Source organism: Ectothiorhodospira lacustris (genome assembly GCF_022227845.1).
In the GTDB taxonomy this organism is placed as follows: domain Bacteria; phylum Pseudomonadota; class Gammaproteobacteria; order Ectothiorhodospirales; family Ectothiorhodospiraceae; genus Ectothiorhodospira; species Ectothiorhodospira lacustris.
The window spans coordinates 1-56,429 of record NZ_JAJNQN010000014.1; the positions used below are offsets into that span (position 1 = coordinate 1).

The window sequence follows — 56,429 nt, forward strand, 5'->3', positions numbered from 1 at the left end:
TCGCAATTCAGGCCACCCCGCCTCACCGGCCCCTAAGCCACACAGCCCTCGCACCCCCACCAACCCCGGGCAGGACTCCATACCGTCATTCCCGCCACCGCCGCGTCATTCCCGCGAAAGGGGGAATCCATCAGTCTCCCGAGCAGTGAGTCCAGTGCTGCCCTGCAGATCGTCATTCCCGCGAAGGCGGGAATCCATCGGCAGACTCAACACCCTGGACTCCCGCTTGCGCGGGAGTGATGACAGGGGGGCGGGCGTGACGGCGAAAGGGCAGAGCGACGGCAAGAGAGCAGAGCGACGGCAAGAGAGCAGAGCGACGGCAGGAGGGCACAAAGCGACGGCAAGAAGGCGGAATGACGGCAAGGGCCTCAAGATTTGGTCCTAGGTTATCTTCCTAGTGCCCGGCGGGCGATGGATTCATAGGCTTCCGCTCCAAGGCCACCATCCGAGATCATCTGCAGCGCTTCCACCAACGTGATGATCCGCTCACCGTACGGAATGCCATCGATCAGGACGGCCCGGGGATGGCGCCTCCAGGCCGGTCTGAAGGTGATGTCGGAACCCGCATGACCGGTGAGTGGGCCGGGCATCTGCGCTCTGGACGGTTGGGCGGGTTCGGGCTTTGCCCCGGCAGACCTTGGATAGCCCTCAATGAGCAGTCGCGCCATGATCTCGCGCCGTTCCTGATCACGGAGCGCCTGCCAGGCACCGATCTCTTCCAGTGTTCGTCCGCAACCGATGCAGCGGCCGTTTTCTGCCCGGCAGATATTGATGCAGGGGGTCAGCATGATGGTGGGTTCCAAAGCGGGTGGATGTCTCCGCTTTCAGACCGTGGCGCTACCGGCAGGTTTCCCCGGATGACCCATGATGGACTCGATCCAGCTGGCCAGGATCTCCCGATCCGGCGCCTGTCCCGGGCGAGTTGCTCGTTGCCGGGTGCCCCAGATCGCTTCGGGAAAGTGCGCATCCTCCCGAAAGCGGGGGATCACATGCCAGTGAAGATGGGGAACCTGATTGCCAAGGCTGGCCAGGTTGATTTTCTCCGGCTTCATCAGGGCGCGCAGCGCCCGTTCCGTGGCCAGGACGACGCCCATCAGGTGCTGTTGCTCCAGCGGGACCAGATCGCTCATTTCAGCCACGTGGTCATGCCAGATCACCCGGCAGAAGCCGGGGTAGTCGGGGTCCTCCACCAGGATGACCCGGCAGCAGCTATCCTGCCAGACCAGTGTTTCATCGCGGGGGGTACAAAGTGGGCATGGAAGTAAAGTCATTGGGTCTCCCTCGTCGTCATGGAGAAGGACCGACATGGCTGTGCCAAGCCCTCCCGACTTGGGTAAGTTAGCACCTTTCCCCGGCCCGCAGTCTTTGATCATGACCGACAGGCAGCTAGAACAGCCGCAGGATCTCCTGCAGGTTCATGACTTGTCGACCGTCCACTGAGAGCATGCCGGCGTCCAACTCCAGGGCCATGCGGATCAGGTCGTCATCCCAGTGGGTCACGAAGGGCATCATGCGTATTAAAAAGGACCATTCCAGCCATTGCTGTTCCACCAGTCGATCCAGATGGGGGCCTTCCGCGCCCGGGAACTGCTCCAGCAGGTAGGATCGCATGAGCGCCTTGATCAGGGCGGGCTGGACCTGGACACCGGCGGAGCCGTGCAGGGCTTCCAGGCCCGCAAGGCCTCGGCTTAGATCCAGCGCAGGATTTTTCTTCAGCCCCAGGGTCAGCCGGCCTTCGAATGAGCCTGCTTCGGCGTGCTGCAGGGACAGCGTATCAACGGCGATCATGGCGCCCCGGCTGAGCAAGGCGTGCAGGCCAGCCTCCCGAGCGGCCGCGTCTTCGCTGGTTCCGCTATCCGTCATTGCTCTGAGTTCAACCAGGCCTGAAAAGCTCACGTCGGATCCCATGCTCACCTGACCGCTTTCCAGCAGCTTGGATCCGTCAAGGATGAGGGGTCCCCAGGCCAGGATCACGTCACTTTTGAGCCGGTCCGCTTCCCGCTGATTGTGCCAGTGGAGTTTCAAGTCCCGCATCTCCAGGGAGTCATGGCGGTCTTCCAGCCGCCAGCGTGTAATCCGGGTTTCGGACTGAGCTTGCGTCAGGATGCCTTCTTCAACCAGGGCATCTTCCAGCACAAACTCCAGCGATTCCAGCAGGAGCTCGAGATTTTCATCCTGCACCTTGATCCATGCCCGTGGCAGATCCAGGGACAGTCGGTCGAGGCGGCCATCCTGTCGCCAGTGGCCGACCAAGCGCCACGCCGACCAGTCGGCCTCTCCCTGTCTTTGGCCCAGGGCATTCATGATTCTGCCCTGATAGCCTTCACCATGGATGCTGACGCGGTGCTGGTGTCGGGTATGGAATTCAATGTCGTAGTGGGCCCAGTCTTCGCCCTGATAATCCGGCAACACCTGTCTCCAGGTATCGGATAGCAGTAGCTGTCCTTCCACATCGGCGATCTTACCCAGTAGTCCCGGCAACCCATGGGTGGTGACTTCGGCGTTACCTGATAGCTCCAGGTAAGGGAGTTCGGTTTCCTGTCGTTCGGTGAGCAGCGGGTAGAGCGGGCTATCGGGTGCGGGTATGAAGCGTAGCCGATATCGGATGAATCCTTGCTTGCGATCATAATCGGCCCACAGTAGGTGCAGGCCGGGCTGTGTGCTGTCGATTTGCCCGAGGTGTTCCAGGCTGGCTTCGATTCGGTCCGCTGCCGCCTTATGCACCCACTGGTTCAGGCCGAGGAGGGAGGCGCCCAACAGCAGGGCGACCATGGCTGTCAAGACGATGACTCTGGAAGATCCGAGACCGAGTGCTTTGGTGGGCATGAGGGTGAAATCCAGACGGAATGAGGTGGAGACCATTCTAGAGCATGAGCATGTCCGCAGTTGCAGGATGCGACCGGTATCTTCGGCCATGGGGGATGAAGCGGACGGGCGGGATCAGGCCTCGGGGCGTGGTAAAGAAAGACGGTCATGAAAAAGGGCAGCCCATAGGGGCCGCCCTTTTCACTGCGACTGGTGCCGGCAATAGGAGTCGAACCTACGACCTTCGCATTACGAATGCGCTGCTCTACCAACTGAGCTATGCCGGCGGCACTAAAAACCGGTTTGATCCTTTACATGCTGCCGAGAGAGGGCACGGCAGGCTCACGGAAAGGCTGCTAAGTTTAGTGCATGAGGAGCCAGGACTCAACCAGACCGTTGCAACCGCAGATCCATCATCATGGGGCAGTTCAATAACGGGGTCATCGGCATCACCGGTGCCCATTATCTGGTGGTCGGGGGCATGACCGCCCACTGACGCAGGTCCTCCTGCCTTCCCGGCGCGCCATGGACGGGAGGACAGGGGGCATGCCCGCTATGGATCAGTCTTCCAGGTAGGTGTATCCGGACAGACCGTTGTCCAGTTCCTTGAGGATCTGCCGCTGCATGGCCTCGTCCAGACCCGCGGCCGCCACCTTGGTGCGATAGGCGCCCGCCAGCAGCTCGGTGTCGAAGTGCACGTAGCGCAGCAGTTCCTCCACCGTGTCACCCTGTTCCGGTTCCACCACCTCGTAACCGCCGTCCCGGGTCAGTACCACATTGATGGCGTCGGTGTCGCCGAACAGGTTGTGCAGGTCTCCCAGGATCTCCTGGTAGGCCCCGACCATGAAGATCCCCAGCAGATACTGCTCTCCGGGGCGGAACTCGTGCAGGGGTAGGCTGGGGACGATGGTCTCGCCGTCCACATAGCGGTCTACGTGGCCGTCGGAGTCGCAGGTGAGGTCCTGCAGCACCCCCAGCCGGGTGGGCCGCTCATCCAGCCGGTGCAGGGGCATGATGGGAAAGATCTGGTCGATGGCCCAGACGTCCGGGATGGATTGGAACACGGAGAAGTTGCAGAAATACTTGTCCGAGAGCTTTTCCGTGAGTTCGTCGGCGATATCCCGGGGCAGGCGCTGGGCATGCCCGGTCAGCAGCCTTCGGCAGGTGGCGAAATAGATCTGCTCCGCCAGGGCCCGATGCTCCAGGTCCAGCAGGCCGTGGGTGAACATGGACTGCACTTCCCGCAACCAGTCCACCATGGTGTGAAAGACCTCGGTGGGGGCACTCTCGGCGGTGCGTTCGAACAGGCTCCACATGTCCAGCAGTACCGCCGGGGCCTCTTCATCGGGGGGCTGGATATCGGCGGCTACCGGGGCGCGTTCGGTGTCGATCACGTTGGTGATCAGTACCGCATGATGGGCGGTCATGGCGCGGCCGGATTCGGTGAAGATCTCAGGCGGCGGCAGGTCGTATTCCCGGCAGGTATTGGCCAGGATGCGCACCAGGCTGTCGGCATAGTCCTGCAGGCTGTAGTTGATGGAACACAGGTTGCGGGAGCGGGTGCCCTCGTAGTCCACACCCAGGCCGCCGCCGGCGTCCACCACCTGGATGGGGGCGCCCAGGCGATGCAACTCGGCGAAGAAGCGGGAGGCCTCGTACATGCCCGACTGGATGTCGCGGATATTGGCGATCTGGGAGCCCATGTGGAAATGCAGCAGCTGCATGCAGTCCAGCATGTCATGGTCCCGCAGCTGATCCAGCAGCTTCAGGGCCTGGGCGGCGGAGAGCCCGAACTTGGCCTTTTCGCCGCCGGTGTTCTGCCACTTGCCCTTGCCCATGGAGGCCAGCCGTACCCGCATGCCTAGGGTGGGGCGGACCCCAAGGTCGCGGGCGGCCTCGATCACGCCGTTCAATTCCGAGGGCTTCTCAATAACGATGTAGACCCGGTGGCCCAGCAGCTGGCCGATCATGGCCAAGCGCAGGTATTCCCGGTCCTTGTAGCCGTTGCAGACGATCACACCACCGGGGCGGGCGAGGGCCAGCACCGCCATGAGTTCCGGCTTGCTGCCTGCCTCCAGGCCCACCCGTTCGCCGCCGCAGGTGAGGATGCGTTCCACCACGCTGCGCTGCTGATTCACCTTGATGGGATAGACGGCGGTGTAGCGGCCGGGGAACTCGTTGTCCTCGATGGCCTGATCGAAGGCCTCGGTGAGTCGCTTCACGCGATCGCAGAGGATGTCCGGAAAACGCACCAGCACCGGCACGTCGATGTTCAGGCCGGACACATGGCTCACCAGTTCGAACAGGTCCACGCCTGGATGATGGGCATGGGCGGGCGGGCGGACGATCACGCGGCCTTGATCGTTGATGTGAAAATAGTCGCCGTTCCAGTGGGGGATGTTGTAGGTCTGGCGGGCGTTATCCGTCGTCCAATCTGTCATGATGGGCCTTGTCGATCAGCGCGAATGGAGGGCCGGTGATCCTGTAACACCGGCCCCGGTAAAGCGGGCCTATGATACTCCCTATGCCGGTGCCCCGGGGAGCCTGCAGGGGCCTTCCCGACGGTTGGAGTGTCCTTCGTCATCCGAGCTTCAGGCGATCCAGGCGCAGGCGCTCCCGTTCATCAAATAGCCGCCGAGATCCCAGCCAGATGGCACCCAGGGTACCGAAGCCGGTGCCTGCAGTAATGAGAAACATCACCAGAATCTGGTATTTCACCGCCTCCATGGGCGGTGTCCCCGCCATGATCTGGCCGGTCATCATGCCGGGCAGACTCACGATGCCCGCCGCCGCCATGGCATTGATGATGGGCATCAGGCCGCTGCGGGCCGCCTCCCGGCGAATGTCCTGGATCGCTTCCGTCCAGGTTTGCCCCAGGATCAGGCGACCTTCGATCACCCGCCGCTGCTGCCAGGCGGATTGAGTGAGCCGATCCAGGCCCAGGGCGATCCCGGTCATGGTGTTGCCCAGCAGCATCCCCAGCAGGGGGATGGCGTACTGGGGCTCCCACCAGGGGGCCGGGCCGATGATGACGGTCAGGGCGAACACCGTGGCGGTGAAGGCGGAGACGAACATGGCCAGGGTGCCGATGCCGTAGGCCCACCAGCCGGTGAAACGTCGCCCCTGCCGGGCCACCACTTCACGCCCTGCCACCAGCAGCATGACCGCTGCCATGCCGGCCACCCAGTGCAGGGCGGCATGCTCGAACAGGGTCTTGAGCACCAGACCGATCAGCAGCAGCTGCACCACCGTACGCGTGGCCGAGACCAGTAGGCTCCTCGACAGTCCCATGCCCACTCGGCTGGTCAGGGCCGCCAAGGCAATCACCAGCAGGGCTGCCAGACTAAGGTCCATGGGTGACAGAGCGATGACGTTCATCCGTTTGACTCCGTCAGTCGACCGTTTTCCATCGTGAAGAGGCGGCCGCCCAGGCGGCTGCGCTGGTCCGCGTCATGACTGACCCACAGGGCGGCGGCATCGCTTTCGCGCAGATAATCCCGGATCAGGCGTTCCATGGTCCGGGTATTGTCCGGGTCCAGGTTGGCGGTGGGCTCGTCCAGCAGCAGGACTCGAGGACGGTTCTGCAGCACACGCACCAGCGCCAGCCGTTGCCGCTCACCGCTGGATAGCCGGTCCACGGTCCAGGTGCGCACATCCGGCGTGAAGCCCAGGGCCTCAAGCCAGTGCTCATCCCCTGACTGCAGATGTTCACCTACGGTGTCCGCCCACCAGGCCGGATCCGCGGGCAGATAGCCCACTCGCCGCCGCCAGCCGGCCCCGGAAAATGTGTGCCTGGGATGCCCTTCCAGTCGGATCTGACCTTCATTGCGGTCAAGATCGGTGATGGCCCGCAGCAGCAGGGACTTGCCGGCGCCGGAAGGCCCGGCCACCTGGACCACTTCTCCGGCGTGCAGGCTCAGGTCCAAAGGCCCGATCTGGGGGGTGCGCAGTTGTTGGATCTCGAGCAACAAGGGCGTGTCCGGTGAATCGTCCATGAGGACAGGGGCGGGATGGCGTTCCGGAGTGCGAAATTCGTTCATTATAACGGCCTTGACGGCGGTCGCCAGGAGGCTTGCACCCGTGGCCGGGGTTCGCTAGGGTGAATCCGGTGCCCCCAGCTTATGTAGGTTGTAAGCCTGCGCTGCCAAGGCGGGACAACAGAATATCAGGGACCGGTGCAGGGTTCGAATGCCAGGGGCATTTTGCGAGACTCACACGATGAACACACAGGAGAAGTGACGATGACTGATCGCGACAATACCCTGAGTCGGCGCCGTTTTCTGAAGTTCGGCAGCTATGGCCTGCTGGCCGTGCCCATGGCCGGGCTGGGCTGGACCACGACGGCCATGGCCATGGAGCGCCTGAGCGAGGATGATCCCGCTGCTCAGGCCCTGGAGTACCGGCATGATGCCGCGGGCGTGGAGCATCCGGCCTACGAAGAAGGGCAAACCTGCATGAATTGTCTGCTGTACAGCGATGCCAGTGCCCAGGACTGGGGTCCTTGCACCGTATTCCCCGGCAAGCTGGTATCCGCCAACGGCTGGTGCACCGCCTGGGTGGCCCGCTAATCGCCAACCAAGGAAGCCGCCCGACGCCCATGCTCGGGCGGTTCCCGCATCGCCGCCCTGCTCAGCAGGCGGCGGCTTCCACCCTCGCCCGTCCGGTCCGGCTGATGACGATTCGTCGTCCCACCTCCCCATGGCATAGCCATACCGAACCCATTTGCAGCGCGCCGTTCAGGCGACGGGTTTGCCCGTCGTTGCGATAGGCGATGTATTCCCCCATGGTGCCGTTGGCGTGGATGGTGACTGATGCGGGCACGGAATCGAAGTGACGAATGACCGTGTCGGGTTGAATCACCGGCCCCGTGACCGGGTGTTCCACCACGCCGACGATCCAGCCTTCGGCATAGGATGCGGATGCACACCGCAGGCCGTCCGTGGAGGGGCAGAGCAGGGCATGGTGGCCGCGCTTCACCGCCTCCCAGCGGGCCGTGTGGAGGGCGCTGATGAAAGTGTTGGTGGTGGTGATCAACCGCTGTTCCCGCGCCATCCCCGCAAAACCGGGGATGGCAACGGTGGCAAGCACCGCGGCAACGGCAAGTGTGATGAGCAGTTCGGTGAGTGTCAGTCCGTATTCCCGGGACATATGCCTCTCTCCTTGAGGTTCTGACCGCCGACCGGCAGCTTAACCCGGGCGGGTGGTGTGGACAAGCGGCGTTGACCGGTATAGGCGCTGTTATAATCTTGCCACTGAATTGTGGCTTGAGGGCCTGCGCATGACCGTATTGGACGGCGCCCTGCTGGCAGGTGCGGCACTGGTGCTCCTGGGTTACCTGCTGGTGGTCCTGGCGGGTTTTCGCCGGGAATTCATCTGGGGGGTGATCAACCTCGTCCCCGTCGTCTCGCTGGCCTTTGTATTGCTGCACTGGCACCGGGCCCGAACCGGCTTTCTGGTGTCGGTGATGGGGCTGCTGGTGCTCGGCGGAGCCCTGCACGGGGGTGCCGACCGGACCGTGGAGCAGACCCTGGAACGGTTCGGTGTGGGGGTGGACATTCAGATGCCCGTCACACGCCCCTGGGATGTGGAACTGCCCAACCAGGCCTTGGTCCGTCGGATCGAGGAGGAGACCGGGCAGCCGCTTGAGATTGTCGAGTACGATCCCTTTGCGCCGGTTCAGCCCCTGCCCCCTGCCTCCAGTTTCAGGTTGGAAGCGGATCCCGCCCCCGCGCCCCGAGCCTACCGAATGGTCCTGCCGGCTGAACTCCCCCAGCTGGAGGGTGCGCGTATGCGGCTGGTGCTGGGTGACGGGGTGGTTCGGGAGGGCAATCTGATTGCAGTCACGCCCACCAGCCTCTATCTGCAGCAGGTCATCCTGGGGGGGCATGTGGCCTTCGAGTACCGGCGCCGGGACATCCGGCGCATGGAGGTCTGGGATCGGATGGGTGCCGCGCCTCGGGTCCCGCCGTCGGCTGAAGTGCAGTCCCTGCCCGATGAGCCCGACGTGATCTTCGAGGCGGATTGAGTCCTTGTCGACGTTTCCGCAAAATTCGCCTGTTACCGTGCCCGCGAAGGTGTTTTGTCGTCACTCCCGCGCAGGCGGGAGTCCAGGGCAGTCCGTCACTGGATTCCCGCCTGCGCGGGAATGACGGATGAGGCGCGGGAATGGTGGATGAGGTGCGGGAATGACGGGCCGGTTGCGGGGTTTCCAACGTATTGATTCTTGAGTGAAGGAGAGGACGGTTTGAGTTACAACACCGAAGGCATGACGTGCTATGTCTATCGCAGCAGTCGCAAGCAGGACACCTATCTCTACCTGCCTGTAAAGGATGACTTCTCATCCTTGCCGGATGCCCTGATGAATGTGTTCGGTGCGCCGGTGTTTGCCCTGGAGTTCGAACTGACCCCGCAGCGCAGGCTGGCCCGGGAAGATGCCGCCCAGGTGATGGAAAACCTCAGGATCCGGGGGTTTCATCTGCAGATGCCGGTGGAGAACCAGACACCGGCCTGATCAGTCCAGGATCTGTGTGTCCTCATGGAGATAGGGGGGGGCACAGGCACAGAGGATGCGCAGGGGTACATTACCGGTGTTGTGGACCTTGTGGGCGGTCCCCGGCGGTATCCTTACCGTATCTCCCGAATTCACCGGGAATACCTGCTCCCCCAGATGCATCATGCCCTCGCCTTGGGTGAAGTGATAATGTTCCTCGGTCTCCACATGGGCATGCAGTCGGGTACAGGCCCCGGGCCGCACCAAGGCCTCCGCCAGGCTCAGGGCGCCCTCGCCATTCAGGCGGGGATGCATGAGTTCCCGGATCTCCGATCCATCCAGCGTCTGATACGGAGCAATGTCCTGGTAGCGAGTCTTCATGGGAAGGCCTCCTGGTTCGCAGGGTTTGCAGGGCATCCATGATGCCCAATTTCTTCTTTGAATACCCGCTTTTAAGTGCATATTCCTCCGCCTCGCCATATCCGCGCAACTCTGCGGGCTGTATAATCCTCGCCCCCTTTGCCCAACAATTCCCCGGCGGCAGGCCGTTTTTCCCATGACCGACAAGCTTCGCAACATCGCCATCATCGCCCACGTGGACCATGGCAAGACCACCCTCGTGGACAAGCTGCTGCAGCAGTCGGGAACCCTGGATGCCCGGGCGCAGGTGGTGGAGCGGATGATGGACTCCAACGCCCTGGAGAAGGAGCGGGGCATCACCATCCTGGCCAAGAACACCGCCCTGGAATGGAACGGTTACCGCGTCAACGTGGTGGATACCCCCGGCCACGCCGACTTCGGCGGCGAGGTGGAGCGGGTGCTGTCCATGGTGGATTCGGTGCTGCTGCTGGTGGATGCCGTCGACGGCCCCATGCCCCAGACCCGATTCGTCACCGCCAAGGCCTTTGCCATGGGCTTTCGTCCCATCGTGGTGGTGAACAAGATCGACCGTCCCGGTGCCCGGCCCGACTGGGTGGTGGACCAGATCTTCGACCTCTTCGACCGTCTGGGCGCCAGTGAGGAACAGCTGGACTTCCCCGTGGTGTACTGCTCGGCCCTGAAGGGTTTCGCCGGCCTGGACCCCCGCGTGACCGACGGCAACATGGACCCCCTGTTCCAGACCATCATCGACAAGGTGCCGTCCCCCCGCGTGGATCCCGAAGGTCCCTTCCAGATGCAGGTGTCCTCCCTGGACTACAACACCTATCAGGGCCTGATCGGTATCGGCCGCATCACCCGGGGCAAGGTCAGAACCAATACCGCCGTCAAGGTTATGGACCGGGAAGGCAACGTCCGTAACGGCCGTGTGCTGCAGATCCTGGGCTTCCGGGGGCTGGAAAGGGTGGAAGTACCCGAGGCCCGCGCCGGGAACATCATCGCCTTCACCGGTATGGACGAACTCTACATCTCCGACACCATCTGCGATCCGGCGGCGGTGGAACCCCTCAAGGCCCTGACGGTGGACGAGCCCACCGTGAGCATGACCTTCCAGGTCAACACGTCGCCCTTTGCCGGCCGTGACGGCAAGTACGTCACCTCCCGCAACCTGCGTGAACGTCTGCTGGAAGAACTCAAGCACAACGTGGCCCTGCGGGTGGAAGAAACGGATGACCCGGACAAGTTCCGCGTCTCCGGCCGAGGCGAGTTGCACCTGTCCATCCTGATCGAGAACATGCGCCGAGAGGGCTTTGAACTGGGTGTATCCCGCCCGGAGGTCATCGTGCGCACCCGTGAAGGGGTCAAGGAAGAGCCTTATGAGATGGTGACGGTGGACGTGGAAGAGCAGCACCAGGGTGCCATCATGGAAAAGCTGGGCAGTCGTCGCGGCGAGCTGCTGGACATGATCCCCGACGGCAAGGGTCGCGTGCGTCTGGATTACCGGGTACCCTCTCGCGGCCTGATCGGTTTTCAGACCGAGTTCCTGACCGCCACCTCCGGCACCGGCATCCTGCATCATGTATTTGACAGCTATGGCGAGTTCCGCCCCGGTGCGGTGGCCCCGCGCAACAACGGGGTACTGATTGCCAACGGCACCGGCAAGGCCCTGGGCTTTGCCCTGTTCAACCTGCAGGAGCGTGGCCGCATGTTCATCGGTCCCGGCGAGGAGGTTTACGAGGGCATGGTGATCGGCATCCACACCCGGGACAACGATCTGGTGGTGAATCCCCTCAAGGCCAAGCAGCTTACCAATATCCGCGCTGCCGGTTCCGACGAGAACATCATCCTCACGCCCCCCCTGCGCCTGTCCCTGGAGCAGGCCCTGGAGTTCATCGAGGACGATGAACTGGTTGAGGTCACCCCCAAGGCGATCCGGGTGCGCAAGAAGCTGTTGCTGGAACACGAGCGCAAGCGCGCCTCCCGCTCCAGCGGCGGCTAAGCCGGCCGGGGCGGTCCTGTTTTAGGGGCCGTCCTGTGGTGGAGGCGCAGCCCTGATTGCGAACAGTCAGGCCTCGCTGGCCCGCCACCGGTCCATGGCCCGGTAGCTCAGGGCCTCCATCAGATGAGGCACCTCGATCCGGGGTGCCTCATCCATGTCCGCCAGGGTGCGGGCGACCCGCAGGATGCGGTGATAGGCCCGTGCCGAGAGTCGGAACCGGTCCATGGCCGTTTCCAGCAACTGTCGGTGGGCCGCTGCCAGCGTGCAGACTCCTTCCGTCTCCCGCCCGGACAATCCCGCATTCAGCTTCCCCTGCCGCGCCAGTTGCCGATCCCGGCAGGCGGACACCCGCGCCCTGACCACGGCGCTGGATTCCGGCGGTGGGCCAGGCTCCAGCAGCACATCCCGGGGCAGTCTGGGTACCTCAATGGACAGGTCGATCCGGTCCAGCAACGGGGCCGAGATGCGCCCCCGGTGGCGTCGCCGCTGCTCCGGGGTGCAACGGCAGTTGGCCCCCAGGTCGCAGTCATAGCCTTGGGGGCAGGGATTCATGGCCGCCACCAACTGGAATCTGGCCGGGAACTCCGCCTGCTGGGCGGCCCGGGAGATGGAGATTCGGCCTGTCTCCAGGGGTTCGCGCAGCACGTCCAGGGCCTTGCGGTCAAACTCCGCCAGTTCATCCAAGAACAGAATGCCGTTATGGGCCAGGGAAATCTCTCCGGGTTTGGGGCGCGAGCCTCCGCCCACCAAGGCTATCCCCGAACAGGTGTGATGGGGGGTGCGAAAGGGGCGGGCACGCCACCGGGCGGGGTCGATGCCGTGGTGACTGACGGCATGCAGGGCTGCGGTCTCCAGGGCTTCGGTCTCACTCATGGGTGGCAGTAGCCCGGGCAACCGGCTGGCCAGCATGGTCTTGCCGGTGCCGGGCGGCCCGACCATCAGCAGATGGTGACCGCCGGCGGCGGCAGCCTCCAGGGCGCGGCGGGCTTGAGGTTGGCCGCGCACGTCCGCCAGATCCGGTTGCGATACCGGATCGCCCATGGCCGGTGGGGTGCGCACATGGGCGGAGAGCGGGGCTTCGCCGCGCAGGTGGGCGCAGACTTCCAGCAGATGGTCCGCCGCGATCACGTTCACATCGTCTACCAGTGCCGCTTCGTCCGCATCGCCCCGGGGCAGCATCAGGGTGCGCCCCGCCCGTCCCGCGGCCATGGCTGCCGGCAGCACGCCGCGTACCGAACGCAGTTCACCGGTCAGGCCCAGCTCTCCCAGGAACTCCAGGCCGTTCAAGGCCTTGAGGGGGATCTGTCCCGAGGCCGCCAGGATCCCCAGGGCAATTCCCAGATCAAAGCGCCCGCCTTCCTTGGGCAGGTCCGCCGGTGCCAGGTTGGCGGTAATGCGGCGGGCAGGGAATTCAAAACCGCTGGTCTGGATGGCGGCCCGAACCCGATCACGGCTTTCCTTCACGGCGACTTCCGGCAGGCCCACCATGGCGAAGCTGGGCAGGCCGTTGGCCAGATGGACTTCGATGTGTACCGAGGGCGCCTGGATACCCAACTGGGCTCGGCTGCGGATGACGGCAAGGTGCATGGGTCCTTCCATGGGGCTCGTCCTTGATCGCCGGACTATAACCCAAAGTCGGCATCCCCGGCACCTCTATGGGGCTTCGAGTATCCGTACCAGGATCACCCCGTTGCGCGCGTGCAGCACTTCATAATGATGGTGCTCCAGGCGCGCCAGGGAGTCCTCCTTGGTGACCGCCACTTCTCCCGGCTCCGGCATGCGCCGCTCCACGCCCCGATTGGCGTAGATGCTGAAGCTGGGGTTGTTCAGGCGCCACATCACCACCGTCTCCGGCAGATCCCGGGCCGCCAGGCCGGCATCGCGGATGGGGGATTGCTGTACACCGGCCACCGCCGGCAGCAGGAGTCCCGCCACGCCCACGTTCAGGGTCAGGCCGATCAGGAACAGGCGATAGCCGCGCTGGATGCGTCGATCCAGCATGAAGAACAGACAGGCCGCCAGGGCGATGACGAAGAAGGCATGCCAGATGGGGCCGAAATGCACATGGTGGTCCGTCAGCAGGGCGAGAATGAAGGGGTCGTCCAGATGGGGTTTGATCAGGTCCACCAGATGGGGCAGGGTCAACAGCCCTGCAAACAGCAGGGCCGGGGGCAGGAACAGCCAAAACCGGCTGCGGACCTGGTCCAGATGCAGGGCCATCAGGATGAACAGGGGCGTGATGCCGTAGAAGATGTAATGGGGCAGCTTGGTGCCGGCCGCCGAAAACAGTACCAGCACGAACAGGAACCAGGTCAGCAGATACCCGTGAAGGTCCTCGCGGAAGCTCTCCCTCACTTCCCACAGGGTCCGGATCAGCACCGTGGTATAGGGCAGCAGGGCCACCAGCAGTACCGGCAGATAGAAATAGAAGGGACCTTCATGCCCATGCATGGGGGCCTGAAAACGACCCAGGTTGTGCTCCAGGAAAAAGCCCATCAGGAACCCCGGTCCTTCCCGCCAGGTGATGGCCAGATACCAGGGCAGCACGATGAGCAGGAACAGCATGATCCCCAGGGGATTGAAGGCCGCCCGCAGCCAGGACCGCCACTCGCCCTTGAGACCATAGAAGATCAGGCTCACCGCCAGCGGGATCACCACTGCCACCGGTCCCTTGGTCAGAAAGCCCAGCCCCATGCACAGGAACGCCAGATAGACCCAGCGAACCCCGCCTTCCTTGAAATGCAGGTAGATGGCGAACATGGCGCCGACGATGAAAAGATGCAGGGCGGCATCGGCGATGGCGGCCTTGCCGATGACGATCACCCCCAGGGACGTGGCGCCGATGATGGCGGCCGCCAGTGCGGTATGACGGTCACAGACCCGCCGCATGAAGGCGAATATCAGCAGCATCCAGCCGGTGGCGGCCAGGGCCGAGGGTAGTCGCAGGGCCAGTTCGTTGAGCCCGAAGGCGCTCACGCTCAGGGCCTGTAGCCAGTAAATCAGGATGGGCTTATCATACCGCGGCTCGCCGTAGAGATAAGTGGCGATGAAGTCCCCCCGGGCCAGCATGTCCCGGGTCGCTTCACTGAACGCCCCCTCATCCAGGTCGAACAGCGGCACGCCGTGCAGGTTGTAGAAGAAGGCTGTGAACAGGGCCGCAGTGAGGAAGGCCCAGAGGATGCGGGGCGACAGTTCCTGCAGGTCCGTCGGGTAATAGGTATGGATACGTGGCACGATGTCGGCTTGTAGGGCTTGGATGGAATGAACGCAGTTTAACCCGGTCGTGGTGTCGGCGGCAGGGTTTCGCTTTGTCGACGGGTGGCAGTGTGTTGGGATATTTCCGGATGTTGAGGCCGCGCGCCAGAACCCTCGTTTCCATCATCATCTTCCTGGCCTTTGTCGGGCTGGTGGAAGGCTTCTACGGTTGGGGGGCCATCCTGGTGCCCTGGCGGGATCTGTCGCCGGCGGCCCTGCTGGCGGCCGGTCTGCTCACCCTGCTCACCTATGTCTTGCGTGCCTGGCGGGTCTATGACTTTTACCGACCGGTGATGCGAGGCCGTTTCCCGGCCTGCCTGCGCCTGACGCTGATCCACAATCTGCTCAACAATCTGCTGCCCATGCGTACCGGCGAGTTGAGCTTCCCGGTGCTGATGGCGCGCTACTTCCAGGTGCCTGCGGTCCATTCCGTGCCGGTGCTGCTCTGGTTTCGCCTCATGGACCTGCACGTGCTCGCCGCCTTCGGTCTGGCGGCGGTCGGCACCTGGCTGGTGGGCTGGCTGCCCGCGCTGGCGGCGACGCTCCTGTGGTTGTTCACCCTGCCCCTGGTGCGTCGCGCCTCACCCCTGCTGCAGCGCCGACTGGCACCGCACGTTCAGGGGCGATGGGGTGGCTTGATCCTGCAGGCCCTGGAGGCCTTGCCGACCTCTCCCCGCGACTTCTGGCGTGCCTGGGCCTGGACGGCACTGAACTGGAGCGTCAAACTGGCCGTCTTTGTCTGGGTGCTGGCCCTGTTCCTGGAGGCCCCCGCCGCCGCCCTGTGGCTGGCGGTCATCGCCGGTGATCTGACCAGTGTCCTGCCGGTACACGGGGTCGGAGGTGCCGGTACCTATGAGGCCGGTGTGATGGCGGCTCTGCTGCCTTTCGGCGTGTCGGCGGAACAGGCTCTGGTGGGCGCCGTCAATCTGCACCTTTTCCTGCTTGGATCCACGCTTGCCGGCGGGCTGTTGTTGCCCTGGCTGCCGGCAGCCAACGAAGAGAAATAGAGAATCATGTCCGTCAAACCCGAAGGCGATGCCGCGGCGGCTCAGGCCGTCACCGATGATCAGGGCTACGCCGTCTACCGCACCGAGGAGGCCCTGAGCCTGTCCCTGGTCATTCCCATGTACAACGAGGAGGATAATGTGGCCCCCTTGGTGGCCCGTATCCATGAGGCCTTGGGTGATCTGTCCATGCCCTGGGAAGTGGTGCTGGTGGATGACGGCAGTGCCGACGCCACGCCGGACCGCATGCTGGCGGCCCGGGAGCAGTATGGACGCCATGTGCGGGTGCTGACGCTGCAGCGCAACTTCGGCCAGACTGCGGCCATGCAGGCGGGGATCGACCACGCCCGCGGCAGCGTCATCGCCACCCTGGATGGTGACCTGCAGAACGATCCGGCGGATATCCCCGTCATGGTGCGGCGACTGCTGGACGAGGACCTGGACATGGTGGCGGGCTGGCGCAAGGACCGTCATGACGATCTGTGGAAACGCAAGGTGCCGTCCCGCATCGCCAACAAGCTGATCCGCTGGACCACCAAGGTGAACCTGCACGACTACGGCTGCAGTCTCAAGGTGTTCCGGGCCCAGGTCCTCAAGGGAGTGCGTCTCTACGGCGAGATGCACCGCTTCATCCCCGCCTGGTTCGCCACCCAGACCTCGCCGCGGCGCATCCGCGAGCATGTGGTGACCCATCATGCCCGTGCCCATGGCGACTCCAAGTACGGAATCTCCCGCACCTTCCGGGTGATCCTGGATCTTTTGTCGGTGTATTTCTTCATGCGTTACAAGGCACGCCCCGGGCACTTTTTCGGTTCCATCGGCCTGTTCTTCGGTGCCCTGGGTGCGGTCATCCTGGGCTACCTGGCGTCGGTCAAGGTGTTGCTGCAGGCGGATATCGGCACCCGGCCGCTGCTGTTCGTGGGGGTGATGTGCGTGCTGGTCTCGGTGCAGCTGCTTACCACCGGCGTGCTGAGCGAGCTGATGGCCCGGACCTATTTCGAGTCCGGCCGGATCCGCTCCTACGTGGTGCGCGAGCGGACCCGGGAGGACGCCGCCGGCGATGACTGGTGCCGTCGCGGTTGAGACTGTCGTGATGACCCCCCGGTGTGTGCGTGTCCGGATGCGTCGGGCAGGGCGGCCTTGGCCCTTGCGTGGGCCTTTCTGATGATTGTCAAGGACGTAGGCGGTGAGGTTGTGACACACTCACTTTAGATTATTAGTGTTTACTAATGGTCTCCGGTTTGCCATTCATATCCCGGAGTGACACGTGTCGATACGCTCAGGTCTTCTCATTCTTTCGCTGGTGCTGTTGCCGGCTCCCTTGCCGGCCCTGGCCGGCGAGACCATCCCCCAGCCGGCGGAGACGCGCCTGTCCTCCACGGCGGATCATCGCAAGTTCGAGCAGCTGGCGGGACCGTTCCACAGCGGTCCCGAAGTCACCCGTGCCTGTCTGGAATGCCATACGGAAGCCGCGCCGCAGGTCCATCGCAGCATCCACTGGACCTGGCGCTTCGAGCAACCGGAAACCGGTCAGGTCCTGGGCAAGCGATTTGCCCTGAACAATTTGTGCCAGGGCATTGCCGGCAGTTATGAGCGCTGCAGCAGTTGCCATGTGGGTTACGGCTGGGAAGACGAACACTTCGACTTCACCGCCCAGGACCGGGTGGACTGCCTGGTCTGTCACGACACCACCGGCACCTACGTGAAGTTCCCCACCGGCGCCGGCCACCCCCCCTACGAGGACACCCCGTTCCGGGGCAAGCTGTTCAAGGCGCCGGATCTGGCTCATGTGGCCCGCCATGTGGGCAAGTCCAGCCGGGAGACCTGTGGCACCTGTCACTTTGAAGGCGGCGGGGGCGACGCGGTCAAGCATGGGGATCTGGACAGCTCACTGCTGGGGCCGCCCCGCACCGTTGATGTGCACATGGCGCCCGACGGACTGAATTTTTCCTGTGCCACTTGCCATGAATTCACCGGTCACATCCAGCAGGGCAGTCGTTATCAGCTCAAGGCGGCCCCGCAGGCGGGTGTCGCAGTGCCGGGGCGGGAGAGTGACCGGCCTGCCTGCGAGTCCTGCCACGGCTCGACGCCCCATGACACCGGCATCCACAACAAGCTCAATCAGCATGCTGAATTCATTGCCTGCCAGACCTGCCATGTACCGGCCATCGCCCGGGGCGGATTGCCCACCAAGACGCTCTGGGATTGGTCCGTGGCCGGTCGGCGGGACGCACAGGGGCGCCCCGTGGTGGAAATGGAGGACGGTCTGGTGGTCTATGACGGCATGAAGGGTGCCTTCCAGTGGCGGGAAAACTATGCACCGGAGTACCGCTGGTTTGACGGCAACATGCGCTACACCCTGCTGGGTGATCCCATCGATCCATCCGGACCGGTGGACGTGAACGTGCCGGAGGGCGGGCCGGGGCAGCCCGGGGCCCGGATCTGGCCCTTCAAGGTCATGGCCGGGCGTCAGCCCTACGATACCCGGCACAACGCCCTGCTGGTGGCCCATCTGTTCGGGCGTGACGAAAACGCCTTCTGGCGGGGCTATGACTGGGATGCCGCCCTGGCATCGGGCATGGCCACCGCCCTCCGGGTGGGTCAGACCGAGGTCGGGTTCAGTGGCGAATACGGGTTTGTCGACACCCGCATGTACTGGCCGGTCAATCACATGGTGGCGCCCGGAGAAGACGCCCTGAGCTGTGAATCCTGCCACAGCGTGGACGGTCGGCTGGCGGAGTTGCCGGGGGTCTACATCCCCGGGCGTGACCGTCACCCCTGGGAACCCATCGGCTGGCTGGCGGTATGGCTGACCCTGCTGTCGGTGGTGGTTCACGGCCTGGGGCGCTATCTGATCCACCGTCGCCGAATGAGGGGGTCTGCATGAGCAAGTTACGCATCTTCACACTGTTCGAGCGTGTCTGGCACTGGGCGCAGACGGTCCTGATCTTCGGCCTGCTGTTCACCGGGCTGGCGCTGCACGGCAGTCATGGTCTGATCGCCTATGACACGGCCCTCAAGGCCCATATCGTCATGGCCCTGAGCCTGATCGGTCTGTGGGCCTTTGCCATCTTCTGGCATGTGGTGACGGGGGAGTGGCGCCAGTACGTGCCCACCCACCGGGGATTGCCGGCGGTGATGCTGTACTACGTCTACGGGATCTTCTCCGGCGAAGCCAAGCCCTTCGTGACATCACCGTCCAGCAAGCATAATCCGCTGCAGCGACTGGCCTATTTCGGTTTCAAGGCGGCGATTGCACCGGCGTTGTGGGTATCCGGTCTGCTGCTGCTGACCTACGCCGCCTGGAAGGGGACGTTCATGGGCGACCTGTTGCCCCTGGCCTGGGTAGCCTACGCCCACGTGGCGGCCACCTTTGCCCTGATGCTGTTCCTGATCGGCCACATCTACATGGCCTCCACCACCGGTCATCCCTGGTATGCCTATCTCAAGTCCATGGTGACGGGGTATCAGGAGGGCCACAAATGAGTTGCGGGTTTCCCTCATCCCCGGCCCTTCTCCCCATAGGGGGGAAGGGAGGCAGTAAGCCCCTCTCCCCTTGGGGGAGAGGGGTTGGGGTGAGGGGAAAACGACGCTGCTACACCTCGCCCAGGTTGTCGTCCCCCCGGGTGCGGGGGACCAGGAATTCCTTCTCCAGGGCCTTGACTCTGGCCTCCATGGCGGAGAGGCGCTCGCGGGTGCGCTCCAGCAGGGCGGCCTGAACCTCGAATTCTTCCCGGGTCACCAGATCCATGCGCTGGAGGGCGCCGGACAGACCGGCCTTCAGGTTCTTCTCGATATCCGACTGAACGTGCTGCACCGACTCGGGCATCATGCCGCTCAGCTTGCGTGCCATCTCATCCAGGGTCTTGCTGTCGATCATGGCGGTTACCTCCGTGGTCTTGCGTGTGTTGATCCCCATTCTAGTCGTCTCGGCAGGGATGGGGGAGTGGCGGGGGTTCGCCCCATTTTGGTGCGTCCATGGGGTGCATTTGCCCAAAACGGCGCGTCTGCCTGGGGCGATTATTTTCGTGTGTTTCCAATCTCTTGAAATAAAGGATAAAAAAAACTGGCACGCTCCCTGCTATTGCTCCGTTGAAGCACTTTTTCAACCACAGCAAAAACCATTAGCTCAGGAGATCGACACATGCACAGCACGTTCAAGAAGGCCGCCATTACCAGCGCCGTGACCGCCGCCCTGCTGGCCGGTGGACTGGTGACGTCCACGGCTTCCGCCGAGATCAGCGCCAACATCGGCTTCACCAGCAACTATCTGTTCCGTGGTGTGACCCAGACCGACGATCAGGCGGCAGTCCAGGGTGGGCTGGACTTCGAACATGAAGGCGGTTTCTACATCGGTACCTGGGCCTCCAATGTGGACTTTGGCGAGGATGACGATGGTAACAGTGGTGCCGGCTACGAGATCGACGCCTATTTCGGTGTCGCCGGTGAAATCGGTGCCTCCGGCGTCGGGTTCGACGTGGGCTACATCTACTATGCCTATCCCAGCCTGGATGACGCCGATCTGGGCGAGATCTACGGCGCCCTGGATTACATGGGGCTGTACGGCATGATCAACTACCTGACCAATGCCGACGACAGTGACTTTGAAGGCACGATCTTCTATGAGCTGGGTTACGCCTTTGACGTCATGACCGACATGACCCTGGGCGCTACCGTGGGTCATGTCGCCTGGGATCAGAGTGACTGGGACGATTACACCTGGTGGTCCCTCTACCTGACCAAGGCTACCTCCATGGGTGACTTCACCTTCGCCTACACCCAGAACGACATTGATGACAACGGTGGAAATATTGACGACCCGCGCTTCAACGTCTCCTTCGTCATGAGCTTCTGAGAACCAGGAATCTCTCAATCACATCAGGACACGGCCTGCCGGGCGCGGGCCGTTTCCCGGGAGCACCCGACATGAAACTAGTCACTGCCATCATCAAGCCGTTCAAGCTGGACGACGTGCGCGAGGCGCTCTCCGAGATCGGGGTGCAGGGCATCACCGTCACGGAGGTCAAGGGCTTCGGGCGCCAGAAGGGTCACACGGAACTGTATCGGGGGGCCGAGTACGTGGTGGATTTCCTGCCCAAGGTCAAGCTGGAAGTGGCCGTCGACACTGCCCTGGTGGACCAGGTCATCGAGGCCATCAGCAAGTCGGCCAATACGGGCAAGATCGGGGACGGCAAGATCTTCGTCTTCCCGCTGGAGCAGGCCATTCGCATCCGTACCGGAGAGACCGGTTCCGACGCACTGTAAAACCATAAGCCGACCACTGTCGGCGGGGGACATACCGTGGAAAGCCAAGTCATAGAAATTGCATACGCCCTGGATACGTTCTATTTCCTCGTATCCGGCGCGCTGGTCATGTGGATGGCCGCAGGGTTCACGATGCTGGAGGCCGGCCTGGTCCGCTCCAAGAGCACCGTGGAGATTCTTACCAAGAACATCGCGCTGTATTCCATCGCCTGCATCATGTACATGCTGATCGGCTACAACATCATGTACGGGGACGGCTTCAACTCCCTCATCCCGAGCTTCATGCCGCTGCTGAGCAGTGTGGATAACTCCGTTGAGGAAGTGTTGCTGAGCGACGGCGAGATCTACTACTCCAACCTGTCGGACTTCTTCTTCCAGGTGGTCTTCGTCGCTACCGCCATGTCCATCGTCTCCGGTGCCGTGGCCGAGCGCATGAAGCTTTGGGCATTCCTCATCTTCGCCGTGGTCCTCACTGGTTTCATCTACCCCTTCCAGGGTTTCTGGAGCTGGGGCGGCGGCTTCCTGAGTGAGCTGGGTTACCTGGACTATGCCGGTTCCGGCATCGTGCACATGACCGGTGCGGTGGCGGCCTTGGCCGGTGTCCTGCTGCTTGGCGCACGTAAGGGCAAGTACGGTCCCAAGGGGCAGATCAACGCCCTGCCGGGTGCCAACATGCCCCTGGCCACCCTGGGTATCTTCATCCTCTGGCTGGGTTGGTTCGGCTTCAACGGCGGCTCCGAGCTGAAGATATCCGATGTAGAATCCGCCAATGCCGTGGCCCGCGTCTTCACCAACACCAACCTCTCCGCCGCCGGCGGTGTGGTAGCGGCCCTGATCACCTCCCGCCTGCTGTTCGGCAAGACCGACCTCACCATGGGGCTGAACGGCGCCCTGGCCGGCCTGGTGGCCATCACGGCGGAACCGCTGATGCCCCATCCGTTGCTGGCCACCACCATCGGCTTCATCGGTGGCGTGCTGGTGGTGTTCTCCATCGTGCTGCTGGACAAGATCCGGATCGACGATCCGGCCGGCGCCATCTCCGCTCACGGTACGGCGGGTATCTGGGGTGTGTTCGCGGTGCTGCTGTCCAACCCGGACGCCAGCTTCGTGGCTCAGCTGGTGGGTATCCTGTCCATCTTCACCTTCGTCTTCATCATGAGCATTATCTTCTGGCTGATCCTCAAGTACACCATGGGTATCCGTGTCAGCGAAGAGGATGAACTGAAGGGCGTGGACATCGCCGAATGCGGCCTGGAGGCCTATCCGGAGTTCACCGCAGGACGCAAGTAAACGCCTCTTTTGAAGTGTGAGTGAGATGACTGCGGGCGCCATCGGCGCCCGCTTTTTTTTAACCGCAGAGATTTCTTCAAGGGTGTGGCAAAGCAGCCGTACAGACCGGGCCGGATCAGGACGTGAAGGGGGTCAGCCTGCCTGGGTCCGCAGTTCCTTGGGCAGGGAGAAGGTCACCTTTTCCGGGCGTCCCTGGTGTTCCACGATGGTGTCCACGCCCAGGGGCCGCAGGTGGTCCAGCACCTGTTGCACCAGCAGTTCCGGCGCTGAAGCGCCGGCGCTGACGCCGACCCGCCGGCGACCTTCCAGCCATTGGGGCCGGATGTCTTCGGCACCGTCGATCAGGTAGGCCTCCACCCCCAGCTTTTCGGCGATCTCCCGCAGCCGGTTGGAGTTGGAACTGTTGGGAGAACCCACCACCAGGATCAGGTCGCATTCGGCGGCCAGGACCTTGATGGCGTCCTGCCGGTTCTGGGTGGCGTAGCAGATGTCGTCCCGGCGCTGGCCCTGGATGTGGGGAAAGCGCGCCCGCAGGGCGTCCACGATGCCCTGGGTGTCGTCCATGGACAGGGTGGTCTGGGTCACGTAGGCCAGGGTTTCGGGGTGTTTCACGTCCAGCCGGGAGGCGGCCTCGACGTTTTCCACCAGATAGATCTCGCCGCCCTGGCTGCGGTCATACTGGCCCAGGGTGCCGTCCACCTCGGGATGACCGGCATGGCCGATGAGTACCACTTCTTCGCCTCGGGCGGCGTGGCGGGCCACCTGCATGTGGACCTTGGTCACCAGCGGGCAGGTGGCGTCGAAGACCCGCAGGCCCCGGCGACGGGCCTCGTCGCGGACGGTGCGCGGCACGCCATGGGCGCTGAAGATGACGGTGGCCCCATCCGGGACCTGGTCCAGCTCTTCGACGAAGATGGCACCCTTTTCCCGCAGCTCGTTGACCACGTAGCGGTTATGGACCACTTCGTGACGGACGTAGATAGGGGTGCCGAACAGATCCAGTGCCCGTTCGACGATCTCGATGGCCCGGTCGACGCCGGCGCAGAATCCGCGAGGATTGGCGAGGAGGATGTGCATGGTCAGGCCCGATGGCTGTGTGTTGGCGGGGGTCGAGTGTACAACAGTTGCCCATCGGCTTCGAATGACCCCATTTCCTCTGTGGGCGGGGCTATTTTGTGTCCACGGCCAGGATCTCCACCGTCACTGTCACGGTTTGTCCCGCCAGGGGGTGATTGAAGTCCACCGTCACGCCGTCTTCCCGCAGCTCGCGGATCAGCCCCGGGATCTGCTCCCCGGTGGGGGTATCGAAACCCAGCACCAAGCCTTCTTTGAGGGGCAGGTCCGGGGGGAAATCGTCACGGTCCAAGGTCTGCACTGCCCGAGGCGAGGCAAAGCCGTAGGCTTGTTCCGGGGGCAGGGTGACCGTGCGATGGTCACCGGCGGCAAGGCCCATGACCACGGCCTCCAGGCCCGGCAGGAGTTCACCCGTGCCCACGGTGAAGGTGACCGGCTCGCCCCCGTCCGTGCGGGTATCGTCCGCCACCGCGCCGTCTTCCAGGCACAGGCGGAAATGCATGCGGACCCGGCTGCCGGGGCGGATCATTAGGCCTTGGGCGGGGGTTTGGCCCCCTGCAGCAGGTTGGCGGCAATCAGCCAGACGGCGCCCACGGTGATGGCGCTGTCGGCGATGTTGAACACGGGCCAGTGGTAGCCGGCATAGTGCATGTCGATGAAGTCGATCACGTGGCCATGCCAGATCCGGTCGATGACATTGCCGATGGCGCCGCCGACGATCAGCGCCAGACCCGCCGCGGTGCCGGCCTCTTCCCGTTGGAGCTTGGCCATCCACCACACCAGAATGATGCTCACGCCGATGGCGAGGAGGGTGAAGAACCAGCGCTGCCAGCCGCCGGCGTCACTGAGGAAGCTGAAGGCCGCCCCCTGATTGTAGACCAGGGTGAAGTTCAAAAACGGCAGAATCTCCATGGGGGCGAACTGCACCAGCTGGTATTCCGCGATCCGCTTGGTGATCTGGTCCAGGACGATCACGGCGAAGGAGAGCCATAGCCATTTGATCATGTTTTTTTCCGTTTTCTGTTGGCGCCCCTCTCCCGCCAAGGGAGAGGGGATGGGGTGAGGGCGGTGTGTCGATCAGGCAAAGGCCCGTTGCTCCCCCGTGCCCGCGACATTCTCCACGCAGCGTCCGCACAGTTCGGGGTGCCCGGCATCGGCGCCCACATCCGCCCGGTGATGCCAGCAGCGGGGGCACTTGGGATGTTCGCATCGGGATACCCGGATGGCCAGGACATCGCCCTCCGGGAGGGTGGTCGTTACGGCGTCCGTCGAGGCCTGGCTGCGGCCCTGCACCCGGGCATAGGAGGTGATCAGCACGAACCGAAGTTCATCACCCAGGCGGGACAGGATCTCCCCCAGGGGACCGTCACAGTACAGGTCCACCTCGGCGTCCAGGGAGGCACCGATGCTGCCGTCGGCCCGCAGCTTTTCCAGTTCCCGGCTGACGAGCTGACGCACTTCCAGTACCCGGTGCCAGTCGGCGGCGCTCAAGGGGCCGTCCTCCGGCAGCGGGGAGAGATGTTCATACCAGGTGGTGAGCAGCACCGAGGCCGGACGCTCCCCGGGGATGTGGTGCCAGATCTCCTCGGCGGTGAAGCTCAGGATGGGTGCCAGCCAGCGGGTCATGGCTTCCACCACGTGGTACATGGCGGTCTGGGCCGAACGGCGGGCGCGACTGTCCGCCTGGGTGGTGTACTGGCGGTCCTTGATCACGTCCAGGTAGAAGCTGCCCATCTCCACCGAGCAGAAATTGTGGACCCGCTGGTATATCTGGTGGAACTGGTAACGCTCGTAGGCCTGGGTCACATGCTGTTGCACCTTGAGGGCCTGATCCACCGCCCAACGATCCAGCGGCAGCATCTGTTCCGGGGGCAGCAGATCCTGGGCCGGATCAAAGCCGTTGAGGTTGGCCAGCAGGAAGCGGGCGGTGTTGCGCATGCGCCGGTAGGCGTCGGCGGTACGCTTGAGGATCTCGTCGGAAACCGCCATCTCGCCGCTGTAGTCGGTGGCCGCCACCCACAGGCGCAGGATGTCGGCCCCCAGGGTGTCCATCACCTTCTGCGGTGCCACCACGTTGCCCTTGGACTTGGACATCTTCTGCCCCTGGGCATCCACCGTGAAGCCATGGGTCAGCACCGCCTTGTAGGGGGCTTCGCCCCGCATGGCCACGGCGGTAAGCAGGGAGGACTGGAACCAGCCCCGGTGCTGGTCGGAGCCTTCCAGGTAGAGGTCCGCCGGCAGGCCCAGCCCGGTCCGGCGTTCGGTGACGGTGGCATGGGTGACGCCGGAGTCGAACCACACGTCCAGGGTGTCGCCCAGCTTGTCGAAGCGGTCCGCGTCATCGCCCAGCAGTTCCTGCGGCTCCAGGCTGAACCAGGCCTCAATGCCTGCCTGTTCCACCCGTTGGGCGACGGCCTCAATGAGGGCGGGCGTATCCGGGTGCAGGGCGCCGGTTTCCTTGTTGACGAACAAGGGGATGGGCACGCCCCAGTTGCGCTGACGGGAGATGCACCAGTCGGGGCGGTTGGCCACCATGCCCTCGATGCGGGCGCGGCCCCAGTCGGGCACCCAGCGCACCTTGTCGATGGCGGTCAGTGCGGTTTCCCGCAGTTCCGCCTTGTCCATGCTGATGAACCACTGGGGGGTGGCACGGAAGATGATGGGGGTCTTGTGGCGCCAGCAATGGGGGTAGCTGTGGCGGATCTTCTCCATCTTCACCAGCATGCCCCTCTCCTCCAGTACCTGGAGGATATGGCCGTTGGCCTCGTTCACGCTTTCCCCGGCGAACAGCTCGGTACCGGGCAGGAAACGGCCGTCACCACCCACCGGGTTGTCCACCGGCAGGTCGTAGCGGCTGCCCACCACGTAGTCGTCCTGGCCATGGCCGGGCGCGGTATGAACGGCGCCGGTCCCCGCTTCCAGAGTGACGTGTTCCCCCAGGATCACCGGTACCTGACGGTCATAGAAGGGGTGTTGCAGCAGCATGCCCTCAAACAGGGCGCCCCGGGCATGGCCCACGATGCGCCAGTCCTCGAAGCCGTAGCGCTGCATGGCCGCTTCCACCAGGTCCCGGGCCAGCAGCAGGCGTTCGCCGTCGACCGCCACCAAGGCGTATTCCAGTTCCGGGTGCAGGGCCACCGCCTGGTTGGCGGGTAAGGTCCAGGGGGTGGTGGTCCAGATCACCACCGAGACCGGGCCGGCCGCGGTGTCGTCCAGCACGTTGAGACGTCGCAGGACGTCCTCGTCGTCCAGGGTGCGGAAACGTACGTCGATGGCGGGAGAGGTCTTGTCCTCGTATTCCACTTCCGCCTCGGCCAGGGCAGAGCCGCAGTCCACACACCAGTGCACCGGCTTGTCGCCCTTGAGCAGGTGACCGCGTTCGATGATCGTCCCCAGGGCGCGGATGATGTCCGCTTCCACCTGATAATCCATGGTCAGGTAGGGGTTGTCCCAGTCGCCCAGCACGCCCAGGCGTTTGAAGTCCTCCCGCTGGCGATCCACCTGCTCATGGGCATAGGTGCGGCAGGCCTGGCGGAAGCCGGCGGCATCGGCGCCGCGGGCGGCCTTGCCCAGCTTGCGTTCCACCTGCAGTTCGATGGGCAGGCCGTGGCAGTCCCAGCCGGGGACATAGGGGGCATCAAAGCCCGCCAGGGTGCGGCTCTTGACGATGATGTCCTTGAGGATCTTGTTGACCGCGTGGCCGATGTGGATGTCGCCGTTGGCATAGGGCGGGCCGTCTGCCAGGACAAAGCGGGGACGGCCCTCGCTGACCCGGCGGATCTGCCGGTACAGATCCTGCTGCTGCCAGTCGGCCAGCATCTTGGGTTCCCGCTGGGCCAGGTTGCCCCGCATGGGGAAGTCGGTCTGCGGCAGGTTCAGGGTATCTTTATAGTCAGCCAATGTCGTATTACCTCAGTCGGTCCCGCGTGGCGCCGGTGGTGTGGGGGCCGCGAAGAATTGCCGGGCCTGTGTCGCGTCCAGTGTGATCTGTTCGCGCAGGGCCTCCAGTGAAGGAAAGCGTTGTTCGTCCCGCAGGCGGTGCAGCAGGTCCACGTGAAGGTGGCGGCCGTAGAGGTCCCCGTCGAAGTCGAACAGGTGGACCTCCAGTCGGTTCTGTATCCCGCCCAGGGTGGGGCGGGTGCCCGCATTGGCCACCCCCTGCAGGGGTTCCCCCGGCAGGCCGAAGACCTCGACCGCATAGACCCCGCGCACTGCCATGGGGCTTGGTCCCAGGCGCAGGTTGGCGGTGGGAAAGCCCAGGGGTCTGCCCCGCTTGTCGCCGTGGGCCACTCGGCCGTTGATGCGGTAGGGGCGCCCCAGGAGTTTTTCCGCCTCGGTCATGTGACCCAGGCCCAGGGCGTGGCGGATGCGCGTGCTGCTGACCCGCTCGCCGTCGATGTGGAAGGTGTGCATGTGGGCCATCTCGAAGTCATGCTGCCTGCCGGCGGCCTTCAGGGTCTGGAAATCACCTCTGCGGTCTCTGCCGAAGCGGAAATCATCTCCCACCACCAGATAGCGCACCCCCAGTTTTTCCACCAGCAGGATGCGGATGAAATCCTCCGGGGACATCTGCGCCAGGGCGGCATTAAAGCGCAGGCACAACAGGCGGTCCACGGAGAAGCGGCGCATGGCCAGGAGCTTGTCCCGAAAACGCTGCAACCGGGGTGGGGCGTTGCCCCCCATGAAGTATTCCCGGGGCAGGGGTTCAAAGCTCACCACTGTGGTGGGTAGGCCCAGTTCCGCCCCCTTCTCGGCCAGCTGCCCGAGCACGGCCTGGTGCCCTAGGTGGACACCGTCGAAATTGCCGATGGTGACCACCGAGCCCCGGTGGCGGGACCTCAGGTTGTGGGCACCGCGAATCAGTTCCATGGGAGTTGGTCGCAAAAGGGCTGAGTATACTAAGGAGCGGCCGGGCTTTGACAGGCTTGCGGGGGTCATTTCAGCAGGAAGGCCCTGGGTCTGACCCCCGTGGCGATCAGTGCCCCGCCATAGGCGGCCGCGCCCAGGCCGATCAGACCCAGCAAGATCAGTACCCGTTCCCGGGCGATCCAGGCACTCCACTGAGACGATTCCGGGGTGAGCATCAGTAGCAGCCCCGCCATCAGTCCCGTCGCCAGGATCAGCCGCCACCACAACCCCGACCAGCCCGGCAGGATCTGCAGCACCCCGTCCCGGCGCAGGCCCCGATAGAGCAGGGCGGCGTTCAGGTAGGCCGACAGGGACGTGGCCAGGGCCAGGCCGGCATGGGGGCCCGGCCAATCCATGAAGACCCAGGGCACCACGATGATCAGGTTCAGAACCATGTTGGCCAACATGGCAATGATGCCCACCTTCACCGGTGTCTTCGTGTCCTGTCGGGAAAAATAGCCCGGGGCCAGGATCTTGATGAGGATGAAGGCCGGCAGGCCTGCAGCGTAGGCCATCAGGGACATGGCCGCCATGCGGGTGTCGCTCTCCAGGAATTCCTGGTACTGGATCAGGCTGGACAGGATCGGTGCCGCCAGCAGGATCAGGCCCAGGGCACAGGGGATCGCGATGAGCAGTGACAGCCGTAGTGCCCAGTCCAGGGTGCGACTGAAGGCCATGGGGTCTTCGCCGGCATGCTCCCGGGACAGACGGGGCAGGATCACCGTGGCGATGGCGATGCCGAACAGGGCCAGGGGCAACTCCACGAACCGGTCCGAGAAGTACAGCCAGGTGATGGAGCCGGCTGCCAGGAAGGAAGCGATCAGGGTGTCCACCAGCAGATTGATCTGCACCACCGAGGTGCCGAAGATGGCGGGGAGCATGAGCCGGCCGATACGCCGGACCCCGTCATGGGCCCGTTTCAGTCGCGGTCGGGGCAAAAGGCCCACACGCATCAGGAACGGGATCTGGAAGGCCAGTTGCACCGCCCCGGCGATGAACACCCCCCAGGCCAGTGCCACCACCGGCTCCGCGAACAGAGGCGCCCCCCAGATGGCGGCGGCGATGAGAGAGAGGTTCAGGAACACAGGGGTGAGGGCGGGCACGGCGAAGCGCCCTACACTGTTCAGGATGCCGCCGGCCATGGCGGTCAGGGAAATGAACAGCAGGTACGGGAAGGTGATGCGCAGCATCTCCGAGGCCAGGGCATGGCGCCCGTCTTCGCCGTGAAACCCCGGCGCGAACAGACTGATCAGGAGCGGGGCCGCCAGTACGCCCAGCAGGGTGACCAGGAACAGCACCAGGGTGAGGGCGCCGCTGACGTGGTTGAGCAGATCCTTGAGTTCCGCCGTGCCGCGTTTTTCCCGGTATTCCGCGAACACCGGCACGAACGCCTGGGAAAAGGCCCCTTCCGCGAACAGGCGGCGCAGGAAATTGGGGATGCGAAAGGCGACGAAAAAGGCGTCGGTGGCGCCGCTGGCGCCGAAGTTCACCGCCAGCACCATGTCCCGCAGGTAGCCGAACAGGCGGGAGATCAGGGTCATGCCGCTGACCACGGCGGTGGATTTGATGAGTCGGCTCATGGGGCGGGTGATGGGTGGGACCGGGGACGATACGATACCGGATCACGGCGCCGGTGTGTGGGATGCACCCCGCGAAGGGCGGGGTGCGTCCGTAGCTCATTCGATTTTGATGTAGGCAAACCCCTCCCGGTTCTGCAACTCGGCGATGCGAACCACCCCGGAAGGCACCAAGGTGACGCCCTCGTGGAGTGCATCGCGGTCCAGATTCACCGAGCCGCGGGTGATGTCGCACAGCTCCAGCCTGACCCCGTGCACCGCCACCAGACTCCCCAGCCGTCCCTTCAGGTTCTCCCGCTGGGCGGCCAGGGCCTCATCCTCGGCAAAGGGGGTGCCGGTCATGGGGGCGTCGGTGAGAAAGCGGATGCCGTGGGCGACGAAGACGATGCGGATATCGTGATCGGTCAACTGGTTCTCATAATGCACCACCATGTTATTGATGCTGGTGAGCATGGCGCTGAAGCGGCGCGGATCGGCAAAGTCGGCGTGATAGACTACCCGGGCCTCCGGCTCGGCGGCGTGGGCCTGCCAGGCCGGCAGCGCTAAGGTGACGGCCAGCAGGCCGAGCAGCAGCCAGGCCGGGGTGGTGGCGCGCAGGCGTGCGGTGGCCGGGGATTGCGTTGGGTGCGACATGGTGTGTGCTCCTCTGGTGGTGCTTGCCTTCTGTGGGCGTTGTTGTTCAATATTTCGGGCAATCCGGCGTGCGATCATCGGGACGGTACCCATGGCAGCCATCGTTGCGGTACCATACCCGCCGGCATCGCCCGGCATGCGCCGTGGTTGACATCCCCTTGCATTCCATGCAAACTCCCGTCCTTTTCCGGAACTGACCCGATTTTTCAGGAGATTCACCTTGGCTAACATCGCCTCCGCTCGCAAGCGTGCCCGCCAGGCCGAGACCAATCGCCAGCGCAACATGGCTACGCGTTCGCGCTTTCGCACCGCCGTGAAGAAGGTGCTGAAGGCCGTGCGTGCCGGCGACAAGGACGGTGCTGCATCCGCCTACCAGGCCGCCGTGCCGGTGATCGACAAGACCGTCACCAAGGGTATCATCCACGCCAACAAGGCCGCTCGCCACAAGAGCCGTCTGAATACCCGCATCCGCCAGATGTAATACCGGCGGGTCGGGTTCTACTTTCCGGCCGTGATGATTGATGTACCAGGAAAGCCCGGCAATGCCGGGCTTTCCTGTTTTTGCTCCCTTCTCCCCGTCGCTAGACCAGTACCAGATTATCCCGGTGGATCAGTTCCGGCTCATCCACATACCCCAGGATGGACTCGATCTCCTCCGCCTTGCGGCGCATGATCCGGCGGGCCTCGTCCGCGGCATAGTTCACCAGTCCTCTGGCCACCGGCCGGCCGTCCGGATCCAGGCAGGTCACCACGTCGCCCCGGGAGAAGCGGCCTTTTACATGGGTCACCCCTACCGGCAGCAGGCTGCGGCCGGCCTCGCGGATCACTCGGGCCGCCCCGGCATCCAGGATCAGTTCCCCCTTGGAGACCAGCTGTCCGGCAATCCACTGCTTGCGGGCCGCCATGGGTTCCCGGTCGGGACGCAGTAGGGTGCCCAGTTCCTCGCCGGCGGCGATGCGCTCCAGTACCGCCGGATTGCGGCCGGAGGTGATCAGTGTGTGGGTCCCGGAGCGGGCGGCGCGGGAGGCGGCGGTGAGCTTGGTGGCCATGCCGCCCCGGCCCAGGCGGCCGAAGGTGGGGGCCACCAGCTTGAGCAGTTCCGGGTCCGAGGCCAAGCCCTCGGTGACCAGTTGGGCGTCAGGGCGGGTGCGTGGGTCACGATCGAACAGGCCCTGTTGATCGGTGAGGATCACCAGCAGCGAGGCTTCCACCAGGTTGCAGACCAGGGCCGCCAGGGTGTCGTTGTCACCAAAGCGGATCTCTTCCGTGGCTACGGTGTCGTTTTCATTGACCACCGGGATGGCCCCCAGGCGCAGCAGGGTGCGCAGGGTGCTGCGGGCATTGAGATAGCGGCGTCGGTCGGCCAGGTCCTCGTGGGTGAGCAGTACCTGGGCGGCGTGGAGGCCATGGCGCTGGAAGCGGCTTTCATAGGCCTGCACCAGACCCATCTGGCCCACGGCGGCGGCAGCCTGCAGTTCATGCAGGGCGTGGGGACGTTCGGTCCAGCCCAGGCGACTCATGCCTTCGGCCACGGCGCCGGATGACACCAGCACCACCTCGTGGCCGGCCTGGGTCAGTCGGGCCACCTGTTCGGCCCAGTCTTCCAGGGCGGGCAGGTCCAGGCCCCGGCCTTCATCGGTGATCAGGGCCGAGCCGATCTTGACGACCCAGCGGCGGGCCTTACCCAGTTGTTGACGTGTCGGTGCCATGTTCTTCCAGGTATCTCATGACATGTTGTACCAGGGCCTCGGTGCCCTCGCCGGTGGCCGCAGAGATGGGGAACACCGGTCCGGTCCACTCCAGTGCTTCCACCAGTGCCCGGCAGCGGGCCTTCCGCTCCTCGGCCGGGATGAGGTCCACCTTGTTGATCACCAGCCAGCGAGGGCGTTCCAGCAGTTCCGGATCGTACTGTCCCATCTCGTGCTCGATGATGTGAACTGCCCGGGCCGGGGAGTCTTCCGGATTCGGTGGCTCCATGTCCACCAGATGCAGCAGCAGCCGGTTGCGGGAGAGGTGCTTGAGGAACTGGATGCCCAGGCCGGCCCCGTCCGCGGCACCCTCGATGAGGCCGGGGATATCGGCCATGACAAAGCTCTGCAGCGGACCGACCCGGACCACGCCCAGGTTGGGATGCAGGGTGGTGAAGGGGTAGTCCGCCACCTTGGGGTGGGCGCCGGAAACCTGGGAAATGAGGGTCGATTTACCCGCATTGGGCAGGCCCAGCAGGCCCACGTCCGCCAGCACCTTCAATTCCAGGCGCAACTGGCGCAGTTCCCCGGGGGTGCCGGGCTTGGACTGGCGCGGGGCGCGGTTCACCGAGCTCTTGTAACGGGCATTGCCCAGGCCGTGAAAGCCGCCCTGGGCCACCAGCAGGCGCTGGCCGTGTTCCACCATGTCGCCGATGAGTTCGTCCGTCTCCGCGTCGTAGCACAGGGTGCCGATGGGTACCGGGACCTCCAGGTCGGCGCCGGACTGGCCGGTCATGTTGCGGCTGCGGCCGTTTTCGCCCCGTTGGGCCTCATAGAAACGCTGGAAGCGGAAGTCCGCCAGGGTGTTCAAGTCGTGGCTGGACACCAGGTAGACGGAGCCGCCGTCCCCGCCGTCCCCGCCGTCGGGGCCGCCGAAGGGCACGTATTTTTCACGGCGAAAGCTGACGCAGCCGTTGCCGCCGTCCCCGGCTTTGACCTTGATGGTGGCTTCGTCGACGAATTTCATGGCATGACCGGGTAGAGTGGGGGTGGTTGGAGGTGGGTAATCATTCGGGATGATAGTCCCATCGGGCCGGGTCTGTCAGGCCGGCGGGGTAGGGTCTGGTACGAAAAAAGCCCCGGAAACCGGGGCTTTTCGAGGGTGTGTCTCGACCCTACGGGTGGCCGATCAGGCCGGCACCACGCTCACGAACTTGCGGCTCTTGGGGCCCTTGGTCTCGAACACCACCTTACCGTCCGCCTTGGCGAACAGGGTGTGGTCCTTGCCGCAACCCACGTTCACCCCGGGGTGGAACTGGGTGCCGCGCTGACGAACCAAGATGTTGCCCGCGAGCACGATCTGACCGCCGAAGCGCTTGACGCCAAGGCGTTTGCTCTCTGAGTCGCGGCCGTTACGGGTGCTGCCGCCTGCCTTCTTATGTGCCATTTCAAGTTACCTCTTCATCAACCGGAGATGGAAGTGATCTCCACCTCGGTGAAATGCTGGCGATGCCCCATGTGCTTGCGGGAGTGCTTGCGACGGCGGAACTTGACGATTTCCACCTTGTCGGCACGTCCATGGGACTTGACGGACGCGGTCACCTTGCCACCTTCCACGAAGGGCGCGCCAATCTTGACGTCTTCGCCGCTGCCGACCAGCAGGACGTTGTCGAATTCCACTGAGGCGCCGGATTCCGCGTCGAGCTTCTCGACCCGGATCACGTCACCTTGGGCAACCCGGTACTGCTTGCCACCGGTAGCGATAACCGCGTACATCTTGTTGATCTCCAGAAAGGGTCGAATCCAAAGACGCGGAAGTTTACCTTGAGCGCGGGCAGTGGTCAAATAGTGAAAACACGAAAACCCCAGGACACGCCTTGACACTGAACAGCTCGCTTCCTAGCATGCCCGAGGTTTCCTCCCCGAGCGAACGATTGCCACCCATGGACCTTAACCAGATTCGCGACCTGATCGCCGATGACATGAAGGCGGTGGATGCCTGCATCCTGGAGTTGCTGTCCTCTCCGGTGGTGCTCATCAACCAGCTGGGCCACTACATCATCAGCGGCGGCGGCAAACGGCTGCGGCCCATGATGGTGCTGCTCTCCGCCGGTGCCTGCGGCTACCGGGGGCGTCACCATATCGAGCTGGCGGCGGTAATCGAGTTCATCCACACCGCCACGCTGCTGCACGATGACGTGGTGGATGCCTCGGAGCTGCGCCGTGGCCGCGAGACGGCCAATGCCCTGTTCGGCAATGAGGCCAGCGTCCTGGTGGGGGATTACCTTTATTCTCGTTCCTTCGAGCGGTTGGTGGCCATCGGCAACATGCGCGCCATGCAGATCCTCTCTCATACCACCAGCACCATCGCCGAAGGGGAGGTGATGCAGCTCATCAACTGCCACGATGCAGACACCACCGAAGCGCGCTACATGCACGTGATCCAGTACAAGACGGCCAAGCTGTTTGATGCGGCCAGTCGTCTGGGTCCGGTGCTGGCGCAGCTGCCGGATCCCGCGGAAACCGCCCTGGCGGCCTACGGCATGCATCTGGGCACCGCCTTCCAACTCATCGATGACGTGATGGACTACAGCAGCAGCAAGGAGGAGATGGGCAAGAACATGGGTGATGACCTGGCCGAGGGCAAGCCCACCCTGCCCCTGATCCACGCCATGCGGGTGGGCAGCGCCGAAGACGCCGCCGTGATCCGGGAAGCCATCGAGCAGGGCGGGCGTGATCATGCGGACCAGGTCCTGAAGGTGATCCAGTCCACCGGCTCCATCGACTACACCCGCCAGGTGGCTGAGGCCGAGGCCCAGCGGGCGGTGGAGAGCCTGTCGGTGCTGCCCCCCAGTCCCCACCGGGACGCCATGGCGTCCCTGGCCCATTTTTCCGTGGGGCGGGTGTCCTAGGGGCATCGCAGGAGGTATTGGACTTTTTGCGCGCCCCGTAGCAGAATACGCAGCTTCCCGGGGCCAACGGCCCAAGAGTCAGTTTACGGAGTGTAGCTCAGCCTGGTAGAGCACCGCCTTCGGGAGGCGGGGGTCGAAGGTTCGAATCCTTTCACTCCGACCAGTGTCGAAAAAGCCCTGATGCGAAAGTGTCGGGGCTTTTTTTTCGATCGTGAATCCATCCACGCGCAGAAAAAGGCCCGGACTGAGCCGGGCCTGGATATCGTCGCAAGGTCGGATGCTAGCTCCGCGAGCGTACGCGGAAGGTATCAGTCGATGAACGGGGTGGTGTCGGAAAAGTCACCGAAAAATCCGGGGAAGCTCTCCTGGAAGCCGGCATCCAGCTGTCTGGCCTTGAGGGTGACTTCGTGGATGCAGGCACGGGCCTCGCCACTGCTGGTCTCGGCGAAGAACGTGTCCTGCAATTCGCCGGTTTCCGGATTGCGGAACTGGTTTTCATAGAAAATGTTACCCTCCAGTGTGCCGGGTATCCACTGACCACGTTCCTCGTCCCAGATGAACTGGGCATCCCAGTAAAGGTCTTCGAACGCGAAGTTGTAGCAATGGGTGGCGACGGCACCGCCGGGGGTCTGCTGCTGGGCAAATCTGGCCCGTTGCAGGGCTCGGCCAATGCGCGCCTGCTTGTCTGCCTGATGGGCCTGGCGCTGGGCGGCGGCCGTGGCCCGGGCAGGGCTCGGGGCATCCCGATCCAGGGTGGGGGGGGCGTCCCTTTCCACCCATGTTCCGTCCGTGACCCAGTCAAGGTCCTGCCATTCGACCAAGGTCACCTCAATGGTGTCACCATTGGTGATGGCCCCTGCCGGCAAGGTGGCCGGATCGAAGGGAAGATCCGACAGGTCCTGATCCACCGACTGCCAGGCGACCCAGCGTAATTCACAGTTGAGACCGTCCGGGTCGCAGACCTGGGTCTGGTAGGTACTGGAGTACTCGTTGTCTCCATCAAGCATTTCCAGCATGGGGAGGCTCAGGGCGAACAGGCCGGCTTCCCGCCATTGCCATTCATCCTCTTGCCCGTTGTCGCGATAGGCCTCGATATACATCTCGGGCAGCACTACGAAGGCCCGGTTGCCGGATTCCGGGGCATAGTCCTGGAGCAGGGCGCCGGTACTGCCCACCTCCCACCAGATTTCGACGAACGCTTCATCTTCGAATCCGCCGTCTTCGTCCCATACTTCCCCCCAGCCCGGCGTCACCCAGCCCTGGTCGGTGTTGGTGCCCCAGACCACGCCCTGGGACAGGCCCGGCAGGAATCCCAGGCCGAAGAAGCTGTCTTCCCAGTCGTAATGGTGCTCGTCCCCGCCCTTGAACAGGATGTGCACTCCGGTGAGCTGGTTGCCCAGGCCCAGCATCGCCGCCGGGCTCTGGGTGCCGGCACGGCCCGGCGCCCAGTCAAACCCCCGGGCATTGTTCAGTTCCTGCAGGTTGAGGGTGCCGTCGATGTACCAGGTGGCACGCAGCATGTTCAACGCCACCTGATGCTCGCCCTTGTCCAGGTTCACCAGGGTCGCGCTGCCCGAGAGGGGGTCGCCCGATGTGTCGCCATCAGACCAGCTGCCGGCCACGATCAGGTAGGTACCCGGGGTAAGGGCGATCTCGCCTCGGGGGTTGTCGGCAGTGAGGGTCGTGCTGTTGACCGGATTTTCCCAGTCTATCCAAAGCCCTTCCTGATCACCATGGTAGCCATGGTCGAAGTCGCCGAGGCGCTCCGCCAGTTCATCCCAGGAGCCGTAGGGGAAGGGGAAGGCACGGACTTCGATCAATTGGGTTGTGGTATCGATGTAGCTTGCCTGGGCATCGCCGCTGCCCGGCAGCCTGGCGCTGACCGCCACCACGGCACTGCCCGGCAGATTGGCGTTTGACTGTGCCTGGGTGTTGCCGGTGTCGGAGTTGCACCCGGTCAGGCCGATCCCGGCGGCCACCAGGGTGGCCAGCAGGGTCTTGCGGAAAGGGATCTGCGTCTGCATGGCCCTTGTCTCCTTGTTCTGAGCTTTCAGAGTGGGCGGTGTCTGTGTATGGATGCTCATTGGATGATCACCTCCACATCGGCCCGGTCGGCGGTGACCCGCAGGCTGAGATCGCGGGTGGTTTCGGTATCGTCGCCGTCGACCGCGGTGAGTCTGACGGTGTAACGACCCGGCGCCAGTTCTCCGGTCGGGATGGTGGCTTCGGCGCCTTCACCCTGCCAGGCCACGACGTCATCCAGCATCACGTCCCAGAAGTATTCCAGGGCGTCATCCGCGGTGAAGTCATCAATGGCCCGTGCCCGCAGGTGGATGGCTTGTGCGTTGCGCTCGGGCGCCGTTTCCGTGGCGGGAACAGTGTTGGGGGTGACCGAGGCGGAGAGGATCTCCGGTGGCTGATTTTCTACTACGGTGAGGTTGATGGTGGCCGTGGCGGTAGCCTGGCCATCGTTGGCCGCCACCATGATCCGACCGCTGGCGGCATTGCTGATTGTGAAGGCATCGCTCTGAACCGAAACCGCCATGGGCTGTTCACCCTGACTCCAGTCAAAGCTCAGGGGGTCGCCGTCGGGGTCATGGGCATAGGCGGTGTAGGTGACATCAAGGCCTTCACGGACGCCGTTGTCCACACAACTCAGGTTGGAGCTGGTGCCGCTGCAGCGCAGGTCCGCGGTCTGTCCGTCGACGGTCCGGCTGACTCGGGTGATGCGCGGGGTGCGGTTACCCACCGGATCGATCTGGATCGTGCGGCTGAGTTCGCCGGAGCTGGCGCTTTGGCTGTCGGTGGCTTCCAGGGTCACGGTCAGTTCGCCGTCCGCACCCGGTGCAAACTGGATGGTACGGCTGAGGTAGCCGCCTTCCGCGGTCTGCGAGGTGAAATCACCGCAATTATTGCTGACGCAGGTCAGGGTGACCGCATCGCCGTCGGCGTCCCAGGCGGTCACCTGCACGCGGAGGGGCTGGTCCACGATGCCCGTGGCGGGAGCGGACATGTTCAGGGTTGGTGCTTGGTTGGGCACCTCCAGGGCCACTTCGACGGTGGTGCCGTCGTCGCTCAGCTCCGGATCGGTGAGTGTGTCGTTGACGTTGAAGTCTGCCTGGACGTTGCCCGTGCGCACGTTCATGTCCACGCCGCAGGGCACATCAAAGTCAAAGCCCCCATCCTGACCGGAACGAGTGGATTGCCAGAAACGGCCGCCCTGGGCGGAGACGGAGCGGTTGGCGACCGGTGTGTCCCCCCGCAGGACCTGGCCTTCCAGACGGCAGGTATAGGGGTTTTCCAGGGCGATGGTCACCGCTGCGCAGTCAGTAGCCTTGATCGGCGTGATCGCCAGGGTTTCCGTCCGCAGGGCGCGGGGATTCCACAGGGTGAACTCCCAGCCACTCAGGGAGAGATTGTCGGCGGCCAGGGTGGTGAAGCGCAGCTGCCCATTGCTCACATGGGTCCACTGGCGGCCCCCATCCGGCATCGAGATGTTCACCGTGCCGCTGAAGGGTGTGGCGGCATCGCCTTGGCCAAAGCGGATGTCGGCCGCGGCGCAGTAATCGGTGACATCACCGGCTACGATGGGCCAGTCGATATTCAGCCAGCTGACCCAGCTGTTGCCGTCGTTGATCTCCAGGCGGGCGTAGAGGGTGCCATCGAAGACCACCGGATTGACGTCACCACTGTACGGGGTGCCGTCACGATTCGTCACCAGGGTGGCCGGTCCGGCATATTTCCAGCTTCCGCCGGTGTACAGGTAGATGGGGACCTGGATGCCTGCCATGTCTGCATCATGGTCCTGGGTGATGGTGTTGTAGGTGCCGGGGGGGACACGCAGCAGCACCGACGGGTTGCCCTCGGACGCGATGGCCGGGTCGTCGTTGCCGAAGTCCACCGCCAGGTTGTTGCCGTCCTGATCCGACAGGCGCAGCTGGGTGAAGGTGGTGGAAATCAGACGATACTCTTCAGGCACTTCCTGTGCCCCGGAAGCGCTGCCGCTGCCGATGGCGTCCGGGTCCAGGGTGACGCCGTCCAGTTCGGCCCCGAAATTACCGGTGCCGACAAAGTCGCCGGGGAAGGCCTCCGCGTCTGCGGCCACGCTGGGATCGAAGTAGGCCATGGCGGCGGTCACCGCGCTGGTACCCTCACTCACTCGGGCTGCCGGAATTTCCAGCTGTACCTCGACATCATCGTCGCTGGCGGCGGCCAAGGCTCCGCCGGCCACGACGGCACGACTGCCGTCACCCCGGCGTACCACGCCGAACTGCAGGACGGCCTGTCCGCTGGCATTGAAGACCACATTGTCCACGGCCTGCACGGCCACCTGCTCCGCCGCCAGTGCCAGATCCAGGGTGACCTGGGTGCCGGGCTCCAGGTCGCGGAAGATGCGGCTGGTCTGGATGTAGCCTTCACGAACGACTTCCGCCAGGATCCGGTCGGCGTTGCCAAACGCCTCGGGTACGATCAGGGTGAAGCGACCGTTCTCGTCGGTGGTGCCGGTGACGGGCTCATCGTTGAGCCGATTGGCCGGGTCCCTGGTGGAACCGTCATAGAGCCAGACGCGGACGGTGGCATCTTCGATGGGCGCCGCGCGCAGATTACGCGCGCCCATCGTGGCTTGGGAGGCAATGGCGCCGGTGGCGCCGGTGGCACCGCTGCGATCATCTCCCGCGATGATCTGGCCTGATACCTGGAATGCGGTGCCGGCTGAGGGTGCCGCTGGTTCCGGAGTGGGGTCTTTTTTTGAACTTCCGCCCCCGCCGCCACAGGCAGCGAGCGTGACCATCAGCGCCAGTGAGCTGCTGATCTTGAGCGCGGTGATCGCGCCATGGGGCGTGAATCTTGCCCTGTTTCTTTGATTTGGTACGGTCATCGGGTGTGTCTCCTTAATGGCCGAGGCATGTGCGACACCCGGTTTTGTCTGGCGAAAGCGGGTGTCTTTGAGAAAAGCGCGGGAGCGAGCGTGGAAAGGCGCCGAAAAAGCCGGGCTCTGTTAAATAGCTAGCACCGAGTTCCCCATGTCCCCATGAGTTGGAGACAAAAGGGGGGTATGTGCCGATAAGCGGCGCTTCTGTTGATGTGTGCGAGGATAAGAGGCAGTAATCCAAACCCGGCTTGGCGCGGGTTCGAATCGGTATGACACCCTTAATGGCGTGGACGAAGAGCATGGCCCACGACTATGAGCGTGGTCGGCGCATACGGACAGTCGACCGGTTGTCACCCTGATGGCTCAGGGTGTCGACTCTTTGTAAACCTCTTGAGGCATGGGTTTGAAAAGTCAGGAAATTTCTCTCAATGCCAGTCCCAGGGCCATGAGCCCGCCGCTGGCCAGGCTTTCCAGGGCCGCATGTCGATCCATCCACCGGACCAGGGTCGGGCTGATGTGGTAGTACCGGGCGATGATCTGTCTTCCCCAGTCGGTTGCGGCCAGTTTTTCATCCCGGAATCTGCGAAGTTCGGCCAGTGCGGTTTCCGCCCGGGCATGCCGGCTACCTCCCAGCGCGGCGGATACCAGGCACCGCTCTCTGTCATCACTGCTGGCGTCCCTGGTCCTGCCGTCGTTGCCGGGAACGGTGGAAACGGCACGGCTGAACAGGTATTCGGAGCAGCCGGTGGCATCATGGCCGGCACAAAGTCGATAGCGTAACTGGACATTTCCCATGTCGCCCACCGGGTCCAGATAGGTATTGGCCTGGGGTGAAAGGCGTGCCAGCGCCTGATAGGCACTGTTGCCGATGCGTCGGTCCAGTTGCAGCCACTGAGCGTGTTCTGCGTGTTCTGGGTGGTTGCGCCAGCGCAGACGAATGCCCTGCCCCGTGGATTCCACCGTCAATTCGGAAGGGGGCAGGGGCGGCGTTTCAAGGCTCAGGGCGGGAGACCAGCTCGACAGTCCCGCGTTGTTTCCGGCGCGTATCCGATACTCGTAGGCGGTGGCCTCCGAGAGCGTGGCGGATGAGTCAAGGTACTGTGTCAACTGGCCGTCAGCCTGTGTCACCAGAGGCAGGAAGTCGTTGGTTTCACACCTTCCCTCGGCTGTCTGATGCCGAAGGCAACGCTGGATTTCCAGATAATCCGTCCGCGGACTATTGTTCAGCCACTCCAGTTGTACCCCCGACGAGGTGCCGGTACCTTGCAGATGGGTGGGTTGAAACGGGGGCAGGGTGGCGGGATCGGTGTGGAGTAGTGCGGAGAGATCGAGCAGGCCGCCGGTGAGCGTGGGGTGAGGTGGTTCCGTGGGCGCGACCGTCAGTAACACCCGCTCCCGCACCCGCTTCCAGTCCGCCCGTGTCAGTGCCGGGTCATGGGCCCAGAGCAGGGCGGCCGCACCGGTGACCATGGGTGCGGCCATGGAGGTGCCGGTCTGGCGGCAGTAGCCCGCCGCCGGTGAGTTGCTGCAGTTTCTCGTCGTCGGCCAGGTGCTGAGGATGTCCTGGCCGGGCGCGGAGAGGTGAACGGTATCGGCACCGAAGTTACTTGAGCGTAGCCGAGTGCCCGTGCGTGTGCTGGCTGAGACCACGATGATGTTGTCCAGCCGGTGGGCGGCGGGAAAGACCGGGGACTGATCCAGGTCCAGGCCGCTGTTGCCGGCCGCCGCCACCAGGATGACGCCCTGTTCGCGGGCGTAGGCAATGGCCTCATACTCCGCTTGGGAGTTACCGCGGTACTCATAACTGGCATTGATGATATGTGCCCGCCCCGCCTCGGCGGCATAGTAGATGGCTTCGACCGCATCGGAGACGTGCCCGGTGCCGTCTGCCGCCAGGAACTTGAGCGGCAACAGGCTTGCCTGCCAGCTGATGCCGGTGATCCCCAGCGCGTTGTCGCCGCGGGCGCCGATGATGCCGGCGACATGGGTGCCGTGGCCGTTGTCATCCATCGCATCGTTGCCGGGAGGGTTGGCTGAACGGTTGCTGACGAAGCTCCAGCCGTTGTGGTCATCCGGGTAGCATTCCAGGCCTTCGGACCGGCGCCCGGGACAGTCGGCCTCGGTCTGTGGGTTCGGGTTCTGCCAGATGCTGTCGCGCAGGTCTTCATGCCCATGGTCGATCCCCGAGTCGAGTACGCCGACCACTATCTGCGTCGCGTCCGTGGATAGGCCCCAGGCTCCCGGTGCTCGGACATGATGAGGGTTTTCAGTGTCGAACAGGGCCCATTGGTCACTGAATAGGGGGTCGTTGGGATACAGGGCGGTCAGGCGGATGCGGTAATTGGGTTCGGCATGGGCGACGCCGGGTTGCTGGCGGTACCAGAGAATCGCGGACTCCAGATCCATGCCGGGCGGTATTTGTGCGCGGCGCCATCCCCGCCGCAGGGTTCGCGGTCCCAGGGCATCCCGATGGGTGGCAATGACAAAGGCAGTCGTTTCATCCCGGAGTCGAATCAGGATATCGTCTGCTTCGACCGCCATGTCATCTCGGGTGAGAGGGATGACGGCGTCGCCCTGATGATGCTGGGACGATGCCGATTCCTGTCCAGACAGTGCGGGCGCCAGCAGGCACAGGCAAAGGATCATGTACTCTAGGGATCTTCTCAAGGCTGGATGTCCCTTGGTGTGGAGAGATCGAATGTTCGCTGTCGGACCGGATATCTTTGCATGACGTAGGGAGGAAGTCTGCTTGCCGGACATGGTAACTTCTGCAAGATGATGTTCCGACACCCATGTGACTTTATGACACCACAATCCCGCTGTTTGAAATGTCTGTCGTTGACACTGCTTGTCTTGATCGTGTTGCTGTCCGGTTGTGCCTCGCTGCCTTCCGAGGCCGACCCTGACAGGGCGCATCTCGCATTGACCCGGGCATTGGCGGACCGGGATTGCCCAGCGGCACGGGATGCGGTGGAGGGACTGGCCCGCCATGGTCAGGCCGGTGGGGTGACCGCCCAGGCCCGCCTGGAAACGGCATTCCTGTGCCTGGTGTCCGATGCGCCGGTTCCGGCCTTCGAGCAAAGTCATCGCTTCATTCAGGACTTTCCGTCCCACCCTGATCTGGACTACGGTTTTTACCTGCGAGCCATGGCGCGGTACGGTAGCTGGAAGGCGCTGCACGCGGAGGGTGCGCCGGCGCCGGATGCTCGGCAGGATACCGCGCTGGCGCGGGAGGCCTTCATCCTGTTCCGGGAACTGGTACAGCGTTTTCCCGATTCCCGTTACCGGGATGAAGTCGCCGGTTATCTGATGGATCTGCGTGAAGGCATGGCGGCGGCCGAGGTCCGGCAGGCCCGGCTGCAGCTGGCCCAGGGGAACGCCCGTCAGGCTCTGGCGCGGGCCGAGTATGTACATGAGCATTTTGCTACCACGCAGGCCCTGGCCGATGCCCTGTCCCTGATGGTGGAAGCCCATCGGATACTGGGTCACGACGATGCGGCAGACCGTGCCCGACGCCGGCTGGAGATCCGCTTTCCCGATCGGGCGATCCCTTAGCGGTGGCTCCGTTTCCCGGCAGATCGATTCTTCCTGTTCAACTCGAAGAGATGCCCATGACAACGTCTTCTCGCTTTCTGCCTCACGCCGAACGCCTGGTTTGGCTCGGTTTCATGCTGTTCCTGCTCATCACCACCATGATCTATATCTATCGGGGTTTTGGTCTGGAGCGGGATGTGTCGGCCGCCAACCAGGAGGTGCTGGCGCTGCAGATGCGGCTGGCCTCCCTGACTGCCGAGCAGGTGCTGGAACCTGCCCGCCTGGGGCTGACTCAGGGGCAGATCCGGCATCTGCAGCGGCTGGGGTTGAATGACCCCCGGGTACGGCTGGTGGAAGATCTGGCCGGTCAGCCCGAGTTGATCCGTCATGCGGCCGTCCACGGGGGGCGCATGCACTTCGTCCCGGATGAGACCCATGTACTCAGTGATCGCTGGGTGCTGGCCGTCTTTGAAGACGGCCACATTCGGGGGCGCATGCTGCTGGAGTACGAAGTGGCCTTCGGCAACATCACCTGGCAGGTGCTGGCTTCCAGCCTGGACTGAGGGAGTCAGTGCCCCGCGGCCTGCTCCGCTTGGCGGGCGTCGTGGCCGTTGACGCCTGCGATCTCCCGCAGGCCGTCCGCATCAAGGATGGTGATGAACTTGCGCTGCACCTGGATCAGCCCCTGTTCCTGGAAGCGGCTGAGCATGCGGCTGACGGTTTCCACCGCCAGGCCCAGGTAGTTGCCGATCTCGCAGCGGGACATGGTGAGGTTGAACTCGTGGCGGGAGAACCCCCGCATGCCGAAGCGCCGGGACAGGTTCAGCAGGAAGGCTGCCAGACGGGCATCGGAGGTACGGTGACCCAGCAGGGTCACCAGATGCTCGTCGGTCTGGATTTCCCGGCTCATGATGCGCAACAGTTGATGCTGCAGGCCGGGGGTGCGTCCGGCCAGTTCTTCCAGCCGGTCGAAGGGGATTTCGCAGACGCTGGCCGTCTCCAGGGCCAGGGCGGTGCAGGGGTGAACCCCGTCGTTGATGGCATCCAGGCCCAGCAGTTCCCCGGGTAGATGGAAGCCGGTGACCTGCTCCTCGCCGTCGTTGGTCAGGACAAAGGTCTTGACCGAGCCGGTGCGCACGGCATAGAGACAGTTCAGTGGATCCCCGGCTTGATAGATCGTGTCTCGGCGCTGCACGGGACGCTTGCGACTGATGATCCCCTCCAGCATGGAGAGGTCCTCCACGGAGACACCCAGAGGTAGGCACAGGTCGCGCAGGCTGCAGGCCTTGCACGCCTGCTTGAGTTCCTTGATGTTCATCACGTTGGTCGAGGACATGGATTCACCTTCGGACGGCCGCGGGATCTACAGGGATGGCCCCTGCAGTATGGGAACACGGCCCTAACATACTTGAGCGTCGCTGTCAGGTACAAGCCTTCCTGACGCCGCCGCCGCGCCCGCCGGACCAGACCTTGCCCTGTAAGGTCTGCAAGGGTACGCAGGCCGCGGGGTGGCACATGATAGCCTGCCGAGCGGCTCCGGTCTTGCTTCGGAGGGTGAATTTTAAGATCAAATTCGGGAGTCGGGGCCGTTTTGGCCCCGTAATTTCGGGGCGGGGAGATTCAGGGTGTGCGGCGGCGGGCGGCTTCGGCGCTGAAGTGGGTCTGGGCGAAGGCGGCTCTTTCCGCCGCCGGGGCGGTGGGTGTGTTGGCGCCCTCGGTTCCGGCATCGATCATGGCAATGCGATGGCCCAGACCGATGCTGTTGGCCAGCTGCACCGCCAGCCCGGGCCGGGCGTTGAGTTCCAGCATCAGCGGGCCGCGATCCCGATCCAGGACCAGGTCCACGCCCAGATAGCCCAGCCCGGTCAGTTCGTAGCACCCGGCAGCCAGTGCCAGCAGCCGGTCCCAGCCGGGGATCTCCAGCCCGCTGATGGGGGCGCCGGTGTCCGGATGCAGATCAATGATCTGGTTATGCCAGACCCCGTGTTCGGTGCGCCCGCTACCCATGTCGATACCGGCGCCCACGGCGCCCTGATGCAGGTTGGCCTTGCCGTCCGAGTCCCGCGTGGGCAGGCGCACCATGGCCATCACCGGGTAGCCCTTGTACACCACGGTGCGGATGTCGGGCACGCCCTGAAAGCTCACTTCCTCGAACATCGGGTGAAAGTGTACCCGATACTCGATCATGGCCTTGTCAGGCTGTCCCCCCAGGCTGTGCATGCCGCTGAGGATGTTCGAGACATGATGGGCCATGCTGGCCTGATCCACGATCTGGCCGCTGGCCTTGCGGAAATGCCCGCGCATGCGGCCGACAATCACCATGATGCCGTTGCCGCCGGAGCCGTGGGCCGGTTTGATGACGAAATCATCATGCTTGCCGACGATTCTGGCCAGGTTGCGGATGTCGTGGTTGGTCTCGATCACCCCGTAGAGTTCGGGCACCGCGATACCCGCATCCAGTGCCAGCTTTTTGGTGATGAGCTTGTCATCCACCAGGGGGTAGTTGCGACGGGGGTTGAGCTCGGCAATGAACCAGGCGTTGCGCTGGTTCATGCCGACGACGCCCCGCCGTCGCAATTCCTTCGGGCTGATGAACCACTTCATGGGTTCCCCCGGCCGGACAGGGCCCGAAAGCGCAGCAGCTCGGAAAGCCGGTAACCGGTGTAGCGGCCCAGCAGCAGGGTCACGGCCAGCACGATCAGCAGCAGTTCCGGGAACACGAAGAACATGTGATCGATGTAGGGGTTGATCATCAGCAGGTAGCCGGCCACCGCCACTGCCAGGCTGCCGATACCCTGGCGGATGGCGTCCGAGGGGCCGTGCTCTTCCCAGACCAGAGACATGCGTTCGATGGTCATGGCGAGGATCACCATGGGGAACAGAGCGATGGACAGGCCATGCTCGATGCCCAGTTTATGGCTGAGGATGCTGAGGGTGAGCATGAGCATGATGACCACGATCACCACCGCCGCCAGCCGTGGTACCAGGAGCAGCTTGAGCCGCTCCAGGTAGAAGCGGATGGCCAGGCCCAGGGAGACGATGAGGGTGAACAGGATCACGCCCCCCAACAGCTGGGTCTCCCGGAAGGAGAGGGCGATGAGGATGGGCATGAAGGTGCCGAACGTCTGAACGCCGACGATGTTGCGTAGCAGGACGATGAGCATGGCGCCGACGGGGACCAGCAGCAGTACCCGGTACATGTTCTGGGTCTGAATGGGCAGGCCGAACAGGGAAAAGTCCACCGCCCGGGAGTCCATCAGCTGGGCCCGCTGCTGGGCGACGTCGACGGCATCCTGGAAGTTCTGCGTCACCGCAAAACTGATATGGGGGTTGCGGGCCCGCTGCAGGCGTACCGGGTCCTGATCCCCATACCACCAGACCAGGAAGTTGGAGGGATAGCCCACGGCTCCGGTATTGGGGTTGATGGCTATCCACTGTCGGGTGTTGTGAACCTCCAGCCAGACCTGGGGCTGGAGGTCGCGGGCGCGGTCGCTGAGGGGGATGCCGTGCACCATGCGGGCGGGAATGCGGGCGCCGGCCAGCAGTTGAATGGCGGTTCGGACCTTGTCCCGATCCGTATCGGTGCGGGAGACGAACAGGGTCATGTTTTCATCCGGGGTGTTGTTCATGTCCCGGATCAGCACCGTGGCAAAGCTGGTGATGTCGGCGGAACGCTCTCGCACCCGTTGGACCACGGCATCGGCAGCGGAGCGATAGGGCTCTTCGAGATTGGGCAGGCTGACCGGGCCGGGGTAGGGTGCCTCGGTACGGCGTTCCCGTTCCAGTTGGGATACCGTGGTGCGGTAGTAAAGGCTTTGGCGACCGCTGGGCTGGCGGGTGGTCCAGATGGCTTCCCGGTTCTCGCCGGAGAGATCCGTGGTGAGGCCGTAGCCCCGGGAGATGAAATTCTCGTCCAGCAGGGCGAAACGCCCGGGGTCGTTGGGGATGAAGACCCGCGCCGTCACGGCGCCGCCGGTGGGTTCGAAGCTCACGCGCGCTTCCACGATCCAGTTGTCGGTGGTCTGTGCCGGCAGCAGGGGGAAACCGAGGTTGTAGACCTTGTGGAAAAACATGCCCAGGCTGGCACTGCAGAGTACCAGTATCACCAGGGGGAGGTGGAAACGCTTCAACATGGGTGGTCCTTGTTGTGATCAGCGGTCTTCAGGGTCTTCTTCGTCCTGCTCGATGTCCAGGTCCGTGGTGTCCGTATCCGGTGGCGCATCTTCCGGCGGAAGACCCTGTGGGGTACAGGCCGGTGTCTGAGTGCGGGTCCTTGACGAGTCCACCAGGATCACCTCCTTCATGTGGTTGCGTCCCACCAGGGCCTGATAGGTAAGTTGGGTGCGATCAATCAGGCTCATTTCCGCTTCACGGTAGACCTCGCCCATGCACAGGCCGATGCGGACCACGGGGCGGCGTTGATGGTTGCCGTCGTGGCGGATGATGCGCACATAGCGGGCGATTTCACGTTCGATGCGTACGGTGTTTTGTTCGTCTTCCGGATCTATGATATCGAAGGCGATCCATTCCCGGCCGTCCCGCTCAAAGATCTTCTTGTTGAGGGCGTTGAGCGAGGACGTGGTGGCGCCCGTGTCCATCTTGGCCTTGAGCTGGATGCCTTCGGGGAGGATCTCCACGCGTTCCACCCAGCCCATGATCCGCTGTTGCTCCGGGGGCGCCTGTTCTGCGTCACCCAGAACCTGTATCGGAAACAGGAGCAGACACAGGGCAGCGACAAGCGTGGGGAGCCGAGGGTGATGCATGGGTATCTCCAGGAATCGGTAATAGTTCACAATTTTAAACGTCCTCTTCCCGTCGGGACGGTGATGAGGACCCCATTTTCGGACCGGCATGGGCGGCTTCCATCATGGTAATGAAACGTTTGGCCTGGGGTGAAAGATGCCGGCCTATGCGCTGCACGATCCCGTAGCTGCGGGCGGGGAAGAAACGATCCAGCGGCATGGCCGCCAGCTGTTCCTTGCCCGTGAGGCAGACATCGGTGACGATGGAAATGCCCAGTCCCAGTTCCACGTACTTCTTGATCACTTCCCAGCCGCCGGCCTCCAGGGAGACGTGGTAGTCCACATTATGCTGCCGGAACACCAGGTCCACGATGCGCCAGGTGGATAGATGGCGAGGGGGCAGGATGAGGCCATAGGGGCTGATATCCTCCAGCTCGATCCTGTCACCCAGTGCGGCCAGAGGATGGTTCTTCGGGGTGATGAGCTTGGGGTGGTAAGTCACGATGGGTTGATAGGTGATGTCCTCCGGGACCTCCAGCATGGAGCCCACGGCGAAGTCCACCTCATCCCGGTGCAGCATGGCCAGACCGTCGCGACCCGTCACATTATGCAGCTTGATGCGGATGTGCGGATAGACCTCCGCGAAGCGGCGCAGGGGTTCGGGCAGCACGTACAGGATGGTGGATTCCCCCGCCGCCACGTTCAGTTCCCCTGATTCCAGTCGGCCAAAGCTGGCGGCAAAGGTCTCTTGCAGCTTGTCGATACCTTCCACCAGGGGATCTGCGAGTTTGTAGAGGGTTTCTCCTTCCGGTGTGAGCTTGATCTGGGGACCTCGACGTTCGAAGAAGATGGTCTCGAACTCCCGCTCCAGGGCCTGAATCTGCAGGGAAACGGCGGGCTGGCTCAGAAACAGGGACTCCGCCGCCATGGAGATACTGCCCAGTCGGGCAGCCCGGCAGAAGGCTCGAAGCTGTTTGAGGCGATTCTGCTTGTAATAGAGATTCGGGACGGACCCCATGAATCTTCCCCGGTCGATTGTTTAGTATTAAAGGATAAAAGTCTTTTTTTGGGGCCAATAGCTTTGCTGAATACTCGTCTTGAGGCTATGGTCCCGGCTACAATTACCGTTTCACGTATGCACAGGGCAGGAGTATGGATAAGTACGTTATCTGGTTTCAGGACCTGGGAATGAACGATGTCCCCCGCGTGGGTGGCAAGAATGCCTCACTGGGCGAGATGATTCATGGCCTGTCCGAAGCCGGGGTTCGCGTCCCGGGTGGTTTCGCCACCACTGCCGCCGCCTTCCGCGAGTTTCTCCAGCACGAAGGCCTGGCGGACCGCATCAACGGCCTGTTGGGTGATCTGGACGTGGACAACATCAGCGCCTTGCGTGAAGCCGGTGCCCGGATCCGCCGCTGGGTGGTGGAAACCCCGTTCCCGCCGGCCCTGAACGAAGCCATCACCGAAGCCTGGAACAAGATGGTGGCCGAGACCGAGGGCGAGTTCACCGTGGCCGTGCGTTCCTCCGCCACCGCGGAAGACCTGCCCGATGCCTCCTTTGCGGGCCAGCAGGAAACCTTCCTCAACGTCAGTGGCCTGGACGGCGTCTTGAAGGCCATCCATGAGGTCTTTGCCTCCCTGTACAACGATCGCGCCATCTCCTATCGGGTACACCAGGGCTTTGACCACGCTGAAGTGGCCTTGTCGGCCGGTATCCAGCGCATGGTCCGTTCCGATATCGGCGCCAGCGGCGTGATGTTTACCCTGGATACTGAATCCGGTTTCCGTGATGTGGTCTTCGTCACCGCTTCCTGGGGGCTGGGCGAGACCGTGGTGCAGGGCTCCGTCAACCCCGATGAATTCCATCTCTACAAGCCGGCCCTGGACGGTGCTCGTCCCGCCGTGCTGCGCCGTCATCTGGGCAGTAAAGCCATCAAGATGGTCTTTGGCGAGAACGGCCAGTCCACCCGGACCGTACCGGTCGGCGAGGATGATCGCCTGCGCTTCTGCATCACCGACGAGCAGCTCGAAGAGCTGGGTCGTCAGGCCATGATCATCGAGAAGCACTACGGCCGTCCCATGGATATCGAATGGGCCCTGGACGGCGTGGATGGTCAGCTCTACATCGTGCAGGCACGTCCCGAGACTGTGGAGAGCCGGGCTGATGGCCAGGTGATCGAGCGCTATCGCATCCGTTCCCCCCGCACCGAAGTGCTGGTTCGTGGCCGTGCCATCGGCCAGAAGATCGGTGCGGGCAAGGTGCGCGTGGTCATGCACCTGGACGAGATGGATCGGGTACAGCCCGGCGACGTGCTGGTGACCGACATGACCGATCCGGACTGGGAGCCGGTGATGAAGCGCGCTGCCGCCATCGTCACCGACCGCGGTGGCCGCACCTGTCATGCGGCCATCATCGCCCGTGAGCTGGGCATCCCGGCGGTGGTGGGCTGTGGTGATGGTTCGGCCCGCCTGAAGGAAGGCGATGCCGTGACCGTGTGCTGTGCCGAAGGCGACGAAGGCCGTATCTACAAGGGCGAGCTGGAGTTCGAGGTGCTGCGTACCCGCACCGACTCCATGCCCGAGGTACCGGTGAAGGTGATGATGAACGTGGGTAATCCCGGTCGCGCCTTCCACTTCCGCAACATCCCCAATGCCGGGGTGGGTCTGGCTCGCCTGGAGTTCATCATCAACAGCATGATCGGCGTGCACCCCAAGGCGCTGCTCAACTTCGACACCCTGCCGCCGGACTTGAAGGACGAAGTGGCTCGGCGCTTTGCCGGCTACCCGGATCCGGTCAGCTTCTACGTGGACAAGCTGGCGGAGGGCATCGCCACCCTGGCAGCCGCCTTCCATCCCGAGCCGGTGATCGTGCGCCTGTCCGATTTCAAGTCCAACGAGTACGCCAACCTGCTGGCCGGTGAGCGCTACGAGCCGGACGAGGAGAACCCCATGATCGGCTACCGGGGCACCTCCCGTTACCTGTCCGAGGATTTCCGCGACTGCTTCGAGCTGGAGTGCCGCGCCGTGCGGCGGGTGCGCGACGAGATGGGCCTGACCAACGTGGTCGTCATGGTGCCGTTCGTGCGGACCCTGGGTGAGGCCGAGGGCGTGATCAACCTGCTGGCAGAGATGGGCCTGAAGCGGGGTGAGAATGGCCTGAAGATCTACATGATGTGCGAGATCCCCTCCAATGCGGTGATGGCCGATGAGTTCCTGCAGTTCTTCGACGGCTTTTCCATCGGTTCCAACGATCTGACCCAGCTGACCCTGGGTCTGGACCGGGATTCCGGTCTGGTGGCGGCCACCTTCGACGAGCGGGATCCGGCGGTGAAGAAGCTGCTGGCCCTGGCCATCCAGGCGGCCCGCAAGGCCGGCAAGTATGTGGGCATCTGCGGTCAGGGACCGTCCGACTACCCGGATCTGGCTGAGTGGTTGATGGCGCAGGGGATCGAGTCCATCTCCCTGAACCCGGACACCGTGGTGGAGACCTGGCTGCGTCTGGCCGGGGATGCCAAAGGTCGTCAGGACGCCTAGGGGCGTCCCTGCGGGAATCCGCCCCCGGGCAACCGGGGGCTGCTGGTCATTCCGGCGTCTCCCTTGGGCCACATTGCCGGAGGGAAACGCCGGTTTTTGTCCGTGTGGACATGATCCCGTCAAGAGGTCCCGTTTCGTTCTATGACCCGTTCCGTCTTCTACGTCTCCGATGGGACCGGCATTACCGCCGAGACCCTGGGACACACCCTGCTGACCCAGTTCGAGCAGGTTCATTTCAATACCATCAGCCTGCCTTTCATCAACTCGAAGGAGAAGATGGATGGGGCGGTGCAGCGCATCAACCGGGCCGCCCAGAGCGATGGTGAGCTGCCGCTGGTGTTCTCGACCCTGGTGGATGCCCGGCGCCGGGAAGAACTGGCCCACTGCCGGGGTCTGATCTTCGATTTCTTTGATGCCTTCACGCCGCGGCTGGAACAGGTGCTGGGGGTGGCTGCTCAGCATGTGGCGGGCCGCTCCCATGGCATGGGCAACATGCGCACCTATGCCGAGCGCATGGATGCCCTGCATTTCGCCATCCAGAACGACGATGGCGCGACAACCCGGGACTATCCCAACGCCGATGTGGTGGTGATGGGTGTCTCCCGTACCGGCAAGACCCCGACCTGCATGTATCTGGCGCTCAATTACGGCATCCGGGCGGCCAATTATCCCCTGGCGGACGATGATTTCGACCGGGGCACGCTACCGGCCTCCTTGGAGCCCTATCGCAAGAAGCTGTTCGGGCTGACTGTGGATGCGGAGCGGCTGCATCAGATCCGCACCGAGCGTCGTCCCAACAGCCAGTATGCCAGTGTGGAACAGTGCAACCGGGAACTGAAGGCGGTGGAGCGGATGCTCAAGCGGGAGGGGATTCCCTGCATGAACATCACCCAGATGTCCGTGGAGGAGATCGCCGCCCAGCTGATGCAGCAGGCGGCGCTGATGCGGCGCATCTGAGGCGCGGCTCCCACAGGAGCCTCCCGTTCATGCCGGTAGATACCCCTCCCAGCCCCGGGCCGGGTCGGCGATGACCAGGAATTCCGGATTCAGTATCCCGTCATGGGTGTTGTAGCGCAGCGGACTCAGACTGAGGTCCGTGACCACCCCGCCGGCCTCGCAGACCACGCACTGGGCCGCGGCGGTATCCCACTCGCTGGTGGGGCCCAGCCTTGGATAGAGATCGGCCTTGCCTTCCGCCACCAGGCAGAACTTGAGCGAACTGCCCATGCTGATGAGTTCATGCTCGCCCACCCGTTCCAGAAACTGCTGCATGCGCTCGGTGCCATGGGAGCGGCTGCCGGCGATGACCGGTTGCGTACGCCGATCCCGGTTCACCTGGATCCGCTCTCCCGCCGCGGCGGCCGGCTCATGGCGATGGGCACCCAGACCGCGGGCGGCGCTGTAGAGGCGGTCAAGGGCCGGGGCGGCCACCACGCCCAAGACCGGCTCATGGTCATGGATCAGGGCGATGTTCACCGTGAATTCGCCGTTGCGCTTGATGAACTCCCGGGTGCCATCCAGCGGATCCACCAGCCAGTAGGTCTGCCAGCGGCTGCGCTCACTGAAGGGGATCTGGTCCGACTCCTCCGACAGGATGGGCAGGCTGGGGCTCAGATCCCGCAGACCGGCGACGATGTGTCGATGGGCGGCCATGTCCGCTGCGGTCAGGGGGCTGCGGTCGGACTTGTGCTCCACCTGAAAGCCTTCCCCGTAGATCTCCATGATGCGGTCCCCCGCTTCACGGGCGATACGGCAGGCATTGTTGAGCAGGTACTCCAGATTCAGGTCGTCCAGGGACATGGCTTATCTCTTGAGTCGGTCGCGCACCAGATACAGGGCGGCGATGGAGCGGGCTTCGGTGCAGTCTTCCCGGCTGATGAGCCTGTCCAGCTCGCTCAGACGCCAGGGGACGACCTCGATATCCTCGGGTTCATCTCCCGGTCGGCGCTCCGGATAGAGGTCCTGGGCCAGGATGATGTGGGTGGTGTGGCTCAGGTAGCCGGGGGCCACGGTGAAGGCGGTCAGGCGAGTGAGGGTGTGGGCGCCGTAGCCCACTTCCTCCATGATCTCCCGGTTGGCGGCGTCGAGCAGGTCCTCTCCGGGCTCCACCCGTCCCTTGGGCAGGGCCAGTTCATAGCATTGGGTGCCGGCAGCATATTCCCGGATCATCAGTACCGTATCCGGATCCAGCATGGGCACGATCAGCACCGCCCCGTGACCGGAACCCACCAGGCGTTCAAAGCAGCGTCGGGCGCCATTGGCGAACAGCAATTCCATCTCTTCCACATGAAAGAGCCGGCTGCGGGCGATGGTACGGCGATTGAGGATGCTGGGCTTTTCAGGCATCGCGGCGCAACGGGCTGGGCGGACTCGAGGTCGAGACGAGTCGCGGCTGGCGGGGGTGGATCGGCATGCTGTCGCCCTCCGTCGGGAACGGGATATCCTGGGGATTGTACTATCTAAGTCCGGCTTGGGGAGAATCACCCAAGGTCAGGTTGTTTCAAGCACGATGGACATCGAGGCATCATGAGTACATTACCATCAGCCGCCCCCCTAGCGTGGGAGTCGGTGGACAGCGTTTTCCTGGACATGGACGGGACCCTGCTGGATCTTCATTTCGACAATCATTTCTGGCTGGAGTACCTGCCCAGGCGCTATGGAGACATCCGGGGCCTGGACCCCGCCCAGGCGCGGGCACAGATGATGAAACGCTATGCCGGTGTCCGCGGCACCCTTGACTGGTATTGTCTGGATTACTGGCAGCAGGAACTGGGCATGGACATCATCGCCCTGAAGCGGGAGATGGCTCACCTGATTGCCGTCCACGAGCATGTGCCGGATTTTCTGGCCGCCGTCCAGCGTCTGGGCCGCCGGCTGGTGCTGGTGACCAACGCCCATCGGCGCGGGCTGGATCTGAAGTTGACCCTGACCGCCCTCGGCGGGCATTTCCACCGGGTGATCTGTGCCCATGAACTGGGGCGCCCCAAGGAAGACCTCCGTTTCTGGGATTGTCTGCAGGGACGTGAGCCCTTCGATCCCCGTCGTACCCTGTTCGTGGACGACAACCTGGACGTGCTCCGATCCGCGGACCGTTACGGGATTGCCCACCTGCGGGCAGTCCGCCGCCCGGACTCACGGGCCGCTGACGTGGACACCGGAGAATTTGCCGCCATCCGGGATTTTCGCGACCTGATGCCGGATTAGGGCGTCATGGAACCGGGGACACTCATCGCCGCCTTCGTCATCGGCTTGCTGGGCGGGGTGCATTGCATCGGGATGTGCGGTGGCATCGTGGGCGCACTCACCCTGGGGATTCGTGGCCCGGGACCCGGGGCGCGGCTCCGGCCTGCGCCCTTTCTGCTGGCCTACAACCTGGGGCGGGTCATGAGTTACACCCTGGCCGGTGCCCTGGCCGGGGGCCTTGGGTGGTTTGCCGCTCACCTTGCGGATGTGAATCAGGCCCAGCAGGGACTGCAGATCCTGGCGGGGCTGTTCATGATCGCCCTGGGGTTGTATCTGGCCGGCTGGTGGCGCGGGCTGGTGTATCTGGAACGGGCCGGCGGCATGCTGTGGCGACGGCTCGAACCCTTGGGTCGGCGGGTGATGCCGGTACGCTCCCCGCCCCAGGCCCTCGCGCTGGGGCTGGTCTGGGGCTGGCTGCCCTGTGGCCTGGTCTACAGCGTGCTGTTCTGGTCTCTGACCGCCGGTGGTGCCGTCCAGGGAGCGGCGCTGATGCTGGCCTTTGGCTTGGGCACTCTGCCCAATCTGTTGCTCATGGGGGTGTTTGCGGCCCGTCTGGCGACGGTGGTGCGAAAGGCTTGGGTGCGGGGGCTGGCGGGGGCCGCCGTGGCCGGTTACGGGGTCTACATGTTGTTTGCTACCTGGTAGCCGGGGGCTTGCAGACATCCAATGGCGGCAGGAGGCGAGCGGGGGCAACCACGGCGACGGTCTTTTCCCGGTTCGTGGCCCCCGCCTCCAATGTAACCCGTGAACGGGCCACGCCGCACTGGCGGGCGACCATCTTCAGTAGCCGCTCATTGGCGGCCCCTTCCACCGGCGGCGCGGTCACATAGGCCTTCAGTCGATCTCCCAGGGGGTCCCCCAGCTTTTCCCTGGAGGCCCGGGGCTGCAGTCTCAGCCGCAGCACCAGGGTGTTGTCCCGCCACTGCCACCAGCGGCCGTCGTCCTCATCCTCAGAGTGCATTGATGAAGATCAGCAGCACATTCAGGCCGAGGATGGCCACCAGGGGGGAAAGATCCACCATGCCGGTCTGCGGCATCACCTTGCGGATGGGATTGAGCAGGGGGCGGTTGAGGCTGTAGACAAGGCCGGCCACCGGGTTCTGGCTCGTACCGCCGGCCTGGAACCAGCTCATCACCGCCTGGATGATGATGCTGATGATGTAGATCCAGATGACCAGTCGCACGATGGCGAGGATGCCGGCGATGAACAAGGTGAAGGGGGGGA

Annotated in this window: 53 protein-coding genes and 2 tRNA genes (1 of these 55 running past the window's edge); 20 read left to right on the forward strand and 35 right to left on the reverse strand. The window is 63.9% G+C overall.

Features of this window, described 5'->3' with window-relative positions; translation table 11 throughout:
• Positions 1-386: 386 nt before the first annotated feature.
• From LQ956_RS10760 to LQ956_RS10790, 7 genes are all read right to left on the reverse strand, one after another.
• A complete protein-coding gene (locus tag LQ956_RS10760; RefSeq protein ID WP_238629994.1) occupies positions 387-788 on the reverse strand; it encodes a DUF1289 domain-containing protein in 402 nt (133 codons plus the stop codon).
• 36 nt (positions 789-824) lie between these two features.
• Complete coding sequence (locus LQ956_RS10765) at positions 825-1,271, reverse strand: HIT family protein (RefSeq protein ID WP_238622972.1); 447 nt, start codon at positions 1,269-1,271, stop codon at positions 825-827.
• Positions 1,272-1,386: 115 nt separating this feature from the next.
• Positions 1,387-2,772 carry a DUF945 family protein gene (locus LQ956_RS10770; protein ID WP_238630017.1) on the reverse strand — a complete coding sequence of 462 codons (1,386 nt, stop codon included), beginning with the start codon at positions 2,770-2,772 and terminating at the stop codon, positions 1,387-1,389.
• 244 nt (positions 2,773-3,016) lie between these two features.
• Positions 3,017-3,092, reverse strand: a tRNA-Thr gene (locus tag LQ956_RS10775).
• Between the two features lie 273 nt (positions 3,093-3,365).
• Positions 3,366-5,246 (reverse strand): biosynthetic arginine decarboxylase, encoded by a 1,881-nt coding sequence (gene speA, locus LQ956_RS10780; RefSeq protein WP_238622975.1) that lies wholly within the window; start codon positions 5,244-5,246, stop codon positions 3,366-3,368.
• 139 nt (positions 5,247-5,385) lie between these two features.
• Positions 5,386-6,183, reverse strand: a complete 798-nt coding sequence (locus tag LQ956_RS10785; RefSeq protein WP_238622976.1) for an ABC transporter permease — start codon at positions 6,181-6,183, stop codon at positions 5,386-5,388.
• A complete protein-coding gene (locus LQ956_RS10790) occupies positions 6,180-6,800 on the reverse strand; it encodes an ABC transporter ATP-binding protein (protein WP_238622987.1) in 621 nt (206 codons plus the stop codon). The genes LQ956_RS10785 and LQ956_RS10790 overlap by 4 nt, the downstream gene beginning before the upstream one ends.
• 246 nt (positions 6,801-7,046) lie before the next feature.
• Here LQ956_RS10790 and LQ956_RS10795 point away from each other — a divergent pair, with 246 nt between their 5' ends.
• A complete protein-coding gene (locus LQ956_RS10795; RefSeq protein ID WP_238622977.1) occupies positions 7,047-7,373 on the forward strand; it encodes a high-potential iron-sulfur protein in 327 nt (108 codons plus the stop codon).
• Between the two features lie 61 nt (positions 7,374-7,434).
• On the opposite strand, the gene LQ956_RS10800 is transcribed toward LQ956_RS10795, so the two are convergent.
• Positions 7,435-7,953 (reverse strand): GspH/FimT family protein, encoded by a 519-nt coding sequence (locus LQ956_RS10800; protein ID WP_238629995.1) that lies wholly within the window; start codon positions 7,951-7,953, stop codon positions 7,435-7,437.
• A 130-nt stretch (positions 7,954-8,083) separates the two neighbouring features.
• Here LQ956_RS10800 and LQ956_RS10805 point away from each other — a divergent pair, with 130 nt between their 5' ends.
• Entirely contained in the window at positions 8,084-8,830 is a 747-nt protein-coding gene (locus LQ956_RS10805; protein WP_238622979.1) for a hypothetical protein, read from the forward strand.
• A gap of 240 nt (positions 8,831-9,070) precedes the next feature.
• Positions 9,071-9,316 (forward strand): YcgL domain-containing protein, encoded by a 246-nt coding sequence (locus tag LQ956_RS10810; RefSeq protein WP_238622988.1) that lies wholly within the window; start codon positions 9,071-9,073, stop codon positions 9,314-9,316.
• On the opposite strand, the gene LQ956_RS10815 is transcribed toward LQ956_RS10810, so the two are convergent.
• Positions 9,317-9,676 carry a cupin domain-containing protein gene (locus tag LQ956_RS10815; protein WP_238622980.1) on the reverse strand — a complete coding sequence of 120 codons (360 nt, stop codon included), beginning with the start codon at positions 9,674-9,676 and terminating at the stop codon, positions 9,317-9,319. It abuts the gene before it with no gap.
• A 175-nt stretch (positions 9,677-9,851) separates the two neighbouring features.
• Here LQ956_RS10815 and typA point away from each other — a divergent pair, with 175 nt between their 5' ends.
• On the forward strand, positions 9,852-11,672 hold the full coding sequence (typA, locus tag LQ956_RS10820; protein WP_238622981.1) for a translational GTPase TypA: 1,821 nt from the start codon (positions 9,852-9,854) through the stop codon (positions 11,670-11,672).
• Between the two features lie 66 nt (positions 11,673-11,738).
• On the opposite strand, the gene LQ956_RS10825 is transcribed toward typA, so the two are convergent.
• Positions 11,739-13,259 (reverse strand): YifB family Mg chelatase-like AAA ATPase, encoded by a 1,521-nt coding sequence (locus LQ956_RS10825; protein WP_238622982.1) that lies wholly within the window; start codon positions 13,257-13,259, stop codon positions 11,739-11,741.
• A 66-nt stretch (positions 13,260-13,325) separates the two neighbouring features.
• The gene (locus LQ956_RS10830) at positions 13,326-14,906 is read right to left on the reverse strand and encodes an ArnT family glycosyltransferase (RefSeq protein ID WP_238622983.1); all 1,581 of its coding nucleotides are present in this window, start codon (positions 14,904-14,906) and stop codon (positions 13,326-13,328) included.
• Between the two features lie 110 nt (positions 14,907-15,016).
• Between LQ956_RS10830 and LQ956_RS10835 the strand changes: the two genes are divergently transcribed.
• From LQ956_RS10835 to LQ956_RS10850, 4 genes are all read left to right on the forward strand, one after another.
• On the forward strand, positions 15,017-15,934 hold the full coding sequence (locus tag LQ956_RS10835) for a lysylphosphatidylglycerol synthase transmembrane domain-containing protein (protein WP_238622984.1): 918 nt from the start codon (positions 15,017-15,019) through the stop codon (positions 15,932-15,934).
• 6 nt (positions 15,935-15,940) lie between these two features.
• A complete protein-coding gene (locus LQ956_RS10840) occupies positions 15,941-17,014 on the forward strand; it encodes a glycosyltransferase family 2 protein (RefSeq protein WP_347402083.1) in 1,074 nt (357 codons plus the stop codon).
• 184 nt (positions 17,015-17,198) lie between these two features.
• Complete coding sequence (locus LQ956_RS10845) at positions 17,199-18,818, forward strand: tetrathionate reductase family octaheme c-type cytochrome (RefSeq protein ID WP_238622985.1); 1,620 nt, start codon at positions 17,199-17,201, stop codon at positions 18,816-18,818.
• The gene (locus tag LQ956_RS10850; protein WP_238629996.1) at positions 18,815-19,417 is read left to right on the forward strand and encodes a cytochrome b/b6 domain-containing protein; all 603 of its coding nucleotides are present in this window, start codon (positions 18,815-18,817) and stop codon (positions 19,415-19,417) included. Before LQ956_RS10845 ends, LQ956_RS10850 begins: the two co-directional genes overlap by 4 nt.
• Before the next feature lie 109 nt (positions 19,418-19,526).
• Here the strand turns inward: LQ956_RS10850 and LQ956_RS10855 are convergent, their stop codons facing one another.
• Positions 19,527-19,811 carry an accessory factor UbiK family protein gene (locus LQ956_RS10855; protein WP_238630018.1) on the reverse strand — a complete coding sequence of 95 codons (285 nt, stop codon included), beginning with the start codon at positions 19,809-19,811 and terminating at the stop codon, positions 19,527-19,529.
• 264 nt (positions 19,812-20,075) lie between these two features.
• Here LQ956_RS10855 and LQ956_RS10860 point away from each other — a divergent pair, with 264 nt between their 5' ends.
• From LQ956_RS10860 to LQ956_RS10870, 3 genes are all read left to right on the forward strand, one after another.
• Positions 20,076-20,786, forward strand: a complete 711-nt coding sequence (locus LQ956_RS10860; protein ID WP_238622713.1) for a TorF family putative porin — start codon at positions 20,076-20,078, stop codon at positions 20,784-20,786.
• A 71-nt stretch (positions 20,787-20,857) separates the two neighbouring features.
• Positions 20,858-21,196 (forward strand): P-II family nitrogen regulator, encoded by a 339-nt coding sequence (gene glnK / locus LQ956_RS10865; protein WP_238622712.1) that lies wholly within the window; start codon positions 20,858-20,860, stop codon positions 21,194-21,196.
• Positions 21,197-21,232: 36 nt separating this feature from the next.
• Positions 21,233-22,486, forward strand: coding sequence for an ammonium transporter (locus LQ956_RS10870; RefSeq protein ID WP_238622711.1), 1,254 nt, complete (start codon positions 21,233-21,235; stop codon positions 22,484-22,486).
• Between the two features lie 132 nt (positions 22,487-22,618).
• On the opposite strand, the gene ispH is transcribed toward LQ956_RS10870, so the two are convergent.
• The 7 genes from ispH to LQ956_RS10905 form a co-directional block, all read right to left on the reverse strand.
• Complete coding sequence (gene ispH / locus LQ956_RS10875) at positions 22,619-23,563, reverse strand: 4-hydroxy-3-methylbut-2-enyl diphosphate reductase (RefSeq protein ID WP_238622710.1); 945 nt, start codon at positions 23,561-23,563, stop codon at positions 22,619-22,621.
• A 91-nt stretch (positions 23,564-23,654) separates the two neighbouring features.
• Positions 23,655-24,089, reverse strand: coding sequence for an FKBP-type peptidyl-prolyl cis-trans isomerase (locus LQ956_RS10880; protein WP_238622709.1), 435 nt, complete (start codon positions 24,087-24,089; stop codon positions 23,655-23,657).
• The gene (gene lspA, locus LQ956_RS10885; protein ID WP_255722407.1) at positions 24,089-24,604 is read right to left on the reverse strand and encodes a signal peptidase II; all 516 of its coding nucleotides are present in this window, start codon (positions 24,602-24,604) and stop codon (positions 24,089-24,091) included. The genes LQ956_RS10880 and lspA overlap by 1 nt, the downstream gene beginning before the upstream one ends.
• 33 nt (positions 24,605-24,637) lie before the next feature.
• The gene (ileS, locus tag LQ956_RS10890; protein ID WP_238622707.1) at positions 24,638-27,460 is read right to left on the reverse strand and encodes an isoleucine--tRNA ligase; all 2,823 of its coding nucleotides are present in this window, start codon (positions 27,458-27,460) and stop codon (positions 24,638-24,640) included.
• A 12-nt stretch (positions 27,461-27,472) separates the two neighbouring features.
• The gene (gene ribF, locus LQ956_RS10895) at positions 27,473-28,429 is read right to left on the reverse strand and encodes a bifunctional riboflavin kinase/FAD synthetase (protein WP_238629999.1); all 957 of its coding nucleotides are present in this window, start codon (positions 28,427-28,429) and stop codon (positions 27,473-27,475) included.
• A gap of 65 nt (positions 28,430-28,494) precedes the next feature.
• Entirely contained in the window at positions 28,495-30,048 is a 1,554-nt protein-coding gene (gene murJ / locus LQ956_RS10900) for a murein biosynthesis integral membrane protein MurJ (RefSeq protein WP_238622705.1), read from the reverse strand.
• Between the two features lie 96 nt (positions 30,049-30,144).
• Positions 30,145-30,678, reverse strand: a complete 534-nt coding sequence (locus LQ956_RS10905) for a DsrE family protein (RefSeq protein WP_238622704.1) — start codon at positions 30,676-30,678, stop codon at positions 30,145-30,147.
• 220 nt (positions 30,679-30,898) lie between these two features.
• On the opposite strand from LQ956_RS10905, the gene rpsT reads away from it, so the two are divergent.
• Positions 30,899-31,159 (forward strand): 30S ribosomal protein S20, encoded by a 261-nt coding sequence (gene rpsT / locus LQ956_RS10910; RefSeq protein WP_238622703.1) that lies wholly within the window; start codon positions 30,899-30,901, stop codon positions 31,157-31,159.
• A 100-nt stretch (positions 31,160-31,259) separates the two neighbouring features.
• Here the strand turns inward: rpsT and proB are convergent, their stop codons facing one another.
• The 4 genes from proB to rplU all read right to left on the reverse strand — a co-directional run bounded on the left by proB (position 31,260) and on the right by rplU (position 34,142).
• Positions 31,260-32,387, reverse strand: a complete 1,128-nt coding sequence (gene proB / locus LQ956_RS10915; RefSeq protein WP_238622702.1) for a glutamate 5-kinase — start codon at positions 32,385-32,387, stop codon at positions 31,260-31,262.
• Positions 32,359-33,393: an Obg family GTPase CgtA gene (gene cgtA / locus LQ956_RS10920; RefSeq protein WP_238630000.1), complete on the reverse strand. Its 1,035-nt coding sequence runs from the start codon at positions 33,391-33,393 to the stop codon at positions 32,359-32,361. Before cgtA ends, proB begins: the two co-directional genes overlap by 29 nt.
• A 162-nt stretch (positions 33,394-33,555) precedes the next feature.
• Positions 33,556-33,813, reverse strand: coding sequence for a 50S ribosomal protein L27 (rpmA, locus tag LQ956_RS10925; protein ID WP_008931406.1), 258 nt, complete (start codon positions 33,811-33,813; stop codon positions 33,556-33,558).
• A 17-nt stretch (positions 33,814-33,830) separates the two neighbouring features.
• A complete protein-coding gene (rplU, locus tag LQ956_RS10930; protein WP_200172096.1) occupies positions 33,831-34,142 on the reverse strand; it encodes a 50S ribosomal protein L21 in 312 nt (103 codons plus the stop codon).
• A gap of 167 nt (positions 34,143-34,309) precedes the next feature.
• Here rplU and ispB point away from each other — a divergent pair, with 167 nt between their 5' ends.
• Both ispB and LQ956_RS10940 read left to right on the forward strand, forming a co-directional pair.
• A complete protein-coding gene (gene ispB, locus LQ956_RS10935; protein ID WP_238630001.1) occupies positions 34,310-35,278 on the forward strand; it encodes an octaprenyl diphosphate synthase in 969 nt (322 codons plus the stop codon).
• 86 nt (positions 35,279-35,364) lie between these two features.
• Positions 35,365-35,441 (forward strand) — tRNA-Pro (locus LQ956_RS10940).
• Positions 35,442-35,586: 145 nt separating this feature from the next.
• Here the strand turns inward: LQ956_RS10940 and LQ956_RS10945 are convergent.
• The 3 genes from LQ956_RS10945 to LQ956_RS10955 all read right to left on the reverse strand — a co-directional run bounded on the left by LQ956_RS10945 (position 35,587) and on the right by LQ956_RS10955 (position 42,818).
• Positions 35,587-37,302: a hypothetical protein gene (locus tag LQ956_RS10945; protein WP_238630002.1), complete on the reverse strand. Its 1,716-nt coding sequence runs from the start codon at positions 37,300-37,302 to the stop codon at positions 35,587-35,589.
• Positions 37,303-37,358: 56 nt separating this feature from the next.
• Positions 37,359-40,157: a hypothetical protein gene (locus tag LQ956_RS10950; protein ID WP_238630003.1), complete on the reverse strand. Its 2,799-nt coding sequence runs from the start codon at positions 40,155-40,157 to the stop codon at positions 37,359-37,361.
• A gap of 405 nt (positions 40,158-40,562) precedes the next feature.
• Positions 40,563-42,818 (reverse strand): S8 family serine peptidase, encoded by a 2,256-nt coding sequence (locus tag LQ956_RS10955; RefSeq protein ID WP_238630004.1) that lies wholly within the window; start codon positions 42,816-42,818, stop codon positions 40,563-40,565.
• Between the two features lie 171 nt (positions 42,819-42,989).
• Between LQ956_RS10955 and LQ956_RS10960 the strand changes: the two genes are divergently transcribed.
• Together LQ956_RS10960 and LQ956_RS10965 are read left to right on the forward strand one after the other, a co-directional pair.
• The gene (locus LQ956_RS10960) at positions 42,990-43,706 is read left to right on the forward strand and encodes an outer membrane protein assembly factor BamD (protein ID WP_238630005.1); all 717 of its coding nucleotides are present in this window, start codon (positions 42,990-42,992) and stop codon (positions 43,704-43,706) included.
• Positions 43,707-43,762: 56 nt separating this feature from the next.
• The gene (locus LQ956_RS10965; protein ID WP_238621539.1) at positions 43,763-44,248 is read left to right on the forward strand and encodes a hypothetical protein; all 486 of its coding nucleotides are present in this window, start codon (positions 43,763-43,765) and stop codon (positions 44,246-44,248) included.
• 5 nt (positions 44,249-44,253) lie between these two features.
• On the opposite strand, the gene fnr is transcribed toward LQ956_RS10965, so the two are convergent.
• The 5 genes from fnr to LQ956_RS10990 form a co-directional block, all read right to left on the reverse strand.
• Positions 44,254-45,021, reverse strand: a complete 768-nt coding sequence (fnr, locus tag LQ956_RS10970) for a fumarate/nitrate reduction transcriptional regulator Fnr (protein WP_238630006.1) — start codon at positions 45,019-45,021, stop codon at positions 44,254-44,256.
• 284 nt (positions 45,022-45,305) lie between these two features.
• The gene (locus tag LQ956_RS10975; protein WP_238630007.1) at positions 45,306-46,289 is read right to left on the reverse strand and encodes an alpha-L-glutamate ligase-like protein; all 984 of its coding nucleotides are present in this window, start codon (positions 46,287-46,289) and stop codon (positions 45,306-45,308) included.
• Positions 46,286-47,815, reverse strand: coding sequence for an inactive transglutaminase family protein (locus LQ956_RS10980; RefSeq protein ID WP_238621544.1), 1,530 nt, complete (start codon positions 47,813-47,815; stop codon positions 46,286-46,288). Before LQ956_RS10980 ends, LQ956_RS10975 begins: the two co-directional genes overlap by 4 nt.
• Before the next feature lie 21 nt (positions 47,816-47,836).
• Positions 47,837-48,448: an ATP-dependent zinc protease family protein gene (locus LQ956_RS10985; protein ID WP_238621536.1), complete on the reverse strand. Its 612-nt coding sequence runs from the start codon at positions 48,446-48,448 to the stop codon at positions 47,837-47,839.
• 34 nt (positions 48,449-48,482) lie between these two features.
• Positions 48,483-49,445 carry a LysR family transcriptional regulator gene (locus LQ956_RS10990; protein ID WP_238621535.1) on the reverse strand — a complete coding sequence of 321 codons (963 nt, stop codon included), beginning with the start codon at positions 49,443-49,445 and terminating at the stop codon, positions 48,483-48,485.
• 134 nt (positions 49,446-49,579) lie between these two features.
• Here LQ956_RS10990 and ppsA point away from each other — a divergent pair, with 134 nt between their 5' ends.
• Positions 49,580-51,961 carry a phosphoenolpyruvate synthase gene (gene ppsA / locus LQ956_RS10995; protein ID WP_238621534.1) on the forward strand — a complete coding sequence of 794 codons (2,382 nt, stop codon included), beginning with the start codon at positions 49,580-49,582 and terminating at the stop codon, positions 51,959-51,961.
• 141 nt (positions 51,962-52,102) lie between these two features.
• A complete protein-coding gene (gene ppsR, locus LQ956_RS11000; protein ID WP_238621533.1) occupies positions 52,103-52,918 on the forward strand; it encodes a posphoenolpyruvate synthetase regulatory kinase/phosphorylase PpsR in 816 nt (271 codons plus the stop codon).
• 27 nt (positions 52,919-52,945) lie between these two features.
• Here ppsR and cysQ read toward each other — a convergent pair whose 3' ends face one another.
• A complete protein-coding gene (gene cysQ / locus LQ956_RS11005; RefSeq protein WP_238621532.1) occupies positions 52,946-53,761 on the reverse strand; it encodes a 3'(2'),5'-bisphosphate nucleotidase CysQ in 816 nt (271 codons plus the stop codon).
• 3 nt (positions 53,762-53,764) lie between these two features.
• Positions 53,765-54,307, reverse strand: coding sequence for an ADP compounds hydrolase NudE (gene nudE, locus LQ956_RS11010; RefSeq protein WP_238621531.1), 543 nt, complete (start codon positions 54,305-54,307; stop codon positions 53,765-53,767).
• Between the two features lie 180 nt (positions 54,308-54,487).
• Here nudE and yrfG point away from each other — a divergent pair, with 180 nt between their 5' ends.
• Both yrfG and LQ956_RS11020 read left to right on the forward strand, forming a co-directional pair.
• Positions 54,488-55,165 carry a GMP/IMP nucleotidase gene (gene yrfG, locus LQ956_RS11015; protein WP_238621530.1) on the forward strand — a complete coding sequence of 226 codons (678 nt, stop codon included), beginning with the start codon at positions 54,488-54,490 and terminating at the stop codon, positions 55,163-55,165.
• 6 nt (positions 55,166-55,171) lie between these two features.
• On the forward strand, positions 55,172-55,849 hold the full coding sequence (locus tag LQ956_RS11020; RefSeq protein WP_238621529.1) for a sulfite exporter TauE/SafE family protein: 678 nt from the start codon (positions 55,172-55,174) through the stop codon (positions 55,847-55,849).
• On the opposite strand, the gene LQ956_RS11025 is transcribed toward LQ956_RS11020, so the two are convergent.
• Together LQ956_RS11025 and LQ956_RS11030 are read right to left on the reverse strand one after the other, a co-directional pair.
• On the reverse strand, positions 55,839-56,165 hold the full coding sequence (locus LQ956_RS11025) for a DUF167 domain-containing protein (RefSeq protein WP_238621528.1): 327 nt from the start codon (positions 56,163-56,165) through the stop codon (positions 55,839-55,841). The genes LQ956_RS11020 and LQ956_RS11025 overlap by 11 nt on opposite strands.
• On the reverse strand, positions 56,155-56,429 hold the final stretch of the coding sequence (locus LQ956_RS11030; RefSeq protein WP_238630008.1) for a YggT family protein. 277 nt of this gene lie beyond the right edge of the window; only the last 275 of its 552 coding nucleotides appear in the window; its start codon lies beyond the right edge, outside the window — the gene reads right to left on this strand; it ends in the stop codon at positions 56,155-56,157. The genes LQ956_RS11025 and LQ956_RS11030 overlap by 11 nt, the downstream gene beginning before the upstream one ends.

Excerpts from the sequence above, each read along its gene's own strand:
- LQ956_RS10760 (WP_238629994.1), bottom strand. The coding sequence starts at position 788 with ATGCTGACCCCCTGCATCAATATCTGCCGGGCAGAAAACGGCCGCTGC.
- LQ956_RS10765 (WP_238622972.1), bottom strand. The coding sequence starts at position 1,271 with ATGACTTTACTTCCATGCCCACTTTGTACCCCCCGCGATGAAACACTG.
- LQ956_RS10770 (WP_238630017.1), bottom strand. The coding sequence starts at position 2,772 with ATGGTCGCCCTGCTGTTGGGCGCCTCCCTCCTCGGCCTGAACCAGTGG.
- speA (WP_238622975.1), bottom strand. The coding sequence starts at position 5,246 with ATGACAGATTGGACGACGGATAACGCCCGCCAGACCTACAACATCCCC.
- LQ956_RS10785 (WP_238622976.1), bottom strand. The coding sequence starts at position 6,183 with ATGAACGTCATCGCTCTGTCACCCATGGACCTTAGTCTGGCAGCCCTG.
- LQ956_RS10790 (WP_238622987.1), bottom strand. The coding sequence starts at position 6,800 with ATGGACGATTCACCGGACACGCCCTTGTTGCTCGAGATCCAACAACTG.
- LQ956_RS10795 (WP_238622977.1), top strand. The coding sequence starts at position 7,047 with ATGACTGATCGCGACAATACCCTGAGTCGGCGCCGTTTTCTGAAGTTC.
- LQ956_RS10800 (WP_238629995.1), bottom strand. The coding sequence starts at position 7,953 with ATGTCCCGGGAATACGGACTGACACTCACCGAACTGCTCATCACACTT.
- LQ956_RS10805 (WP_238622979.1), top strand. The coding sequence starts at position 8,084 with ATGACCGTATTGGACGGCGCCCTGCTGGCAGGTGCGGCACTGGTGCTC.
- LQ956_RS10810 (WP_238622988.1), top strand. The coding sequence starts at position 9,071 with ATGACGTGCTATGTCTATCGCAGCAGTCGCAAGCAGGACACCTATCTC.
- LQ956_RS10815 (WP_238622980.1), bottom strand. The coding sequence starts at position 9,676 with ATGAAGACTCGCTACCAGGACATTGCTCCGTATCAGACGCTGGATGGA.
- typA (WP_238622981.1), top strand. The coding sequence starts at position 9,852 with ATGACCGACAAGCTTCGCAACATCGCCATCATCGCCCACGTGGACCAT.
- LQ956_RS10825 (WP_238622982.1), bottom strand. The coding sequence starts at position 13,259 with ATGCACCTTGCCGTCATCCGCAGCCGAGCCCAGTTGGGTATCCAGGCG.
- LQ956_RS10835 (WP_238622984.1), top strand. The coding sequence starts at position 15,017 with ATGTTGAGGCCGCGCGCCAGAACCCTCGTTTCCATCATCATCTTCCTG.
- LQ956_RS10840 (WP_347402083.1), top strand. The coding sequence starts at position 15,941 with ATGTCCGTCAAACCCGAAGGCGATGCCGCGGCGGCTCAGGCCGTCACC.
- LQ956_RS10850 (WP_238629996.1), top strand. The coding sequence starts at position 18,815 with ATGAGCAAGTTACGCATCTTCACACTGTTCGAGCGTGTCTGGCACTGG.
- LQ956_RS10855 (WP_238630018.1), bottom strand. The coding sequence starts at position 19,811 with ATGATCGACAGCAAGACCCTGGATGAGATGGCACGCAAGCTGAGCGGC.
- LQ956_RS10860 (WP_238622713.1), top strand. The coding sequence starts at position 20,076 with ATGCACAGCACGTTCAAGAAGGCCGCCATTACCAGCGCCGTGACCGCC.
- glnK (WP_238622712.1), top strand. The coding sequence starts at position 20,858 with ATGAAACTAGTCACTGCCATCATCAAGCCGTTCAAGCTGGACGACGTG.
- ispH (WP_238622710.1), bottom strand. The coding sequence starts at position 23,563 with ATGCACATCCTCCTCGCCAATCCTCGCGGATTCTGCGCCGGCGTCGAC.
- LQ956_RS10880 (WP_238622709.1), bottom strand. The coding sequence starts at position 24,089 with ATGATCCGCCCCGGCAGCCGGGTCCGCATGCATTTCCGCCTGTGCCTG.
- ribF (WP_238629999.1), bottom strand. The coding sequence starts at position 28,429 with ATGGAACTGATTCGCGGTGCCCACAACCTGAGGTCCCGCCACCGGGGC.
- murJ (WP_238622705.1), bottom strand. The coding sequence starts at position 30,048 with ATGAGCCGACTCATCAAATCCACCGCCGTGGTCAGCGGCATGACCCTG.
- LQ956_RS10905 (WP_238622704.1), bottom strand. The coding sequence starts at position 30,678 with ATGTCGCACCCAACGCAATCCCCGGCCACCGCACGCCTGCGCGCCACC.
- proB (WP_238622702.1), bottom strand. The coding sequence starts at position 32,387 with ATGGCACCGACACGTCAACAACTGGGTAAGGCCCGCCGCTGGGTCGTC.
- cgtA (WP_238630000.1), bottom strand. The coding sequence starts at position 33,393 with ATGAAATTCGTCGACGAAGCCACCATCAAGGTCAAAGCCGGGGACGGC.
- rpmA (WP_008931406.1), bottom strand. The coding sequence starts at position 33,813 with ATGGCACATAAGAAGGCAGGCGGCAGCACCCGTAACGGCCGCGACTCA.
- rplU (WP_200172096.1), bottom strand. The coding sequence starts at position 34,142 with ATGTACGCGGTTATCGCTACCGGTGGCAAGCAGTACCGGGTTGCCCAA.
- ispB (WP_238630001.1), top strand. The coding sequence starts at position 34,310 with ATGGACCTTAACCAGATTCGCGACCTGATCGCCGATGACATGAAGGCG.
- LQ956_RS10945 (WP_238630002.1), bottom strand. The coding sequence starts at position 37,302 with ATGCAGACGCAGATCCCTTTCCGCAAGACCCTGCTGGCCACCCTGGTG.
- LQ956_RS10950 (WP_238630003.1), bottom strand. The coding sequence starts at position 40,157 with ATGACCGTACCAAATCAAAGAAACAGGGCAAGATTCACGCCCCATGGC.
- LQ956_RS10965 (WP_238621539.1), top strand. The coding sequence starts at position 43,763 with ATGACAACGTCTTCTCGCTTTCTGCCTCACGCCGAACGCCTGGTTTGG.
- fnr (WP_238630006.1), bottom strand. The coding sequence starts at position 45,021 with ATGTCCTCGACCAACGTGATGAACATCAAGGAACTCAAGCAGGCGTGC.
- LQ956_RS10975 (WP_238630007.1), bottom strand. The coding sequence starts at position 46,289 with ATGAAGTGGTTCATCAGCCCGAAGGAATTGCGACGGCGGGGCGTCGTC.
- LQ956_RS10985 (WP_238621536.1), bottom strand. The coding sequence starts at position 48,448 with ATGCATCACCCTCGGCTCCCCACGCTTGTCGCTGCCCTGTGTCTGCTC.
- LQ956_RS10990 (WP_238621535.1), bottom strand. The coding sequence starts at position 49,445 with ATGGGGTCCGTCCCGAATCTCTATTACAAGCAGAATCGCCTCAAACAG.
- ppsA (WP_238621534.1), top strand. The coding sequence starts at position 49,580 with ATGGATAAGTACGTTATCTGGTTTCAGGACCTGGGAATGAACGATGTC.
- ppsR (WP_238621533.1), top strand. The coding sequence starts at position 52,103 with ATGACCCGTTCCGTCTTCTACGTCTCCGATGGGACCGGCATTACCGCC.
- cysQ (WP_238621532.1), bottom strand. The coding sequence starts at position 53,761 with ATGTCCCTGGACGACCTGAATCTGGAGTACCTGCTCAACAATGCCTGC.
- nudE (WP_238621531.1), bottom strand. The coding sequence starts at position 54,307 with ATGCCTGAAAAGCCCAGCATCCTCAATCGCCGTACCATCGCCCGCAGC.
- yrfG (WP_238621530.1), top strand. The coding sequence starts at position 54,488 with ATGAGTACATTACCATCAGCCGCCCCCCTAGCGTGGGAGTCGGTGGAC.
- LQ956_RS11020 (WP_238621529.1), top strand. The coding sequence starts at position 55,172 with ATGGAACCGGGGACACTCATCGCCGCCTTCGTCATCGGCTTGCTGGGC.
- LQ956_RS11025 (WP_238621528.1), bottom strand. The coding sequence starts at position 56,165 with ATGCACTCTGAGGATGAGGACGACGGCCGCTGGTGGCAGTGGCGGGAC.